46 protein-coding genes are annotated in these 57,671 nt (G+C 72.7%); 24 read left to right on the top strand and 22 right to left on the bottom strand.

Features of this window, described 5'->3' with window-relative positions:
• Positions 1-140: 140 nt before the first annotated feature.
• Positions 141-2,888, bottom strand: coding sequence for an AfsR/SARP family transcriptional regulator (locus ACX6XY_RS08650; RefSeq protein WP_460328002.1), 2,748 nt, complete (start codon positions 2,886-2,888; stop codon positions 141-143).
• A 266-nt stretch (positions 2,889-3,154) separates the two neighbouring features.
• On the opposite strand from ACX6XY_RS08650, the gene ACX6XY_RS08645 reads away from it, so the two are divergent.
• Positions 3,155-3,424, top strand: coding sequence for a hypothetical protein (locus tag ACX6XY_RS08645; protein WP_460328000.1), 270 nt, complete (start codon positions 3,155-3,157; stop codon positions 3,422-3,424).
• Positions 3,425-3,500: 76 nt separating this feature from the next.
• Here ACX6XY_RS08645 and ACX6XY_RS08640 read toward each other — a convergent pair whose 3' ends face one another.
• Positions 3,501-4,454, bottom strand: coding sequence for an AfsA-related hotdog domain-containing protein (locus tag ACX6XY_RS08640; RefSeq protein WP_460327999.1), 954 nt, complete (start codon positions 4,452-4,454; stop codon positions 3,501-3,503).
• A gap of 532 nt (positions 4,455-4,986) precedes the next feature.
• Here ACX6XY_RS08640 and ACX6XY_RS08635 point away from each other — a divergent pair.
• The 15 genes from ACX6XY_RS08635 to ACX6XY_RS08565 all read left to right on the top strand — a co-directional run bounded on the left by ACX6XY_RS08635 (position 4,987) and on the right by ACX6XY_RS08565 (position 24,903).
• Positions 4,987-6,057 (top strand): 4-(cytidine 5'-diphospho)-2-C-methyl-D-erythritol kinase, encoded by a 1,071-nt coding sequence (locus tag ACX6XY_RS08635; RefSeq protein WP_460328048.1) that lies wholly within the window; start codon positions 4,987-4,989, stop codon positions 6,055-6,057.
• Positions 6,054-7,259, top strand: coding sequence for a DegT/DnrJ/EryC1/StrS family aminotransferase (locus ACX6XY_RS08630; RefSeq protein ID WP_460327998.1), 1,206 nt, complete (start codon positions 6,054-6,056; stop codon positions 7,257-7,259). Before ACX6XY_RS08635 ends, ACX6XY_RS08630 begins: the two co-directional genes overlap by 4 nt.
• On the top strand, positions 7,256-8,374 hold the full coding sequence (locus ACX6XY_RS08625) for a DegT/DnrJ/EryC1/StrS family aminotransferase (protein ID WP_460327997.1): 1,119 nt from the start codon (positions 7,256-7,258) through the stop codon (positions 8,372-8,374). The genes ACX6XY_RS08630 and ACX6XY_RS08625 overlap by 4 nt, the downstream gene beginning before the upstream one ends.
• Before the next feature lie 21 nt (positions 8,375-8,395).
• Positions 8,396-9,253, top strand: coding sequence for a class I SAM-dependent methyltransferase (locus ACX6XY_RS08620; protein ID WP_460327995.1), 858 nt, complete (start codon positions 8,396-8,398; stop codon positions 9,251-9,253).
• A 52-nt stretch (positions 9,254-9,305) separates the two neighbouring features.
• Positions 9,306-10,244 (top strand): UbiA family prenyltransferase, encoded by a 939-nt coding sequence (locus ACX6XY_RS08615; RefSeq protein WP_460327994.1) that lies wholly within the window; start codon positions 9,306-9,308, stop codon positions 10,242-10,244.
• Between the two features lie 25 nt (positions 10,245-10,269).
• A complete protein-coding gene (locus ACX6XY_RS08610; RefSeq protein WP_460327992.1) occupies positions 10,270-11,886 on the top strand; it encodes a class I adenylate-forming enzyme family protein in 1,617 nt (538 codons plus the stop codon).
• A 96-nt stretch (positions 11,887-11,982) separates the two neighbouring features.
• Positions 11,983-13,251, top strand: a complete 1,269-nt coding sequence (locus tag ACX6XY_RS08605; protein WP_460327991.1) for a nucleotide sugar dehydrogenase — start codon at positions 11,983-11,985, stop codon at positions 13,249-13,251.
• Entirely contained in the window at positions 13,248-14,204 is a 957-nt protein-coding gene (locus tag ACX6XY_RS08600) for an NAD-dependent epimerase/dehydratase family protein (protein ID WP_460327990.1), read from the top strand. The genes ACX6XY_RS08605 and ACX6XY_RS08600 overlap by 4 nt, the downstream gene beginning before the upstream one ends.
• Positions 14,205-14,277: 73 nt before the next feature.
• On the top strand, positions 14,278-15,867 hold the full coding sequence (locus ACX6XY_RS08595) for an FAD-dependent oxidoreductase (RefSeq protein WP_460327988.1): 1,590 nt from the start codon (positions 14,278-14,280) through the stop codon (positions 15,865-15,867).
• Positions 15,864-16,847 carry an alpha/beta hydrolase gene (locus tag ACX6XY_RS08590; protein WP_460327987.1) on the top strand — a complete coding sequence of 328 codons (984 nt, stop codon included), beginning with the start codon at positions 15,864-15,866 and terminating at the stop codon, positions 16,845-16,847. Before ACX6XY_RS08595 ends, ACX6XY_RS08590 begins: the two co-directional genes overlap by 4 nt.
• Before the next feature lie 36 nt (positions 16,848-16,883).
• Entirely contained in the window at positions 16,884-19,193 is a 2,310-nt protein-coding gene (locus tag ACX6XY_RS08585) for an MMPL family transporter (protein ID WP_460327985.1), read from the top strand.
• A 148-nt stretch (positions 19,194-19,341) separates the two neighbouring features.
• Positions 19,342-20,949 (top strand): class I adenylate-forming enzyme family protein, encoded by a 1,608-nt coding sequence (locus ACX6XY_RS08580; RefSeq protein ID WP_460327983.1) that lies wholly within the window; start codon positions 19,342-19,344, stop codon positions 20,947-20,949.
• A 76-nt stretch (positions 20,950-21,025) separates the two neighbouring features.
• Positions 21,026-21,976, top strand: coding sequence for a bifunctional transcriptional activator/DNA repair enzyme AdaA (locus ACX6XY_RS08575; protein ID WP_460327982.1), 951 nt, complete (start codon positions 21,026-21,028; stop codon positions 21,974-21,976).
• A gap of 75 nt (positions 21,977-22,051) precedes the next feature.
• Complete coding sequence (locus ACX6XY_RS08570) at positions 22,052-23,749, top strand: FAD-binding oxidoreductase (RefSeq protein WP_460327981.1); 1,698 nt, start codon at positions 22,052-22,054, stop codon at positions 23,747-23,749.
• A gap of 134 nt (positions 23,750-23,883) precedes the next feature.
• Complete coding sequence (locus ACX6XY_RS08565; protein WP_460327980.1) at positions 23,884-24,903, top strand: AIR synthase-related protein; 1,020 nt, start codon at positions 23,884-23,886, stop codon at positions 24,901-24,903.
• Here the strand turns inward: ACX6XY_RS08565 and ACX6XY_RS08560 are convergent.
• Positions 24,866-26,329 carry an MFS transporter gene (locus ACX6XY_RS08560; RefSeq protein ID WP_460327979.1) on the bottom strand — a complete coding sequence of 488 codons (1,464 nt, stop codon included), beginning with the start codon at positions 26,327-26,329 and terminating at the stop codon, positions 24,866-24,868. The two genes, ACX6XY_RS08565 and ACX6XY_RS08560, sit on opposite strands and share 38 nt — an antisense overlap.
• A gap of 304 nt (positions 26,330-26,633) precedes the next feature.
• On the opposite strand from ACX6XY_RS08560, the gene ACX6XY_RS08555 reads away from it, so the two are divergent.
• Complete coding sequence (locus ACX6XY_RS08555; protein WP_460327978.1) at positions 26,634-28,892, top strand: helix-turn-helix transcriptional regulator; 2,259 nt, start codon at positions 26,634-26,636, stop codon at positions 28,890-28,892.
• A 241-nt stretch (positions 28,893-29,133) separates the two neighbouring features.
• On the opposite strand, the gene ACX6XY_RS08550 is transcribed toward ACX6XY_RS08555, so the two are convergent.
• Complete coding sequence (locus tag ACX6XY_RS08550) at positions 29,134-29,400, bottom strand: hypothetical protein (RefSeq protein WP_460327976.1); 267 nt, start codon at positions 29,398-29,400, stop codon at positions 29,134-29,136.
• Between the two features lie 131 nt (positions 29,401-29,531).
• Here ACX6XY_RS08550 and ACX6XY_RS08545 point away from each other — a divergent pair, with 131 nt between their 5' ends.
• Both ACX6XY_RS08545 and ACX6XY_RS08540 read left to right on the top strand, forming a co-directional pair.
• Positions 29,532-30,482, top strand: a complete 951-nt coding sequence (locus ACX6XY_RS08545; protein WP_460327975.1) for a LuxR C-terminal-related transcriptional regulator — start codon at positions 29,532-29,534, stop codon at positions 30,480-30,482.
• A 188-nt stretch (positions 30,483-30,670) separates the two neighbouring features.
• Positions 30,671-31,654, top strand: coding sequence for an AfsA-related hotdog domain-containing protein (locus ACX6XY_RS08540; protein WP_460327974.1), 984 nt, complete (start codon positions 30,671-30,673; stop codon positions 31,652-31,654).
• Positions 31,655-31,733: 79 nt separating this feature from the next.
• Here the strand turns inward: ACX6XY_RS08540 and ACX6XY_RS08535 are convergent, their stop codons facing one another.
• From ACX6XY_RS08535 to ACX6XY_RS08465, 15 genes are all read right to left on the bottom strand, one after another.
• On the bottom strand, positions 31,734-32,609 hold the full coding sequence (locus tag ACX6XY_RS08535) for a 4'-phosphopantetheinyl transferase family protein (RefSeq protein WP_460327973.1): 876 nt from the start codon (positions 32,607-32,609) through the stop codon (positions 31,734-31,736).
• Positions 32,606-32,911, bottom strand: a complete 306-nt coding sequence (locus tag ACX6XY_RS08530) for an acyl carrier protein (RefSeq protein WP_460327972.1) — start codon at positions 32,909-32,911, stop codon at positions 32,606-32,608. Before ACX6XY_RS08530 ends, ACX6XY_RS08535 begins: the two co-directional genes overlap by 4 nt.
• On the bottom strand, positions 32,908-34,914 hold the full coding sequence (locus tag ACX6XY_RS08525) for an HAD-IIIC family phosphatase (RefSeq protein ID WP_460327971.1): 2,007 nt from the start codon (positions 34,912-34,914) through the stop codon (positions 32,908-32,910). Before ACX6XY_RS08525 ends, ACX6XY_RS08530 begins: the two co-directional genes overlap by 4 nt.
• Positions 34,911-36,047, bottom strand: a complete 1,137-nt coding sequence (locus tag ACX6XY_RS08520) for a 3-oxoacyl-ACP synthase III family protein (protein WP_460327970.1) — start codon at positions 36,045-36,047, stop codon at positions 34,911-34,913. Before ACX6XY_RS08520 ends, ACX6XY_RS08525 begins: the two co-directional genes overlap by 4 nt.
• Entirely contained in the window at positions 36,044-38,857 is a 2,814-nt protein-coding gene (locus tag ACX6XY_RS08515) for a type I polyketide synthase (protein ID WP_460327969.1), read from the bottom strand. The genes ACX6XY_RS08520 and ACX6XY_RS08515 overlap by 4 nt, the downstream gene beginning before the upstream one ends.
• A 109-nt stretch (positions 38,858-38,966) precedes the next feature.
• Positions 38,967-40,811, bottom strand: a complete 1,845-nt coding sequence (locus tag ACX6XY_RS08510; RefSeq protein ID WP_460327968.1) for an acyl-CoA dehydrogenase family protein — start codon at positions 40,809-40,811, stop codon at positions 38,967-38,969.
• Entirely contained in the window at positions 40,808-42,616 is a 1,809-nt protein-coding gene (locus ACX6XY_RS08505) for a fatty acyl-AMP ligase (RefSeq protein ID WP_460327967.1), read from the bottom strand. Before ACX6XY_RS08505 ends, ACX6XY_RS08510 begins: the two co-directional genes overlap by 4 nt.
• A 222-nt stretch (positions 42,617-42,838) precedes the next feature.
• Positions 42,839-43,582: a nuclear transport factor 2 family protein gene (locus tag ACX6XY_RS08500; protein ID WP_460327965.1), complete on the bottom strand. Its 744-nt coding sequence runs from the start codon at positions 43,580-43,582 to the stop codon at positions 42,839-42,841.
• A 92-nt stretch (positions 43,583-43,674) separates the two neighbouring features.
• Positions 43,675-44,925 carry a cytochrome P450 gene (locus ACX6XY_RS08495; protein ID WP_460327964.1) on the bottom strand — a complete coding sequence of 417 codons (1,251 nt, stop codon included), beginning with the start codon at positions 44,923-44,925 and terminating at the stop codon, positions 43,675-43,677.
• Between the two features lie 153 nt (positions 44,926-45,078).
• Positions 45,079-46,215 (bottom strand): methyltransferase domain-containing protein, encoded by a 1,137-nt coding sequence (locus ACX6XY_RS08490; protein ID WP_460327963.1) that lies wholly within the window; start codon positions 46,213-46,215, stop codon positions 45,079-45,081.
• Positions 46,212-47,216, bottom strand: coding sequence for an MvdC/MvdD family ATP grasp protein (locus tag ACX6XY_RS08485; protein ID WP_460327962.1), 1,005 nt, complete (start codon positions 47,214-47,216; stop codon positions 46,212-46,214). Before ACX6XY_RS08485 ends, ACX6XY_RS08490 begins: the two co-directional genes overlap by 4 nt.
• The gene (locus tag ACX6XY_RS08480) at positions 47,216-47,395 is read right to left on the bottom strand and encodes a hypothetical protein (RefSeq protein WP_460327960.1); all 180 of its coding nucleotides are present in this window, start codon (positions 47,393-47,395) and stop codon (positions 47,216-47,218) included. Before ACX6XY_RS08480 ends, ACX6XY_RS08485 begins: the two co-directional genes overlap by 1 nt.
• 17 nt (positions 47,396-47,412) lie before the next feature.
• The gene (locus tag ACX6XY_RS08475; RefSeq protein WP_460327959.1) at positions 47,413-47,691 is read right to left on the bottom strand and encodes a hypothetical protein; all 279 of its coding nucleotides are present in this window, start codon (positions 47,689-47,691) and stop codon (positions 47,413-47,415) included.
• A gap of 224 nt (positions 47,692-47,915) precedes the next feature.
• A complete protein-coding gene (locus tag ACX6XY_RS08470; RefSeq protein ID WP_460327957.1) occupies positions 47,916-48,458 on the bottom strand; it encodes a DUF6624 domain-containing protein in 543 nt (180 codons plus the stop codon).
• A 120-nt stretch (positions 48,459-48,578) separates the two neighbouring features.
• Positions 48,579-48,719 carry a hypothetical protein gene (locus ACX6XY_RS08465; protein WP_460327956.1) on the bottom strand — a complete coding sequence of 47 codons (141 nt, stop codon included), beginning with the start codon at positions 48,717-48,719 and terminating at the stop codon, positions 48,579-48,581.
• A gap of 237 nt (positions 48,720-48,956) precedes the next feature.
• On the opposite strand from ACX6XY_RS08465, the gene ACX6XY_RS08460 reads away from it, so the two are divergent.
• From ACX6XY_RS08460 to qcrB, 4 genes are all read left to right on the top strand, one after another.
• Positions 48,957-49,838: a helix-turn-helix domain-containing protein gene (locus ACX6XY_RS08460; protein WP_460327955.1), complete on the top strand. Its 882-nt coding sequence runs from the start codon at positions 48,957-48,959 to the stop codon at positions 49,836-49,838.
• Positions 49,835-50,044, top strand: coding sequence for a DUF397 domain-containing protein (locus ACX6XY_RS08455; RefSeq protein ID WP_460327954.1), 210 nt, complete (start codon positions 49,835-49,837; stop codon positions 50,042-50,044). The genes ACX6XY_RS08460 and ACX6XY_RS08455 overlap by 4 nt, the downstream gene beginning before the upstream one ends.
• A gap of 299 nt (positions 50,045-50,343) precedes the next feature.
• Positions 50,344-50,928, top strand: a complete 585-nt coding sequence (locus tag ACX6XY_RS08450) for a TetR/AcrR family transcriptional regulator C-terminal ligand-binding domain-containing protein (RefSeq protein ID WP_460327953.1) — start codon at positions 50,344-50,346, stop codon at positions 50,926-50,928.
• Positions 50,925-52,661 carry a cytochrome bc1 complex cytochrome b subunit gene (gene qcrB, locus ACX6XY_RS08445; protein WP_460327952.1) on the top strand — a complete coding sequence of 579 codons (1,737 nt, stop codon included), beginning with the start codon at positions 50,925-50,927 and terminating at the stop codon, positions 52,659-52,661. The genes ACX6XY_RS08450 and qcrB overlap by 4 nt, the downstream gene beginning before the upstream one ends.
• Positions 52,662-52,818: 157 nt before the next feature.
• Here qcrB and ACX6XY_RS08440 read toward each other — a convergent pair whose 3' ends face one another.
• From ACX6XY_RS08440 to ACX6XY_RS08430, 3 genes are read right to left on the bottom strand one after another with little or no spacing between them, the layout of a single operon-like run.
• Complete coding sequence (locus ACX6XY_RS08440; protein WP_460327951.1) at positions 52,819-54,366, bottom strand: nitrosuccinate lyase; 1,548 nt, start codon at positions 54,364-54,366, stop codon at positions 52,819-52,821.
• On the bottom strand, positions 54,363-54,569 hold the full coding sequence (locus tag ACX6XY_RS08435; protein WP_460327950.1) for a hypothetical protein: 207 nt from the start codon (positions 54,567-54,569) through the stop codon (positions 54,363-54,365). Before ACX6XY_RS08435 ends, ACX6XY_RS08440 begins: the two co-directional genes overlap by 4 nt.
• 56 nt (positions 54,570-54,625) lie before the next feature.
• Positions 54,626-56,596, bottom strand: coding sequence for an FAD/NAD(P)-binding protein (locus ACX6XY_RS08430; protein WP_460327949.1), 1,971 nt, complete (start codon positions 56,594-56,596; stop codon positions 54,626-54,628).
• A gap of 479 nt (positions 56,597-57,075) precedes the next feature.
• On the opposite strand from ACX6XY_RS08430, the gene ACX6XY_RS08425 reads away from it, so the two are divergent.
• On the top strand, positions 57,076-57,671 hold a 596-nt coding region (locus tag ACX6XY_RS08425), incomplete at its 3' end, for an S-adenosylmethionine synthetase N-terminal domain-containing protein (RefSeq protein ID WP_460327948.1).

Raw genomic sequence — 57,671 nt, 5'->3', positions numbered from 1 at the left:
CGTGGTCAGGCGGCCCGGCACCGGCCGCCGCGGTCGGCGCGCGGGTGACGCGCGGCGCGTGGGCCGGTGGTAGGGCCATCCTCCGCGCCCTGGTAAAGCGGGGGTTGCGCGCGGCCCGGCCGGACAGACCCCAGCCGCGCTCACGCCGTCGGGTGGGGCGCAGGCAGGGTGCGCCAGGCGCCGGGGCGCACTTCGACCCAGGCGGGGAGCGGGGCGTCGCGGTCCAGGCGGTCGAGCCAGCGGCGGGCGTACGCCTCCAGACGCCGGTCGCCCAGCGCGCCCGCCAGGGTCAGGCACTGGCGGAAGTGGCCGTGGGCCGCCGCCGGTCCCTCGGTCTCCAGGGCGAGCAGGCCCAGGACGCGGCGCGCCTCGTAGCAGCCGCGCGCGTCGTCGGGCGTCTCGCGCAGGGTCGGCGTGACCAGCCGGGCCGCCGCCTCGCCCGCGCCCGCGTCCAGCTGGACGTCGGCGAGCCCGGCCAGGGCGCGGCCGCGTTCGGGCGCGGCCGTGGACCCGGCCGCGTCCACGGCGCGCTGGTACAGGTCGCGGGCGGCGTCGGGGCGGTGCCGCTGCCAGGCCAGGTCGCCCAGCGAGCGCAGCAGCCGGGAGCGGGCCGCGTCGTCGCCGACGCGTTCGGCCGCGTCGACGGCCAGGGTGTGGGTGCGCTGCCAGGGGTCCCAGGCGGCGAGCGCCTCCAGGAAGACGGCCATCGCCTCGGCCAGCCGTACGGTCTGCGCCCACAGGCCCGCCTCGTGCGCCTGCCCGGTCAGGGCCACCAGGGCGTTCTGGCGGCGCGCGAACCAGTCGAGCGGATGCTGGCCGTCCATCCGGGCGGCGTGCCGCGCGGTCTCCGCCCGGTCGGCGGCGGCGGCGCACAGCCGGGCGACGGCCGCGCGCACCCACAGCTTCGGCTCCTGCTCGTTACGCTGCTCGACGGCCAGCAGCCGGGTCAGGGCCGGGAACCGGTAGCCGCGCCCGTCCGGACCGGTGCCCAGCAGGCCCGCGGCGACCAGGGCGCGCAGGGTGCGCTCGGCGGCCTCGACGCGCGCGCCGAGCGCCGCGGCCGCCGCGGTGACGGTGAACAGCTCCTCGGGGAGCAGGCTGAGCAGCCGCGCGGCGCGGCGCACCGGTTCGGGCGCGTTGTCGTACGGGGCCCGCAGGGCGGCATGGCAGTCCTCGTCGGCGGCGCGCAGCTCCGCCAGGCGGGTCTCGGGGCCGCGCAGCCTGGCCGCCAGCTCGGCGGGGGAGTGGTGCGGGTGCGCGGCGAGCCGGGACGCGACGGCGCGCAGCGCGGACGGCCAGCGGCCGCACAGCTCGGCGAGTTCGTCCCAGTCGTCCCGCTCCTGGACGGCGTCGATCTCGCCGAGCGCGTCCAGCGCGTCCAGCTCGCCGGGCGCGGGCGGCCCCGCCGGGGCGTACGCCTCCTGCGTGCCGTACTCGCCATGCGTGCCGTACTCGCCGTACTCGCCGTCGGTCACGGCCGCGGCGGGCCGCGCCGCCGACGAGCGGCCCGCCGCGGCCGTGAGCAGCAGGCGGGCGTCCGGCGCGGACAGCGCGTCGATCGCCAGCAGATGGCCGCCGAGCCCCGGCAGGACCGGCCGCGCGGTCACCAGGGCGGCGCAGCCCGCGGGCAGCGGCAGCAGCGGGCGCAGCTGGGCGGCGTCGGCGGCGTCGTCGAGGATCAGCAGCAGACGCCGCCCCTCCGTCGACTGCCGCAGCAGCTCACGCAGTTCGGCCACCGCGACGGGCAGCGGCTCGCGCACGCCGAGCGCGACGAGGATCCGGCCGAGGATCTGCGTGGAGTTCAGCGGCCGCCCGTCGTCGCCGCGCAGACCCACCAAGGCCCGCCCGTCCGGGAAGAGTTCGCGGGTGCGGTGGGCGACGGCCACGGCGAGCGCAGTCTTGCCGACCCCGGCGGGCCCGGTGACCTGGGCGCAGCCGCCGCCGGGCAGATCCCGCAGGCGGCTCGCCAGCCGCTCCAGCTCGCCGTCGCGGCCCGTGAACAGCGGGTCGGCGGCGGGCAGCTGCTCCACCGGCCGGGTGCGCGGCGTCGGCGGCGCGGCGACGGCCAGCGGCTGCGGCCGCTCCGCGCCGCCGCCCGCGCGGGGGCGGCGGTCCGACGGGCGCAGCAGGGCAGGGTCGCCGGTCAGGATGCGGCTGTGCAACTGCTGGAGACGCCGTCCGGGCTCGATGGCCAGTTCGTCCACGAGGGTGCGGCGCAGCTTGCCGAAGGCGCGCAGGGCGTCCGCCTGGCGGCCCGTACGGTACAGGGCGACCATCAGATGCGCGTGGAACTCCTCGTGCAGCGGCAGCTCGGCGGCCAGCGCCTGCAACTCGCCGAGGAGTTCCTGGTGGTGGCCCAGGTGCAGTTCGGCGCGGATCCGCTGTTCCAGGGCAGCGGTGCGCACCTCGGCGAGCCGTACCGCCATGCTATGCAGGAGGCTGCCGTGCGGGGTGTCGGACAGCAGCGGGCCGCGCCACAGGGCGAGCGCCTGGCGTTGCAGGTCGGCGGCGGCGGCGTGGTCGCCGCGCTCCATCGCGTCGCGCCCGCCGCTGTGCAGCTCCTCGAACACGGTGAGGTCCAGCTGGTTCGGGTCGACCCGCAGCCGGTAGCCGGGCGAGCGGGTCACCAGCGCCTCGCGGCCGAACTCGGGCTGCACCTCGCGCAGCAGCTTGCGCAGTTGCGAGATGTAGACCTGCAGAGTGGTCATCGCGGTCCTGGGCGGGTTCTCCCCCCACAGCTCGTCGATCAGACCGTCGACGGACACGACCTCGTTGGATCGTACGAGCAGGGTCGCGAGCACGCCCCGGACCTTGGCGGCACGCGGCGTGACCGCCCGCGCGTCCGTGGCGGTGTTCACCTCCAGCGGTCCCAGCACCCTGAATCGCATACGGCTCCCGCCTGTCGATGACGCGCCCCCGGAGGACTGCACCCCCCGGCCCCCGGGCGTACGCCAAGCCCCAATGTATGGCCGCCCCACCCCCCGACTTCGGACAGCCGGACCCCTAAAACCGCGCCGCCGACGGCTCACCCGACGAACGCCAGTTCGCCGGGTGCGGGGCTCAAAGGCGGCTCTAGGGCGGGGGGCGACGCTGTGTCCGGCGCCCGCGTGCCGGGTGCCGCCGGGTGCCCGACTGGTGGGAGGAGCACGGTCCGATGAGCGAGGTAAGGACGGAGACGACCGAGGCGACCGCCGCCACCCGGCTCGCCATGGCCAGCGCGCGCGTCACCTGGGGGCTGCCGACGCTCGACGAGGTCACCGCGATCGCCGCGGTGCTCACCGGGCGGCCGCGCCCCGCCGACGCGGGTGCGGGTACGGGTACGAGTACGGGCTGTCAGCCGACGGCGTCGGCGTGCCGCGCGGACGGGCCCGGCGCCGGGGCCGGGATCCGCCCGGCTGACCAGGCGGCCGCGTCCCAGGCATGATCCGCCAGGCGGGCCCTGGGCCCTGTGCCCTGTGCCCTGTCGTCACACTCTCGCCGTACGGCGGCAGGGCCTGGGCTCAGCCCGTCTCCGCCGCCACCACCTGGGCCTCGGCCGCCACTTTGCCCGCCTGTTGCAGCGACAGCTGGACCCGTGTCTGACGCCTGCCCTCCTCGTCGCGGGCGACGGGCTCGGTGACCGCGACGCAGGCCAGCGGCAGATCGAGCTCGGCGTGGCCGCGTACGTGCACCACCATGCTCGTCAGCGCGGTGTGCCGCGCCGAGAGGCCGTGCACACGCCCCGCCGCGAGCAGTGCGCTCTGCCGCAGCGCCTCCACGAGCAGCAGGCCCGGCACCGAGTCCGCGGACTCCGCGAAGAACACCGGGTGGGCCGGATCGACCAGGACCGCCGTGGTCAGCGCCGACCCGCGGCCCACGGGGGCCGACACCACCACGTTGGCCGGGTCGACGCGGCCGACCTCCGCCGGGTTCACGGGCCGCCGGGCGTTCGTGCCCGGTGCGGAATCGGCGTCCAGCGCCGCGAGGCGGCTGGCGGCCCGGTGGTTGCGGGCCACCGTCGGGGTGAGGAAGACGAGTTCGGCCGAGCCGGTGCAGCCGGGCGCGCCGTCGATCGCCATCGCACCGCCCAGGCGCAGCCCACGCGGCACCCCAGCCACCGTCTTGGTGGGCGAGGCCCGCAGATCGAGCGCCATACGCGCGCCGTCGAGCGCGACGGACCAGACCGCCGGATCGGTGAGGCGCAGCGCGAACTTATAGAACAGGCACGGGCGTTCGGCCGGTACCTCGAAGTGGCGATGGCCGATGTGCAGGCCCGCTCTGCGGGTCAGCTCCACGAAGATCTGCGCGTCGTGCCGTCCGGGGTCCTCGTTGAACAGGGCGTGGCCTACCGGCATCTCGGCGTGGAGCGTGAACCGCTCCTGGCCGGCGGGCGCGCCACGCGGCCGCTCGTGCCGCGTCAGCTGGCGGGCGACGGCCGTGACGTCCAGGCCGCCGAGTGCTGCGGGTCGTGACATGCGTGGCTCCTTGGCCCAGGCGGCTCCGGGGTGCCCGGAGTCGGCTGCCCCGGCATCTGGTGCAAGCCTCGCGGGCGCGCCCGACCCATCCAAGCGCGCTGCGCTGACCGCAAGTTGCCATGCAGGCACTTCCGGCCTTCGTGGCTTGGCAGCGGGCGGTCCGGGCGGGGAAAGTAGGGCGTGCCGAGTGGATGACGCGCAGCGGCGGCCTGGTCGGGAAGTCTTCTTCCCAGGCTCCTGACCTGGCCGCCTGGCGTGCGCACAGCCGGTCGACAGTCGGCCGACAGCCGGGACTCCACCGGTCGGCGCATCCGTCGTGCCCGCTTCCGCCCACCCGCTTTAGCCGCGCGCAGGGACCGCTTCGCACACTTCACGCCGCAAGGGTCGCCCGCGAACTCCCCTTCCCAGTGTGACCCTTCGGCTCCGCCCGAGCCTTCGGCTCCTGCCCGAGCGGCAGGCCGGCATCCGGTCCGAAGACGTCCAGCGCCAGGAAGGCGGCCAGGTTCATGAGCGAGATCTGGGACGCAGCGCGGTGAGCGTCGCGGTCCGGGTGCCGGCCAAGGTCAACCCGCACCTCGGTGTGGGCCGGGCCAGGGCGGACGGCTACCACGAGCTGGTCACCGTGTTCCAGGCCGTCTCCCTGCACGACACCGTCGAGGTACGCGAGGCCGCGGACCTGAGGCTCACCGTCGCCGGGGCGGACACCCGCGCCGTGCCCGTCGACGCGAGCAACCTGGCCGCGCGCGCCGCCGTACTGCTCGGTGAGCGTCTGGGGCACGCGCCGCGGGTCCATCTGCACATCGACAAGCAGATCCCGGTGGCCGGGGGCATGGCGGGCGGCAGCGCCGACGCGGCCGCCGCGCTGGTGGCCTGCGCCCGGCTGTGGGGGGCTCCGGCCGACCACCCAGCCGTCGCCGAGGTCGCCGAACTGCTCGGCAGCGATGTGCCGTTCGCGCTGCTCGGCGGCACCGCGCTCGGCACCGGCCGCGGCGAGCGGCTCGCCCCGCTGCCCGGCGGCACCCTGCACTGGGTGTTCGCCGAGGCGGCACAGGGCCTGAGCACCCCCGTCGTGTTCGACGAGTTCGACCGCCTCGCCGCCGACGCCCCCGATCCCGACGCCCCCGATCCCGGTGCCCCCGATCCCGGCGCTCCCGACTCCGCCCTGGCTCCGCCCGACGCCTTCGCCGACGCCCTCGCGACCGGCGACGCCGTACGCCTCGCGCCGCTGCTGCGCAACGACCTCCAGCGGGCGGCGCTGCGGCTCCGCCCCGAGCTGGCGGCCACGCTGCGGCTCGGCGCCGCCGCCGGGGCGCTGCGCGGCCTGGTCAGCGGCTCGGGCCCGACCTGCGCGTTCCTGGCCAGGGACGCGGCGGCGGCCGCGGACATCGGCGAGTTCCTGCTCGGCTCCGGGCGGTGCCGGGCGGTGCGCACCGCCTACGGCCCGGTGCCGGGCGCCACGGTCGTCGACGAACGGCCGGGCGCATACGACGACTCCGGCACCGGACGCCGGGACGACGCCGCACCGCACGACGCCCCACCGCACAACGATTCCGCGCACCGCGATTCCGCCCACCGGACCGCCCTGATCGAAGGAGCAGCGTGAACAGTACGGCGACGCCGGCCCCGCCCGGCGCACAGGCGAAGGCCACGGCGGGAGTGCCGTTCTTCTCCCAGGCCGCCGCCTTCGAGGAGCTGTGGCCGCGGATCGCGGCGCACACCGAGGACGTCCTGGAGCGCGGCAAGTACTCGCACGGCCGCAAGGTCCTGGAGCTGGAGCGGGCCATCGCCCGCTACACCGGGGCCCGCCACGCGATCGCCGTGAACAACGGCACCGACGCGCTCGTCATCCTGCTGCGCGCCGCCGGGATCGAGCGCGGCGACGAGGTCGTGGTGCCCGCCTTCACCTTCGCCGCCACCGCGACGTCCGTGGCGCTCGCCGGGGGCCGACCGGTCTTCGCGGACATCGACCCGGTGACGTACGCCATGGACCCGCGGTCGCTGGACCGGGTGATCACCGAGCGGACCAAGGCCGTCATGCCCGCCCATCTGTTCACCCAGCTCGCCGACATGGGCGCGATCAACGAGGTGGCGCGGGCCCGCGGCCTGACCGTACTGGAGGACAGCGCCGAGTCGATCGGCATGCGCTGGAACGGCGCCCACGCGGGCCTGTTGAGCAGCGGCGGGGTGCTGTCGTTCTTCCCCACCAAGACGCTCGGCGCGATCGGCGACGCGGGCATGGTGCTCACCGACGACGACGAGGTCGCCGAGCGGGCCGGGATCCTGCGCCACCACGGCCGGATGGGCAAGACCATCGACCACATCGCCGGTATCTCGAACCTGTCCGGCGCGTCCGGCACCAACTCCAAGATGGACGACCTCCAGGCCGCGGTGCTGATGGCCAAGCTGGAGCGGCTCGACGCCGACATCGCCCGGCGCGCCGAGCTGGCCGCCGCCTACACCGAGCGGCTGCGGGACCTGCCCGGCGTGCTGCGGCTGCCGACGGTCGTCGAGCGGCCGGTGCCCACCGACCCGGTGTTCTACGTGTACGAGATCGAGGTCGAGCGGCGCGACGCGCTGGTCGAGCACCTCACGGAACGCGGCATCGGCACCGAGACCTACTACCCGATCCCGCTGCACCTACAGCCGTGCTTCGCCGAACTCGGCCACCGCGAAGGGGACTTCCCCGTCGCCGAAGAGGTCTGCGCGCGGGCCGTCGCGCTGCCCTTCTACCCCGATCTCACCGAGGCGCAGGTCGACCAGGTCGCCACTGCCCTCAGGGACTTCTACGACGGGAGCAGGCTGTGAGGACTCTGCCCTTCTTCCCGCCCGACCTGTTCGAGGCGGACCGTGACGCGCTGCTCAAGGCGCTGTTCGAGGTGGGCACCGACCCGGAACAGCGTTTCATCCTGGGGCGGCGCACCGCCGAGTTCGAGCAGCAGATCAAGCGGGACACCGGCGCGCACGACGTGGTGGCCTGCGGCAGCGGCACCGGCGGCCTCGAACTGGCCGTCGGCGCGCTGGACATCGGGCCGGGCGACGAGGTGATCGTGCCCGCGTTCTGCTGCCAGCCGGTGGCCTCGTCGGTGGCGAACGCGGGCGCCACGCCCGTCTTCGCCGACGTCGACCCCTGGACGATGGTGATGGACCCGGACTCCATGGAGTCGCTGATCACCGAGCGCACCAAGGCGGTGATGCCCGCCCATCTCTTCTCGATCATGGCGGACATGCCGCGCGTCATGGAGATCGCGCGCCGCCACGAGCTGCCGGTGATCGAGGACGCGGCGGTCGCCCAGGGCGCGATGCTCGACGGAGTACCGGCCGGACGCTGGGGCACCCTCGGGGTGTTCTCCTTCTTCCAGGTCAAGGCGCTCGGCACCGCGGGCGAGGGCGGTGTGGTGCTGTCCGACGACCCCGAACTCGCCCGCGCGGCACGGATGCTGCGCAACCACGGGCAGGACGGCGTGCACCGCTTCCTGCACCACCGGATCGGCCGCAACAGCCGCTTCGACGAGGTGATCGCCGCCTTCCAGCTGCACCGCCTGCCGACCTTCGCGGACCGCCTGGAGCGCCGGGCGCGGATCGCCGACTACTACACCGAGCGGTTCGCGCCGCTCGTCGAACGCGGCGTCAAGGCCCCGCCCGCCGGGCGCAACGGCCGGTGCTACTACGTGTATTCGCTCCAGGTGTCCCGCCGCGAGGACCTGCGCGCCTATCTCACCGAGAACGGCATCGGCTCGCACATCTACTACCCGACGCCGCTGCCGCTGCAGCCCGCGTTCGCGCCCTGGGCGCCCGACGGCGCGGACTGGCCGAACTCCCGCTGGGCGAGCCGGTCCAACCTCGCGATCCCCATCTGGCCGCATCTGACCGACGCCGATGTCGAGCGCATCGCCGACACCATCTGCGACTTCTTCGCCTGAGGCCCCGGAGGGACCCGAACCGTGACCACCTCACTTCAGCAGGACCAGAAAGCCCAACAGGACCAACAGGACCAGCAGGACCAGCAGGAACGGCAGGACTACGTCTTCAGCTCGCTGTGGGACAAGGAGACCGAGCGGCTGCGCACCAACGAGGCCATCTGGGACCCCGGCACCTTCGAGCGGTTCGCCGCACTCGGCGTCACCGACGGCTGGCACTGTCTGGAGATCGGCGCGGGCTCCGGCTCCGCCGCCCGCCGCCTCGCCGAACTCGTCGGCCCCACCGGCCGGGTGGTCGCCGCCGACCTGGAGACCGAACGGCTGGTCGGCGACCAGGAGAAGGGCACGTTCGACGTGTGGGAGATCGACCTGCGCGAGGACGAGCTGCCGCCCGAGTCCTTCGACCTGGTGCACGCCCGCATGCTGGTCCAGCACCTGCCCGAACGCGAGGCCGTGATCGCCAAGTTCGTACGCGCCCTGCGCCCCGGCGGCCTCCTCTTCCTGGAGGACACCGACTCCTCCACGCTGTTCCGCAGCGCCAGCGGCGAGGACTTCCTCCAGGACGTACGCGCCGCCGGATACGGCCTGATGCGCGAGGCGGGACACGACCCGCGCGGCGGCCACGTCGACTACCACATCGCCCGCTCCTGCGACCTGGACGACGTCACCGCCGAAGGCCGCGTCGTCATGGTCCGCGGCGGCTCCGTACAGGCCCGCCACTACCAGCTGTGGCTGGAGTTCATGGCTCCGCGGATCGTCTCCGGCGGGCTGGTCAGCCGTGAGCGCGTGGACGAGGCGATCGCCGAGATGGGCGACCCGGCGCACAGCTGGCTCAGCCAGGTGCAGATCTCCACGGTCGGCCGCAAGCCGCGCGCGGCCTGAGCGCGTCGGCCCGCAGTCACACGTATCAGGGAAGAGGCAGGGGGATCAGGGCATGAGCGCGACGACCACGGCCGCACCGGTCGGGCGGCTGCTCGCCTACTCGCGGCTGGCGAAGCTGACGTTCTACGACTACTACCTGGCCGCGCCGGTCGTGTGGACGCTGCTGCCCGCGTCGCTGCGCGACGACCCGAGGGTGCTGGGGACGCTGCTCGTCGCCACCCTCGGCTGGGTGGCGATGACCGCCGCCACCGTCGCCTTCGACGATGTGCACGGCTTCAAAGACGGCAGCGACCACGCCAACTACGACCCGTCGCAGAGCCTGCGCAACCGGGCCCGCAAGCCGCTGCTCAACGGCGACCTGACGGTGCGCCAGGCGACCTGGTTCGGCTACGGCGCGCTGCTCGCCTGCTGCGTCTGGCTGGCCGTCGCCGTGGCCGTCGCGCCGCACAGCCCCGGCTGGGTGCTGGCCCTGATCCCGTTCCAGGTGGCGATCAGCGTCCAGTACTCGCACGGCCTCAGGCTCAGCTACCGGGGCGGGCAGGAGCTGGTGCTGCTGCTCAGCCCGGCCCTGATGGCGCTCATCCCGTACGGCCTCGTCGAGGGCGAACTCACCGGCGTGATCGCGCTGGAGGCGTATCTGATCGGCGTGTGGTCGCTGCTCGTGTCGGCGTACTCCAACGTCAACGACCGGGACGGCGACAAGGCCGCGGGCCGCAGAAACCTCGCCACCGTCCTGTCCCCGAACGCCTACCGCGTCGCCGTCGCGCTGATCTCGCTCACCGAGACCGCGGCGCTGGCGGCCGCCTGGATCGCGGGCGTCGTGGACGGCTGGTTCGCGCTCTGCCTGGTCCCGGTCCTGGCGATGCGCGCACGTCAGATCAACTCCGGCCTTCTGCGAGGCAATCCGCTGCTCGCCCGCAAGCTCGGCGTCGACATCCACCGGCTCGGGGTGGCCGCGCTGCTCGTCGCCAACCTGCTCGTCCTCAGCTGACCGAACACCCTGGGAGCCACGTCCTATGACCAAGACCCCACGTCCCAAGAACCTGGGCGCGCTGTTCGAGCACTACGCCGGTGCCAGCTCCCCGACCTGGCACCTGGACCGGCCCTACGACATCGCCCCCGACGGCGGCCGCGAGTACGACGTCTCGGCGCTCGCCTGGCTGGTCGCCGAGATGTCCGCGCGCCTGCACCAGGCCGGTCTGCGCCGCGGCGACCACCTCGCCATCGTCAAGGACAACCACCATGACGTGGTCCTGCTGGCCGCGGCCGCCGCCCGGATCGGCGCGCTGCCCGCCATGATCTCCGCCACCAACGCGCCCGACGTGCTCGCCAAGATGCTGGAGCGGTTCGCGCCGCGGGTGCTGGTGGCCTCGGGTTCGGTCCTGGCGCGGGCGGCCGCCGACGGAGTGCGGCTGACCGGGCCCGCCACCCAGGTCGTCGCCGTCGACGGCGACACCTCGCTCGCCGACGGCGCGGTCTCGCTCAGCTCGCTGGCCGGGGCCGACATCCCGGCGATGGATCTGCGCCCCGACCACGAGCCGATGATCTGCACCCACACCTCGGGGACGACGGGCGTGCCCAAACTGGTGGTGCACTCGCCCAACACCCTGATCGGCGTGCTCACCAAGCTGGAGACGATGCCGATCCCCGGCCTGTCGATCCGTCCGGACGACGTGTTCGCCTCCTGCGTCGCCTTCGTCCACGGCCGCGCCATCACCTGGACCTTCGCCCAGCTCGCCCGCCCGCCCAAGAAGGTCGTCGTACTCGGCGGCAGCGAGCCCGACCTGGCCGCCGAGGTACTCGCCCGGCACCGGCCCACGGTCCTGGAGGCCTGCCCGAACATCTACCAGCGCTGGGAGCCGCTGACCGAGTCGCACCGCGGGGCCTTCGGCCGGGTGCGGACGTATCTGAACACCTTCGACGCCATCCACCCGCCCACCGTGCGCAAGTTCATGGAGGCGTCCGACCGCAAGCGCCCCGTGTGGGGCCAGGTGTGGGGGCAGAGCGAGACCGGACCGGTCGCCATGGCCGTCTACACCCGCAACCAGATCCGCAAGAACCAGGGCGCGCTCGACCCGGTCACCAACAACGTCGGCCGCCCCATCCCGTTCATCACCCGCGTCAAGATCGTCGACCCGGAGACCCGCCAGCGGGTGCCCGCCGGAAAGTCCGGGGTCGTCCTGGTCAAGACCAAGGGCCGCTGTCTGACCTACCTCGGCGAGGACGACCGGCACCGCGAGAAGAACTGGGACGGCTGGTGGAACACCGGCGACCTGGGCGTCAAGGAGCGCACCGGTTCGCTGCGGCTGCTCGACCGCGAGGTCGACCTGATCCCCGGCGCCAGCGGCATCGCCCTGGAGTCGATACTCCTCGAACGCATCGACCGCGCCACCGAGGCGATCGTGCTCGGCAACCCCGGCGGGCTGCCCGTACCGGTGATCAGCCTGTCGCACGGCGAGCTGTCCGACGCCGAATGGCGGGAGGCGACCCGCGGCCTGCCCGAGCTGGCCGAGCCGCACCTCATCGCCTGGGAGGACTTCCCGCGCACCGGCACCTGGAAGGTGCGCCGCTTCGACCTGCGCCAGCAGGTCCTCAAGACCCAGGCCACCTTCGGCTCGGGCCGCTGGACCTGACCCGCCCACCCCACTGCCCACCCCATCGACCGCACCTCCACGCACCTCTCACTCACCACTCATCCACTCACTCGACACCCACGAACGGACGGGGCGATGTCAAAGATCGTCATCATGGGCCAGGGCTACGTCGGCCTGCCGCTCGCCGTGCGCGCCGCCGAGGCCGACGAGCGGTACACCGTCGTCGGCTTCGACGTCGACGAGCAACGCGTCAAGCGGCTCGCCGCGGGCGAGTCCTTCGTCGAGGACGTCGCCCCCGAGCGGCTCGCGGCCGCCCTCGCGTCGGGCCGCTATCTGCCCACCACCGAGGAACGCAGGATCGGCGGCTTCGACGTGGCCGTCATCAGCGTGCCGACGCCCCTGCGCGACGGCGTGCCCGACCTGCGCCACATCGAGTCGGCGGCCCGGCTGCTCGGCCGGTTCCTGCGCCAGGGCGCCACCGTGATCCTGGAGTCCACCACCTACCCCGGCACCACCGAGGAGCTGGTCGCCCCGATCCTGGAGGAGTACTCGGGGCTCACCGCCGGCGCCGACTTCCACCTGGGCTACAGCCCCGAGCGGATCGACCCCGGCAACCGCGTCTGGACCCTGGAGACCACCCCCAAGGTGGTCTCCGGCGTCGACGAGGACTCGCTCGCCGCCGTCGAGGCCTTCTACGCGTCGGTGATCGACCAGGTGGTGCCGGTCGCCTCGACCAAGGTCGCCGAGCTGACCAAGCTCGTCGAGAACACCTTCCGGCACGTCAACATCGCCCTCGTCAACGAACTCGCCGTCTACGCCCGCGAACTGGGCATCGACGTGTGGGAGGCCGTGGACGCCGCCTCCTCCAAGCCGTTCGGCTTCATGCGGTTCACGCCAGGACCCGGCGTCGGCGGACACTGTCTGCCCGTCGACCCGGTGTATCTGTCCTGGCGGGTCAACCGGGCGCTCGGCCACCGCTTCCGGTTCGTCGAACTCGCCAACGACGTCAACGACCACATGCCCGCGTACGTGGTCCAGCGGCTGCTGACCGCGTTCAACGAGCGCGGCCGCTCCCTCAGCGGATCCCGCGTCCTGGTGCTCGGCCTCGCCTACAAGCCGGACACCGGCGACGCCCGCGAGTCGCCCGCCGTCCGCGTCGTCGACGGCCTGCTGAGGCTCGGCGCGCACGTACGGGCCGTCGACCCGCACGTGGTGGAGTCCGCGCCGATCGACGGGCGGGTGGTGCGCGTCGACCTCGACGTCGACGAGGTCACCGAGGCCGACGCGGTCGTCCTGCTCACCGACCACTCCTCCTACGACTACGAACTCATCGCCGAACACGCCAGGTTCGTCCTGGACTGCCGCCGTCGGCTGCCCGCGTCGGAGACGGTGGAGTACCTGTGACCGGGCGGCGTCGGCACATCCTGGTCACGGGCGCGAGCGGCTACGTCGGCGGGGCCGTCACCCGCGCCCTGATCGCCGCCGGGCACCGAGTCACCGGTCTGGTGCACAACCCGGCACGGGCCGACGACCTGCCCGCGGGGACGACGCCGCGGGTCGGCGACATGCTGCGCCCCGACAGCTACGTACCGCTGGTCGACGGGGTCGACGCCGTGGTGCACGCCGCGCAGCTGCGCACCGCCGGGCGCGTGACCCGCGCCCGGGTGCGGCGGCTGCGCGCCGCCGACGGCCTGATGGCGGACGGGCTCGCGCGCGCCTGCCTGAGCGGCGGCAAGCGGCTGATGTACGCGAGCGGGGCGTGGGTCTACGGCGACCACGGCGCGCGCTGGATCGACGAGAGCGTCTCCCACACCCCGGCGCCGCTCGGCGTCTGGCACGCATCGGCCGTCGCCCGGCTGCGGGTCATGGAACAGCGGGGCCTGGACGCGGTCGTGCTGCACGCCGGGTTCGTGTACGGGCCCGGCGGCAACTTCCAACGGGCTTTCGCCGCGCCCGCGTCGGCCACCGGCCGGATCCGCTACCCCGGCGACGGCGGCAACTACTGGAGCTGCGTCCACCTCGACGACCTGGCCGCCGCTTATGTCGCCGCCCTGGACCGGGCGCCGTCCGGGGCCGAGTACAACCTGTGCGACGACGAGCCGCTGCCGCTCGCGGAGTTCGCCCGCCAGGCGGCCGACGCGCTCGGCGTCCGCAAGACCGGCGGGGCGCCGAAGCCGCTGGCCGCGCTCGCCCTGGGCGGGCCCGTCGTCCGCTCGCTGACCACGTCGTACCGCATGCGCAACACCCGCGCCCGCGAGGAGCTCGACTGGCGGCCCGGCTACCCGACCGTCGCCGACGGACTGCCCGCGGCCGCGGCGGCGCTGCGCCGCGCGAGCACCCCGACCCCGACGACCTGAACCCGACGACCTGAACCCGACGAACCGACCCCCCACGACAGACACAGCCATACGCACAAGAAGGGCGGACCACATGAGCCTGGAACCAGGTGCCCCCGGCGGGCATGACGGTGACGGCCACGCCGTCGTGATCGGGTCGAGCCTCGCCGGACTCACCGCGGCGCGGGCCCTGGCCAACTCGATGGACCGGGTCACCGTGATCGAACGAGACCGGCTGCCGGACGGGCCGCGCTGGCGGCGCGGCGTCGCCCAGGCCCGGCACGCGCACAACCTGATGGCCGCCGGACACCAGGGCCTGGAGCAGCTCTTTCCCGGCATCACCCGCGAGCTGCTCGCCGCCGGTCTGGTGCGCGTCAGCATGCCCGACGACATGCTGATGCTCGGCCCCAAGGGCTGGATGCCGCGCTTCGACACCGGCCTGTCCATGATGACCGGCACCCGCGACACCATCGACGCGGTGGTGCTCGACCGGCTGCGAGCCGAACCCAAGGTGACCTTCCTCCAGGAACACGAGGTCGTCGGCCTCCAGGGCGGCCGCAACGACACCGTCACCGGCGTCTGGGTGCGAGGCAAGCGGCCCGAGGCACGCGACGGCCGGGGCGAGAAGCGGCTGCTGTCCGCCGAGTTCGTGGTGGACGCCTCGGGACGCAAGTCCCGCGCCCCGCAGTGGCTGACCGAACTCGGCTACGAGACGCCCCGCGAGTCCGTGGTCGACGCCAAGACCGCGTACGCCACCAGCGTCTTCGCACCGCCCGTCGGGCATGTCGCGGACTGGACGTGCATGCTCCTGATGGCCACTCCCGACACCCCGAGCCAGGGCATCCTCAACCCCATCGAGGGCGGCCGCTGGATGGTGTCGATCTCCGCGTCCGGCGGACACCGACCGCCCACCGACCACGAGGGACTCCTGCGCGCCGCGAGCGAGCTGCGCGACCCGGTACTGCACGACGTCATCGAGTCGGCGACCCCGCTCGGACCCGTGTACGGCTCCGGACGCACCGAGAACCGCTGGCGGCACTACGACAAACTGCGCCGCTGGCCCGACCAGTTCCTGGTGATCGGCGACGCGCTCGGCGCGTTCAACCCGTCCTATGGACAGGGCATGTCGGTCGCCGTGCAGTCCGCGCTCGTCCTCGACCACATGCTCGCCTCGCACGGCACCGTCGTCGGCCTGTCCTACCGGCTGCGCAAGGCACTCGCCCGCACCCTCGCGCCCGCCTGGCAGCTGGCCAGCAGCATGGACCTGTCCTACCCGTGGGCCGCCGAGGCGACGCCGCCCGACTTCGCGACCCGCGTCGGCAAGAAGTACCTGGACCGGATCGCCGCCGCCGCGGTCACCGACCGCCACGCGGCGCTGGTCCTGATCGAGCTCACCATGCTGCTCGCCCCGCTCACCGCGATCTTCCGGCCGAACGTCGTGGCCGCCGCCCTGCGCGGCCCGCACACCCCGATACCCGCCGGGCCGCCCAGCAAGACCCACGGCCCCGGCGCCCGGCGCCCCCGCAAGACCGCCGCGCCCGTCACCGGCGTCGCCCCCGGCGCCGTACGCCCGGCGCCGACCGGCACATCGGCGCGCTGGGCGACCGCCGCGAGCCCCGCCGCGCCCGACGGGCTGCCGTCGGCCGGCGCCCCCGCCTCACGCCCTGCCAGGAGAAACCCATGACGGCATTCCCGGCGACGGCCGGTGCGACCGCGCCGGACGTCAGCAGAGAAGAGATCACCTTCGACGTCGAGGTCGCGGGCGAGACCTGGCCGCTGGCCGCCGAGCTGCTGGTGCCCGCGCAGGGCAGCGACCTCGTGCAGGTGCTGCTGCCCGGCCTGACCTACGACCGCCGCTACTGGTCCATACCCGGCGAGTACGACTACAGCGCGTACATGCTGCGCGCCGGATACGCCGTACTGCTCCTGGACCGGCTCGGCACCGGCGCGTCCGGCAGACCGCACGGCGACGACGTCAACCTCGACAACCACGTCGCGTCCATCCACCACGTCGTGTCCCGCCTGCGCACCGGCACCCCCGGCGGGCACGTGTTCGCGCGCGTGGTGACCGTCGGCCACTCCTACGGGTCGGGCCTCGCCATCATCGAGGCGGCCCGGCACCAGGACGTGGACGCCGTGGCGATCACCGGGATGCTGCACGCCCAGACGTCCTTCTACGAGAAGGTCGACAAGGTCCACGACTTCTTCCACCCGGCGGGCGACGACCCGTTGCTCGCCTCGATCGGCGCACCCGCCGAGTATCTGACGCAGCGTCCAGGACGCCGCGCCCGGATGCTCGAGTACGCGGGTGGCATCGACCCGGAACTGTCGGCGTACAACGAACTGATCAAGTCGACGGCCACCTGGGGCGAGGGCAGATCCCTGCCCGAGACCTACCGGGCCGAGTACTCACGGGCGATCGACGTACCCGTGCTGCTTGTGGTGGGGGAGCACGACGCGCTGTTCGCCGGCGCGGACGTGGGATTCGCCCCCGAATCCGCCGCCGTACACGCCTTCGAGAAGGACTACTACGGCACGGCCGACCTGACGACCCACGTGGTCCCCGGCTCCGGCCACTCCCTCACGATCCACCGCGGCGCGCCGCACTTCTTCGCCCTGACGCGCGACTGGTTCGACCACGTCACCGGCTCCGGGTCCGCGTGATGCCGGAATCCTTATCAAACCCCCGAAGGAGCATCGATGTTTGACAGGCTGTCACGCCTGGTGCTGGGCTCACCGAAGAAGGTGGTGCTACTGACCCTGCTGTTCGTCTTCCTCGCCGGAGCGGCCGGCGGCGGACTCCAGGACAGGCTCACCATGGGCGGCTACGAGTCGTCCGACACCGAATCGAGCCGCGTCGCCGACGAGATGGAGAAGACCTTCCAGCAGGGCGAACCGAACCTGCTGCTCCTCGTCAAGGACAAGCGCGGAGTCGACGACGAGGCCGTGGCCCAGACTGGGCGCGAACTGACCGCCAAACTCGCCGAAGAGGACGACCTCACCGGCGTCATGTCCTACTGGACAGCCAAGAGCGAGGCGCTGCGCAGCGCGGACGGCGACCAGGCGATCGTACTCGCCCGCATCACCGGCGACTTCGACAACCAGGTCGACAAGGCCGAGGCCCTGGACAAGGAGTACACGGGCACCGTCGACGGTCTGGAGGTCAAGACCGGCGGCATGGCCATGATGTGGTACGAGAACACCAAACAGGCCGAGGAGGACGCCACCAAGGCCGAGGCGACGGTCTTCCCGCTCGTCCTGATCGTCCTGGTGGTCATCTTCGGCAGCGCGCTGGTCGCCCTCGTCCCGCTGTCCGTGGCCTTCGCCGCGATGATGCTCTCGATGGGCGCGCTGTTCACGGTCACCTTCTTCAGCGACACCTCCAACGTCGTCGTGAACACCACCACCTTCCTCGGCATCGGCCTCGGCATCGACTACTGCCTGCTGTTCGTGACCCGGTACCGGGAGGAACTGCGGCTGGGCAACGACACCGACACGGCGCTGTCCACGACGCTGCGCACGGCGGGCCGTACGGTCCTGTTCTCCGCGCTCACCGTCGCCGTGGCCTTCCTCGGCCTGTTCGCGCTGCCCTTCACCGTGCTCCACTCGCTGGCCATCGGCTGTATCACCACCGCCCTGGTCGCCGCCGCCGCCACGCTGATCATGGCCCCGGCGCTGCTCAAGTGGATCGGACCGCGCCTGAACAAGTGGCGGCTGATCCGCCGCAAGGAGGACCCGGCCAAGGACGGCGGCGGGTTCTGGCACAGCCTGTCGCGGGCCGTGATGCGCCGCCCGGTCCGGGTCGCCGTGCTGATCCTGGCGTTCGCGGTCACCCTGGCCCTGCCCGTCACGGACATGAACCTGCGGCTGCCCGACGAGAGCGTGCTGCCGTCCGACGCGAAGTCCGCGCAGGTCGCCCAGGTGCTCAAGCGGGACTTCAACACCCGCGAGCAGCAGGCGCTGAACGTGGTGGCCACCGACTCCGGCAGCCCCGCGGCCAACTCCGACAAGATCGACGACTACGCGACGCAGCTGTCGACGCTCGACCGGGTCACCCGCGTCGACGCGTTCACCGGTTCGTACGCGGACGGCAAGCAGGTCGCCCAGGCCGGTGAGGCGCACGCCCGGTTCGGCGCGGCGGACGCCACGTTCCTGTCGGTGGTGCCGAGCGTCGACCCGTACGGCTCCGACGGCAAGGCCCTGGTCGACGACGTCCGCGCGGCCGCCGCGCCGTTCGACGTCGAGGTCGGCGGACCCGCGGCCGTCAGCAAGGACACCTTCAAGGCGCTGACGGACAACCTGCCCCTCGCCATGGGGATCCTGTTCGTCGGCATGTTCGTCCTGCTGTTCCTGCTCACCGGCAGTGTGCTGCTGCCGCTGCAGTCGATCCTGCTCACCGGGATCAGCCTGACGGCGACCTTCGGCGCGCTCGTCTTCATCTTCCAGGAAGGCCACATGGCCTCGCTGCTCGGTGACTTCATCATCACCGGCGGCATCACCTGGACCGTGCCGATCATGCTGTTCGGCCTGGCCTTCGCGCTGGCGATGGACTACCAGGTGTTCATGCTGTCGCGGATCAAGGAGGAGTACGACCGCACCGGCGACAACGAACTGGCCGTCGCCAGCGGCCTGGAGCGGGTCGGCAAGGTCGTCACCTACGCGGCGGTGCTGCTCTCGCTGGTGTTCCTGGTCCTCGTCACCTCCGGCATCAGCTACATGAAGGCGATCGGCCTCGGCATGGCCCTGGCGATCCTGATGGACGCCACGCTGATCCGCGGCGGTCTGCTCCCGGCCCTGATGAAGCTGTTCGGGCCCGCCAACTGGTGGGCGCCCGGCCCGCTCAAGCGCTTCCACGACCGCTTCGGCCTCAGCGAGTCCGAGCCGGCCCCCGCCGCGTCGGCCACCGCGGGCGCGACGACGAGCACCGCCGGAGCCACCGGCGGCCAGGGCTCGCCCGACGCGCGGGACGACGCCGACGCACCCTCCTCGCAGGAGATCCGCACCCCGTAACACCCGCACTATCGCGGAGACACCGCACCCCTGGGGGCGCCAGGCGCCCGGCGCCCCCAGGGCCCCGCTCCGGGCGCCGCACGCCGTCCGCCGCCCGGCGCGCCACGCCCCCCTTCCACCGGAGTCCGCACACGGAACAGGACAGCCGATGCCCCAGACCAAGCGCCCCAAGAACCTCGGGGCCCACTTCGATCACTTCGCCGGGCGGCCCGGACCGACCTGGCATCTGGACCGGCCCTTCGACATCGCCCCCGGACAGGGCCGGGTCCACGACTCCACGACCCTGGCCGCGCTCGTCGCCGACATGTCCGGGCGGCTGCGCGCGGCCGGACTGCGCCGCGGCGACCGGCTCGCGATCATCAAGCACAACCACATGGACGTCGTCCTGCTCGCCGCGGCCGCGGCGAGGATCGGCGCCCTGCCCGCCATGATCACCTCGACGTTCGCCCCGGACACCCTCGGCAAGATGATGGAGCGCCTGGAGCCGAAGGTGATCGTCGCCGCGGACTCGGTGCTCGCCGACGCCGAGGCGTCCGCGGTCCCGCTCGCCGGGCCCGCCACCCGCGTGGTGGCGGTCGAGGGCGAGCTGCCGGTCCCCGGCGCCGTCCCGCTCGCCGACCTGGCGGGCAGCGGCGTCCCCGCGCCCGACCTGCGCCCCGACGCGGAGCCGATGCTGCTCACGCACACCTCCGGCACCACCGGCGTGCCGAAGTTCGTGATGCACTCGGCGGACACCATCGGCGTATACGGGGTGATGGAGACCATCCGCATCCCGTTCCTGTCGACCCGCCCCGACGACACCGTCGCCTCCTGCATCGCCTTCGTGCACTCCCGCGCGGTCACCTGGGTGCAGGCCCAGTCGGTGCTCGTACCGTCCAAGGTCGTCGTCCTGGGCGGCTCCGACCCCGACCTGGTCGTCGAGACCCTCTCCCGGCACCGGCCCACCACGCTGGAGGCCTGCCCGAACATCTTCCAGCGCTGGGAGCATCTGCCGGGCAGACACCCGGAGTTGTTCCGCGACGTCCGGTCGTTCATCTCCACCTTCGACGCCATCCACCCCGGCACCGTGCGCACCTTCGTACGGGCCAGCAGGCGACGCCGCCCGGTGTGGGCGCAGAGCTGGGGCCAGAGCGAGATCGGCCCGGCGACCCTCGCCGCGTACTCGAAACGCAAGATCATGCGCGGCGGCGAGGGCGACCCGTTCACCAACAACGTCGGCCGCCCCATCCCGTTCGTCACCCGCATCAAGGTCGTGGACCCCGAGACCCGCAAGCCGGTCAGGCGCGGCGAACGCGGCATCGTCCTGGTGCGGACCAAGGGCCGCTGCCTCGGCTACCTCGGCGAGCCCGAACGGCACCGCGAGAAGCTGTGGGGCGAGTGGTGGAACACCGGCGACATCGGCGTCCACCGGTACGACGGCAGCGTCGAGGTGCTCGACCGGGAGATCGACGTCATACCGGGCACCAGCGGCATCGAGCTGGAGAGCAAGCTTCTGGAACGCCTGGACGAGGTCACCGAGGTCATCGTGCTCGGCGACCCGAACGGCCTGCCGGTGCCGGTCGTCTCCACCCACAGCGGAACCCTCGACCACGCCGCCTGGCAGCGCGCCACGGCCGACCTGCCGGCGCTCGCCGAGCCGCGCGTCATCGACTGGGACGACTTCCCGCGCACCGGCACCTGGAAGGTACGCCGCTTCGACCTGCGCCAGAAGGTCCTCAAGACCCAGGACACCTACGGAACGGGCCGGTGGACATGACCCCGGTGGCCCCGGCGGCCCCGGCGGCCCCGGTGGCCCCGGCGGCCCCGGCGGACGCGACGCGTGGCAGGCGGCCATGGCGGATCCGCTTATCGCCACGGCGTACGAGAGCGACGAACAGCGCTGGCGCGCGGTCCGGGAACGCGACGAGGCGGCGGACGGACGGTTCTACTATGCCGTGACGACGACCGGCATCTACAGTCGGCCGTCGTGCGCGGCCCGCCTGGCCCGGCGCGAGAACGTGGAGTTCCACGCCTCGCTGGACGAGCTGCGGGTCCGGGGCTACCGGCCCTGCCGCCGCTGCCTGCCGGGCGAGCCGGAGCTGAACCAGCCGCACGCCGACATCGTGGCGCGCACCTGCCTGCTGATCAACGAGGCGGCGGCGCCGTCGAACCTGGACGACCTGGCGCACGGCGCCGGTTACAGCCGCTACCACTTCCACCGCCTGTTCAAGTCCCTGACCGGGGTGACCCCGCACGCCTACTGGACGGCCGTGCGGGCCCGGCGGGTACGGGAGGAGCTGGTCAGAACGCGCACCGTGAGCGACGCCGTCTACCGGGCCGGGTTCACCACCATCGGCCAGTTCTACGCCGTCTCGTCGGCGATCCTGGGCATGACCCCGCAGGAGTTCCGCGCGGGCGGCGCGGGCGTCGAGATCCGCTCGGCCACCGGGTTCACCGACGAGTGCCCGGTCCTGGTGGCCGTGGCGGACAAGGGCGTGTGCGCGATCGTGGACGACCCCGCCGGGCCCGGCGGCGCGGCGCGCGAGCGGCTGCGGGAGCTGTTCCCGTACGCGCACCGGCGCACCGGCGGTCGACGGCTCGCCCAGCGGGTCGCGCGGGCGCTGGCCCGCGTCGGCGCGCCGCATCCGGGCGCGCGGCTGCTGCCCGCTGACGTACGCGAGGTGTGCCGCCACGAACGGATCCGCCAGGCTCTGACGGCCCTGCCCGAAGGCGGGACCGCCGAAGCGCCCGGCGGCCCCTCCGAGCGGCCGCCGCGCGGCCCGAGTTCAAGCGCAATTTTCTGAGTGCCGGCGGCCTGGGGCGATCTATACCGTGGCCGCGTCGAATCGTCAGGACAAGGCAGGACAAGGGGTGGAGCGATGGCACGGAACGCCCGAGGCATCGGCAGACGGAACTTCCTGACCGGGGGCGCGGCCGCTTCAGGCGCCGCGCTCCTGACGGGGACGGGGCTGGCCGCACCGGCCGCCGCCGCGGCGGGTCAGGCGGAGGCGGAAGGGTTCGCCCTGCCGGGCCCGCTCGTGACGGTGACCCCCGGCGACCCGCGGTACCAGGACCTGGTGCGCGGCTACAACCAGCGCTGGTCCGCCGCGCCCGACAAGGTCTGCCTCCCGCAGACCACGTACCAGGTCCAGTCGGTCGTCCAGCAGGCCGTGACCGCGGGCAAGCGCCTCACGGTGCGCAGCGGCGGCCACTGCTTCGAGGACTGGGTCTTCAACTCCGACGTACGCGTCATCCTCGACCTGGCCCGGATGGACGGGGTCTACTTCGACTACGGGATGAACGCCGTCTGCGTCGAGGCCGGTGCGCAGGTGCTGAACGTGTACGAGCTCCTGTACCGCGCCTGGGGCGTCACCGTCCCGGCCGGCACCTGCTTCCAGGTCGGCGTCGGAGGCCACTTCAGCGGCGCGGGCTGGGGCCTGCTGTGCCGCCAGCTCGGCCTGGTCGTCGACCATCTGTACGCCGTCGAGGTGGTGACCGTCGACGCCGACGGCTGGGCGCGTACGCGGGTGGCGACCCGTGAGACGACCGACGCGCACCACGACCTGTGGTGGGCCCACACCGGCGGCGGTGGCGGCAACTTCGGCGTCATCACCCGCTTCTGGTTCCGCTCGCCCGGCGCGAGCGGCAGCGACCCGGCGAAGCTGCTCCCGCAGCCGCCCGCCGAGGTGCTGCTGCACGCCACGGCCTGGCCGTGGGCCGAGATGACCGAGGCCCGTTTCGCGCGCCTGCTCAGGAACTTCGGCGACTGGCACACCGAGCACCTCAAGCCAGGCACCCCCGACGACCATCTGACCAGCGTGCTGTGGCTGAACCACAAGTCGGCCGGGTACATCGGCCTGGTCACCCAGGTCGACGCGACGATCCCGGACGCGGAGCGGGTCCTGGACGACTACCTGGCCGCCATCACCGCAGGTCTGGACGTGGCACGCGAACCGATGGCCACGCACATGGGCGAGATGGCGGCGATGCCCGAGCTCGCCGAGCCGCGCCGGATGCCCTGGCTCCAGGCGACCCGCTACGTCGGCACCACCAACCCGACGCTGAACGACCCCAGCCTCCGGTGCGACCTGAAGTCCGCGTACTACCGCAAGACCATGCCGGACGCGCACATCGACACGTTCTACCGGCACCTGACGCGCGACGACCTGGCCAACCCGACCGCCGCGGTGCAGGTCAGCTCCTTCGGCGGCGCGGTCAACGCCGTCGCCGAGGACGCCACCGCCGCCCCGCACCGCACGGCCGCGTTCAAGGCGGCCTGGGGGATCTGGTGGACCGACCCGGCCCAGGAGGACCTCTCGCTGCGCTGGATGCGCGAGTTCTACCACGGCGTGTACGCCGCGACCGGCGGCGTCCCGGTCATCGACGACGTCACCGACGGGTGCTACATCAACTACCCGGACATCGACCTGCACGACCCGGCGTACAACACCTCGGACGTCCCCTGGCACCGGCTGTACTACAAGGACGGCTACGCCAGGCTCCAGGACGTCAAGCGCCGGTACGACCCGACCGACTTCTTCCGTCACAGCCAGTCGGTCCGGCTCCCGAAGGGCTGAGCGGCTCCGAAGGGGTCGCGCCGCCCCCGACCCTAGCCGGGCGGACCCCTAAACAGCCCGGTCCGACCCCACTACCGCGGCGCTTGAGGTGACGGGCCCGTCCGGGACGCGTATCAGATAGATCCGTGACCCCTATGACCCCAGACGCCGCCGCGCCTTCGACGCCCGCACCGACCGGGCACGTCGGGCTCGCGGACGACCACGACGCCGTGCCGGGCGGTGGCCTGCGCGCGTTCCTGAGCGACGCGCTCGGCGACGTGCTCGGCGGCTGCCCGCCGCTGGGCGAGGGAACGCCGACGGTGCTCTCCGGCACGTATGTCGCCGACCCGCCGTTCTACGGCGGCGGCGACATCGGCCAGCTCGCGGTCTGCGGCACGGTCAACGAACTCGCGGCCGCCGGAGCCCGCCCGGTCGGGCTCTCGCTGTCCGCCGTCGTGGAGGCCGGGCTGCCGCTGCGCCAGGTGCGGCGCGTCGCCGACTCGGTGCGCGCGGCCGCGGGAGCGGCGGGCGTGGTCGTCCTCGACGTGGACGCGCGCGTGGTGCGGGCGGGCGAGGCCGACCAGATCTATCTGCACACCGCCGGGCTCGGCGTGCGCGAGGACGCGCCGCCTGCGCCGCGCGCGTGGGCGGGCGACCGGCTCGTGGTCAGCGCCCCGCTCGGCGGATTCGGCGCGCACCTGCTGTCGATCCGCGCCGCGCTCGGCCACGAGTCCGTGATCTCCGCCGACTGCCCGCCGCTGGCCGGGCTGCTCGACCGGGTGCGCGCCGCCGCCCCCGACGGCGCGCTGCGCGCCGTGCACACCGTGGGGCGCGGCGGGCTCGCCGGGGCGCTGCACGCCTTCGCGGACGAGACCGGACTCGGACTGCGCGTCGACGAGGAGGCGCTGCCCGTGCGGTACGAGGTCCATGTCGCGCTGGACCAGCTGGCGGTGGACGCGGCGCACGCGGCGACCGCCGGATGCGTGTGCCTGGTCGTGGCCGCCGACCACACCGAGGAGGTGCTCGCCGCGCTGCGCGGACACCCGCACGGGAGGGACGCCGCCGTGGTCGGCGAGGTGTCGCCCGCGGGGACCACGGCGGTCGAACTGGTGCGCGCGGACGGGCGTGCGGTGGCGCTCAGCGCCGCCCCTGAGCCGCCCGCGCGGCTGGCCTGAGCGCCTCGCGGGCGGCGGTGTGCGCGGCGGGTACGTGGGCCAGGCGGTAACGGCGCAGCCACACCAGGCCGGTGACGGCGGCGAGCGCGGGCAGCACCGCCACGCCGACCAGCACGCCCGTGAGCGCGCCGTCGCTCTGCTCGACGGCCCGCCCGGTGTCGGAGGAGACGTACCCCGACAGCTGGAGGGTGAGGGCGAACAGGAACGGACCGATCGCCAGACCCGCCGTCTCGCCCGCGCCGAACATCCCCGACAGGGTGCCCGCCCGGCTGCGCCCACAGCGCGCGGTGTCGTCGGCGGTGCACTCGGCGAGCATGCTGTAGACGAACAGGAGCTGGCCCGCGTGCCCGGTCCCGGCCAGCACCATCACGGCCACCACGCCGCCGGTGGGCAGGCCGGGCGTCATGAGCAGCAGACAGCCGGCCGCGAACAGCAGCGAGGCGGCGATCAGCCCCGCCTTGGGGCCGCGCCGCGCGCCGAGCCTGCGCCAGGCGGCCGTGGTGAGCAGGTTGGGCAGGACGAAGGCGGCCACCAGCGCGCCGATGAGGGACTCGTCGCCGAGGGTGTGCTCGGCGTAGTACGGCGTACCCGCCAGCAGGACGCCGGTGGCGACGACATGGACGACGGCGCAGCGCAGCAGAGCGGTGTACGAGGGGTTCGCCCGCAACACGCCCCGCATCCCGCGCACGTCCTCCGCGAGGCCCCCCAGGACGTCCCGCACCCCGCGCCGCGCATCCCGCGCATCCCGTGCCTCCCGCGCATCCCGTGCCTCCCGCTGGCCCGGCGGCGCGGCGGCGAGCCAGCCGGTCCCGGTCGTGGCCCCGCGGGTTCCGGCCAGGACGGCGAGGGTGCCCGCCGCGATCAGGCCCGCCCCGAACAGCCCCGCCCAGCGGTGTCCGGCGAGCCCCCCGCCGCCCCCGTCGACGATCGCGGGCGCGGCCAGACCGGCGCAGACGGCGGCGACCGCGATGCCCGCCACCCGGAAGCCCACGAGCCGCATACGGTCGTCGGGCCGGTCGGCGAGCTCGGGCGGCAGCGCGGCGTACGCGGACTGGAAGAAGGCGAACGCCGTCGCCGTGAGCAGGAACCCGAACGCGGTCGTGACGGCACCGGCCGCGCCGCCCGCGAACCCCGCGAACATGAAGGCGAAGGCGGCCGCCGTGCCCAGACCGCCGCCCAGGATGTGCGGGCGGCGCGCGCCGCCCCTGGCGCGGTCGCCGATCCGGCCCGCCACCGGGATCAACAGCACGTCCCAGGCCTTGGGCACCAGTACGATCAGGCCCGCGAGCCCCGCGGCCACGCCCAAGGTGTCGGTGAGGTAGGGCAGCAGGAGCAGTCCGGGCAGGGTGTTGAAGGCGCCGGCGACCAACGCGCCGGCGCCGTAGCCGAGTCGGACGCCCACCGGTACGCCGATACGGAACGTCATGAGTCCGATCCTGAAAGTGAGAAGTCCTCGACGCCAGTCGGGTCTTGTCCCCGCCGCCCCGCCGGATGTCACATCCGACGGCATTCCGCACGTCTGTACCCAAGACGAATTCAGTTACTCCCCGAGTGCGCTGACGTGAAACAGCGTCAGGTATTTCCCCGATACATTCCCGCACCGCAATCTCCCCACGGGCAAACGCGGGACGCACCGGCGACCGACGGGAAAGATGCATGATCCACAGCACCGAACAGACGGCACGGACGGCACACCGGGCCCGCCGTCCCGACGCCCCGAGGAGGTCCCCGTGCCTCACGAGGCGTTGACCGCCACGCGCCGCCGCGAACTCGCCGCGCTCCAGCGGATGATGGAGCGGCCCGAGGCCGGTGCGGCGCGGTTCGCGCGCGTCACCGGCGAGCCCTGGACCGGCAAGACCCGGCTGCTCGGGCACCTGGCGGGGCTCGCCGCGCAGGACGGCTGGCAGGTGGCCTGGGGGCGTGCGCCGCGCACCGGCAGGTCAAGCCCCTTCGACGTGCTCGTGGACGCCCTGGACGAGCATCTGGTGCGCGCCGACGGCTCGTTGTACGAGCAGCTCGGAGCCGCCCGCACCGCCGCGCTCGCCCCGTACTTCCCCTCGCTCGCCACCGGCCGGGACCCGGCGCCGCGCGTCGAGGCGTACGACACGGTCTGCGCCCTGCGGGCCCTGCTCCACCTGCTGGCCCAGGGCCCCGGACTGCTGCTGATCCTCGACGACGTACACCGGGCCAGCCCCGAGGTCCTGGACGTCCTGGAACACCTTGTCCGGCATCCACCGGACAAGGTGTTCACCGTCTTCGCCCATCGCGCCCCGGCCGTCCAGCGCCACCTCTCGGCCATCGGCTACCACGCCGAAGAGGTGCCCCACCTGCCGCTGGCCCGGCTCGACGACGCCGAGGCCGCGCGCTTCCTGCCACCTCAGCTCACGCCGCTGCAACGGGAACTGGCCCTGCGCGACGGGGCCGGGGTGCCCGGACTGCTGCGTACGCTGGCCGCCGGGCCGCCGCCGTGGGAGGGCCGCGACTACGAGCTGTACGGCGCGCGGGAGCTGTCCGTCGGCGTACCGCCCGCCTTCCCGGCGCACGCGGTGGGCCTGCACACGCTGTCCTCGCTCGGCTGGCGCACCGCGTGCGCGGCCGCCGTCGTCGGCGACCCGTTCACCGCCGACGTGGTGGCGGCCACCGCCGCGCTGCCCCTGGACGACGTCCTGCACGGCATCGACGAGCTGCACGGCGAGGGCCTGATCGAACCCCGCGACGGCGCACGGCGGTTCGCCTTCGCGCGCCCGCTGGTCCGCGCCCTGGTGCACCACGCGTCCGGCGCGGGCTGGCGCGCGGCCGCACGGCCCCGCGCCGTGGCGGCGCTGCGCCACGAGACAGCGGGCGGGGGCCCGCCCGCCGGGGGCGCGCCCGCCGCCCTGGCCGCGCTGCTCGAGGACGCCCCGGAGCTGACCGACGACGACGTGCGCACCCTCGCGCTGACCGCGCGCGACGTCCTGTTCACCCGGCCCTGGAGCGCGGTACGCGCGCTGCGCCGGGTCACCGCCGACGTCAACGGCCCCGTCGAGGCGGACCTGCTGCTGCACAGGGCGCTGGTCGTGGCGGGCCGCGTCGGGGAGGCGGCGGCGCAGTACAAGGAACTGCTGCCCCATCTGCACGAGGCGGCCACCGGGCTCGCGCGGGCCCAGGCCGTGGTCTGGCACGCGCGGACCCTGCGCCTGACGGGCCGGAGCCCCGAGGCCCGCGCGATGCTCGACACGCTCGCGGACAGCCCGCACGGCGCCGCCGAAGCGGCCGTCGAACGGGCCACGCTCGCCCTGGAGTCCGGCGACGTGCACAGCGGCACGGCCGCCGCCCGGCGCGCGGCGGCGGCGACCGACGCGGCGGCCGAGCCCGAACTGCGCGGGCACGCGCTCGCGTTGCTCGCCGCCGGCTGCGCCGCCGCCGGGAACGTCCCCGAGGCACGGCAGACGGCGCAGGCCGCGGCCCGGCTGCTCGACCCGCTCGACGACGACCGGTTGGCCCGGTGCCTGGCGGCGCTGTGCCGTCTCGGCGAGGCCGAACACGCCCTGGGGGACGACGCGTCGGCACAGCGGCACCTCGCGCGCGGCCTGCGCGTCGCGCTCACCTGCGCCCAGGGACACCTGATCGGGGAGCACGCCCTGGGCCTGGCCCGGATCCACCTCGCCGCGGGTGACCTGGCCCGCGCCGAGGCGCGCGCCCGGCTGGCCGCCGACGCGGCGCGCTGGCTCGGCGGCGGTCCGCTCGCGGCGGCGGCCCGCGAAGTGTGCGGGCGCGTCGAGGCGCTCGCGTCGGGCGAGGCGCCGGATCACCAGATCGCGCAGCTGAGCGCCCGCGAGCTGGAGATCGCGAAGCTGGTGGGCTCGGGGTACACCAACCGCTCGATCGCGGCACGGCTCGACATCAGCGCCAAGACCGTTGAGACGTATATGAGCCGGATATTCAAGAAGCTCGGGGCGAATTCACGAGCCCAGGTGGCCCATGCGATGGGAAGGAATTACCCGCGCTAATTCGGTGTCGTTATTCCGGCGGCATTCGGGAAAAGAAAAACCCCGCCCGGTGGCCTTGGGGAAACCCTGGGCGGGGTCGTGGACCGACTCTACCGGCGGGGGATCCGGGAACCGGCCACGGTCCCGAGTCTGACGCCCGCGACTTGAGTTCCCCTTAAGCATCGGACGGGCATATGCCAAACCGTAAGGCCCCCGCAACCGTGCGGGGGCCTTACAGGCCTGCTTGGCAGCGCGGTGCGGGTCAGGGCCAGCCGTCGTCCTGGGGGCCCTCAGCCGTGGCGGCGGTCACCAGCGCGCCCCCGCCCGCGGTGCTGTCGCCGTGCGCGGCCCCCATCCCCACCAGGCCAAAAAAACCGGTCGCGATCATTGTTATCGCCGCTGCAACCCGCGGCATCCCCAGAATGCGCATGATCAGCCCCCAAGATTTGACGTTTGGCTTGCGTCGCGCAGCAGTCTGTCCACTCCAGGACTCGGGCACCAAGGGGCTGCCGATGACGTAAAGTTGCATGGCAACTAATTCTCCGTCTGCAGAGGGGTGGCTGCAGCATGTCTGAAAGGTCGCGTCCCGGTCCGGGTTTCGACAAGTTGGATGACAGGTGTGTAGCCGCCTATCGGGAGGCGGCCGAGGCCGGTCGTTACGTGCCGAAGGAGATCGCCGAGGCGACCGGCCTGAGCCAGGACGAGGCGCGGCGGGTCGCGCGTGAGCTGCTCGACCTGCATTTGCTGACCCCGATACCCGGAGATCCGGACGCATTCGTTCCGGTCGCGCCGGACGCGGCGGCGGCCACCCTCGTCGGACCCGAGGAGCAGCGCCTGAGGGAGCTGCAGCGGTCGATCTCCGAGACCCGCAACGGCCTGCTCGCGCTGCTGCCCGCCTACTTCGAGAGCCGCCGACGCCGCAACCGCGTCGAGGCCTTCGACATCATCACCGACCTCAGCGTGCTGCGGGCTCTCATCGACGACTGCGGAACGCGCTGCCGCCACACCGTGCTGTCCGTCCAGCCCGGCAGTTCCCGGCCCCCCGGCACCCTCGTCGACGCCCGCCGCAGAACTCTGGAACGGCTCGAGCGCGGCATCCACGTCGAGCACCTCTACCAGCACACGGCCCGTGGCGACCTCGTGACCTCGGCATATGTACGTGACATGACCGCGGCGGGCGCCGAGATCCGTACCACGGACCAGGTGATCGACCGTATGATCATCTTCGATCGGGAGGTCGTCTTCCTGCCCGAACAGGACGTGGTCGGCCGCGTACCCGGCGCCATCGTCGTGCGCGAGCCGACCCTGGTGGCGTTCCTGTGCAAGCTCTACGACCACCTGTGGGCCAACGCCACGGTGTTCGACCCGGACGCCGAGGAACCGGCCGACGTCACCGACGACGTCAAGCGTTCGATCATCAAGCTCATGTCACAGGGCTACAAGGACGAGATGGTGGCCCGGCGGATGGGCATGTCGGTGCGCACCTGCCGACGCCACATCTCGGAGCTCATGGACGAACTGGGCGCCGACAGTCGCTTCCAGGCCGGGGTGAACGCCGCCCTGTCCGGCACGCTCGACGAGGCGGCCGACCCCGAGGACCCTCGCCCATGACGCGCTGCCCATGACGCGCTGCCCGTGACGCTTCGCCGGTGACGCGTCACCCTGCCGCGCCGACGTAACTTGTTGCCGTTCAGCTTGCTGCCGACGGATCACGCTGGCGGCGCGGCGGGCCCGCCAGGACCCTGACAGGGCGGCGTGTGCGCCGTGCGACAGGGACTGAACGGGAAGGCGGTGACCGCGTGGTCGACAGGGGCGACATCGCGCTGGCCGAAGCACCGGCTCCGGGGCACGGCACACGCCGCCTCATCCACCGGCAGCGGTCCTGGGAGCCCTTCGGGCTCACCGAAGCACCGGACAGCGAAGAGGAGTTCGTTCTCACCGGGGAACTGCCGCGGGCCCATCCGCTGCTGTCCGACGGACCCGGACGCTTCCACGATCTCCAGGCGGCCGCCGAAACGGTGCGCGAGACCGGCGAGTTCATCGGCCGCACCCACTTCGGCGTGCCCGAGGGCCGCACCGGCGTCTTCTACCGCTTCGCCGTCGCCACTCGTGACGTGGCCGCCTGGCGCGCTGGCGACGACCCCGCGCATCTGACCACGGCCATGCGGGTACGCCCCGACCGGGTCATCGACGGGGTGCCGCGTGCCCTGGAGTTCCGTACCGCCCTACAGATCAACGACGTGACCTGCGGCACCGGCACCGCGAACGTGGTGTTCCTGCCGCCGATGACGCACCGCCACCACCGCGCGCACAGCCGCGACCGGGCGCTGCGGGCGGCCAGACCCGAGCCGGTGCCCACCCGCCCGATCGACCCGGCCGAGGTGGGCCGCGAGCACGCCGGGAACATCCTGGTGCACGGACCGGCCGAACTCACCCACGGCCGCCTGTCGGTGGGCGTACGGGTGCCCGACGCCTGGCCGCTGCGGGACGAGCCCGCGCCGGGCCACCTGTCCGCCCTGGTCCAGCTGGAGGCGCTGCGCCAGACCTCGCTGCTCGCCGTCGGCCGGGCCTGCAAGCTCGCGCCCGAACGCTGCACGCTCGCCTCCCTGAAGGTCCACTTCCGCGGCTACGCCGAGCCGGACCTCGCGATGCGCTGCGCCGCGGTGGCGGGCCTGTGCGGCCGCGACGCGGTGGGCCGCCGCCAGGCGCCGGTGACCCTGACCCTGACACAGGCGGGCCGGGCCGTGCTGGAAGCGGTGACCACCGTGGTCGAGGACTTCTGACATGCCGGGCGGCGGGGGATCGGCCAGGCCAGTCAGGTCAGTCAGGTCAGTCAGGCCAGCCAGGCCGGGCGGCGGCGGGTCAGCCCGGTTCGGGCACCGCCTCGCTGATCGCGGCCACCGTCTCGGCGTCCAGCATCGTGGTGATCTCGGTGTCCAGGGTGCGGCCGAAGCCCTGGTCGTGCACGGCGGCGCTCATGACGAACGCGACGCCGCCGACGTCACGCGCGAAGGTACGGAAGAACCACTCGGCGCCCGCGCCCGTGGTGCCGTCGGGGCGGTTCACCCGCACGGGTCTGCCGTCCGGGCCGAAGCCGAACTCGGTGAAGCGGAACTGCATGCCCTGCCCGATCGCCTTGCTGTAGGCCTCCTTGAGCGTCCACAGGCGCAGCAGGGACGGATTGCGCTCGTCGACCGGCAGCCGCTCCAGGTCACGGCGCTCCTGCGTGGTGCAGATATGCCGGTCCAGGCGTTTCTCGTACAGCTGCCGGTCGGCGAGCTCGGCGTCCACGCCGATCAGGCCGCGCGTGGTGAGGCCGACGAGCAGCAGGTCGTCGGTGTGGCTGAGGCTGATGTCGATCTGGTCGCAGCCACGCAGCGAGGGGCGCCCGGTGGGCCCGTACGCCAGCTCCATATCGGTGGCGTCCGCGCGCAGGGCCGCCGCGGCGGCGTGCTTGAGCAGCCGCCTGGACGCCGCGTACCGCTCGCGGATCTCGGCGTGCGCGATGCCGCTGTAGCGCGGCCAGTCGCGGCCGAGCAGCGCCCGCAGCGCCTGAGCGTCACCGGTGTCGGGACGCCAGTCGGCCAGCCGTCCGTGCACCAGGGCGCTGCCGTGGCGGCGCAGGTCGTCGCGGACCAGGGACCAGTCGGCGCCGGTGGCCGTCACCGCGATCGGGTCGCCGAGCGGCACCCGGCCGTCGGGGGCCGCCGAGGCCGTGTCGGACGCGGGGAAGGTCATGGCCGACCGCCCGGAGCGGGCGCCGGGTGTTCCGGGGCGGGGTCCGGTCCGCCGGGGTCCGCGAGCAGGGCGTGGAGCTGACGTACGGTCCGCGCCTCCAGGACGGCGGGCAGCGGGAGCCGCCGCCCGGTTCCCTGTTCCAGCAGCATCACCAGGCGCAGCAGATGGACCGAGTCCCAGCCGGGCAGCGCGTCCAGGTCGGTGTCCACGTCCGGCTCGCTCAGCTCGACGCCGAGGTCGTCCCGGAACAGACGGACGAGATCCGCGAGCCGCGGCTCATTGCCGAGAAGATTCATCGTCATCCTCTCCGCGGCGCGGTCCGACCCGGCCGCGGGGCGTGTGAGTGCGTCGCGGGGCAGCGCAGATCCGCGACGTCCAGGGCCAGCGTGAGGTGGGCGGGCACGGCGGGCGGATCAGCCAGGCCGTGCGTGAACAACTCGCCGTCCACGCCGCCTCCAGCGTCTTCACCGTCCTCGCCGCGCGCCGGGCGGGCGGTGAAACCGAGGTCCGGGTACAGGGCACGGGCCCGCCCGTTCTTGGCGGTGGCCCGGTAGCGGGCGTGCACCGCGGGCAGGCCCTGCTCGGCCGCCGCCCGCAGCAGGGCGCTGACCACGCCCTGCTCGACGCCGCGGGCCAGCACCCGGCAGCTGAGCAGGAAGGCGTCCAGGCACAGCCCGTCCGGGGCACGGCGGCCCAGTACCGCGCCGACGAGACCGCTGTCGCCGAACCGGTCGGCGACCCGCACGGCGAGCACCAGCCGGTCCGGCGCGGCCGCGAGTTCGGCGATCCGCGGCTGGCTCAGCCGCTCCCCGGTGAGATTGAACTGATTGGTACGCAGGGAGAGCTGGGCCAGGCGCGGGAACTCGTGCGGCTCGGCGGGCGCGATGCGCACCCGCAGGCCGAGGTCGCGCAGATACTCCTCGTACGAGCCGGTACGCGCGCGCAGCGCGTGGCGGGCGGCCGCGTCACGGTAGCGGGCGGTGCGCTCCCGGTCGTCGGCGGTCAGCCGCGGCGTGCTGAACCAGCCGTCCGCGAGCAGGCGCGGCAGGTGCAGCGCGGGTTCCTCGCTCAGCGGTACGACGGCGACGCCGGGCAGCGCGCCGCGGATCAGGGCGCGTTCGGCGGCGGAGTCGTCCACGAAGACCAGGCTGTCGACGCCGATGCCGAGCGCCTCCGCGACGGCGGTCAGGTGGGTGTCCTTGGGCTGCCAGTCGGCGTGCACGCACACGAAGTCGCTCTCGCGCAGGGCCATGTCACCGTGCCCGCGCAGCACGTCGAGGACGGGCCCGCGCTCGTTCTTGCTGCTGATCGCCAGCAGCACGCCCTGTGACGCGAGTTGGCGCACCGCCTGTTGCAGGGCCGCGTGCGGCGCGCCGCGCAGCCCGCCGGGGGACGCGTCGACGCCGTCCGGGCCGTCGTCGCCGAGCACCCCGGCCCACAGGGTGCCGTCGAGGTCGAGTACCAGGCACTTCTTGGCCAGCCCGCGGCGCGAGCGCAGCAGGTGGCCGACCTCGCGGGCGTACCCGGCGAGCAGCTCCACGGTGAACGGCGCGCGGGCGTACTGGGCGAGGCGGGCGTCGTACGCCGGGCCCGTCTCGGCGGCCAGCGGGTCCAGGTCGACGACCGCGACATCGCCGCGCTCCGTGGCCAGGCGCAGCAGCCGGGCGTTGAACTCCCGCCACACCGCGCCGAGCAGGGCGCGCTGCTGCTCGTCGACGAGCTGGTGGGTGTGGGTGCGCGGCAGGGGCAGGGTGTTGAGTACGAGGGTGCCGTGGCCGCGGTCGGTGTGCGCGTCGCAGATCGCCTGTACCCGGTCGGCGAGCCGGGCGCAGGCCAGTTCGACGTCGTGCGCGTCCCACGGCGCGGGCAGCTCGTCGAAGACGGCGCCCGCGTCCAGCACACACAGCGTCACCTCCGGCTTGACCAGGGCGAGTTCGCTGCCCGGATCGGTCAGGTCACGCAGGTACGCGCCGTGGTCGCCGAACACGATCCGGCTCGGCAGGCCGTGCCGGGCCAGCTCGACGGTGAGCGGGTCGGCGAGCTGGCCGAGCGTGCCGTGCCCGGTGACGGCGACCGTGACGGCGTCCACGCCGGGATGACGGTGGCGCACCGCGTCGACGTCCAGACCCGCCAGGATCCGGCCGCAGGCGAGCAGGTCCGCGAGGACCTCGGGCGGCGGCCGGTCCCCGGCGTCGGTGAGTTCGGCGAGCAGCGCGGTGACCTCGGGCCAGTCTGCGGCCAGGCGGTCACGCTCGCGCAGCGCCCGCAGCCGGGTGACCGGCTGCTCGCGCGTCGGTTCAGTCATGCCTCGGGCTTCCCTTCCCTGGACGCCCCCGATTCGGTTGTCTCACCCGGATCACCCGGATCACCCGGATCACCTGGTTCACCCGGATCGACGAGCCCTGTCGTCACCGGCTTCTCCAGGGCGAGCCCCGCCTTGATCCACTTGCTGGACTCGACCGCCACCGTCAGGGCCCGTTCGCCATAGGCGAGCTGCGGCATCAGCCGGTCGAGCTGGATGAGTGGAAGGGCGTTTCCGGTATTGCCCGTATCCGCCACACAGGACACCTCGCGCAGCTCGGGCAGCCCCAGATGCGCGGTGATCCGCTCGGTCATCCGCCCGGACAGCTGCGGCGGCAGCAGGAACCGCACGTCCTCGCGCTTCCAGCCGGTGGTGTCGAGCAGCTCCCACAGGATCTCGGCGGCCATCGTCGGCACGTGATCCTCGATGGCCTTGTAGTCCTCGCGCACCATCTGCCGTACGGGGCTGCGCCGGGTGGAGCCGTTCCAGTCGAGTACCTGGCCCGGCGGGCGGCCGAGCCCGGTGAAACAGTTGATCAGCGCGCGCAGCCGCACCGCGTCGCCGAAGGCGTCGGCGCTCACCACGGCCGCGCCCGCCCCGTCGCCGAACAGCACGTAGTTGACGAGCTCCTCGGTGGGCAGCGAGACGGCGTTGCGCCGCATGTCCATGAACCTGACCGTGATGTCGCCGGAGAGCACCAGGCCGGTGCGGTGCCCGCCCGCGAGCAGTGCCCGGCTGATGTCGAGGCCCTGCACCGCGCCGGAACAGCCCGCCTGGATCTGGTAGGTGGGCAGATGGTCGATGCCGAGCCGGTCGGCGACGTCGTTGACCGTGGCGGGCAGCAGCAGATCGGGGGTCGACGTGGTCAGGACCAGGAAGTCCAGGTCCTGCGCGTCGAGTCCGGCGGCCGCCAGAGCGTGCCCGGCGGCCTCCGCGCACAGGTCGGCGAGCGTGTGGGTGGCGTCGCCGGTGCCGAGATCCCACGCGAAGTGGCGGGTCCGGGTGCCGACGAACAGGTCGATCCACTCCTCGCTGATCCCGAAGACCTCCTTGAGCGCGTCGTTGCCGACCGGCGGTCCTGGCAGCGCGGCGCCGGTGCCCGCGATATAGAGGGGGCTGTGCGTCAGGGTGGTCATGTGGCGGCTCCTACGCTGATCCATTCGCTGAGGAACTGGGCGAGGGTGCCCACGGAGCGCAGTTCGGGCAGGAGTTGCTGCACGCTGACCCCGCTCGCCTGCGGCAGCCGCAGCTCGATACGGTCCTTCAGCTGCATGATCATCACGGAGTCGAAGCCGAGGTCCTCGTAGAAGCGGGTGGACCGGTCGACGCGTGCGGGGTCGTACTCGCCGACCGCGACGACCGCCTCCACGACGACCGCGAGCACCGGGTCGTCGTCGCGCGCCTCGGCCGCGTCGCCGTCCGGGGACCCCGGCACCCGAACGGCGTCCCGGCCGCCGCTCTGGCCGCTGGCCAGGCCGCCGCCCTGGCCGGTCTCGCCGGAGCCCTCGACGCCGTCGCCGCCGTCGCCGCCGCTGTCGTCGCCGCGTACGGGTGTCCGCGCGGGCTGCCGCCAGAAGCGGTGCTCGGTGGCGAAGGCGTACGGCACGAGGCGCTCGTGGCGTCGCTGCCCGGCCGGGTACAGGCCGTCCCACTCGGGATCCACTCCGCAGCGGTACAACGCGGCGACCGCCTCGGCGAGTTGGCGCGGGCCGGTGTCGCCGCCGGGCGCGGGGTGGACGAGCGGGACGCCGTCGGCCGGGTCGCCGTCGGCGTCTGGCGCGAGCAGGTGGGGCCGCGGCCCGATCTCGACGAGCGTGGTCGGCGCGAGACCGGTGACCAGCGCGTCGAGCGCGGCGGCGAACCGCACCGGCTCCCGCGCGTGCGCACGGAAGTACGCGGCGTCCATCGGCTCGTCGTCGAGCAGCCGCCCCAGACGCCCGGAGACGACGGGTACGACCGGATCACCGTAGGAGATCCCGTCCGCGAACCGGTCCGCGCCCCCGTCCGCGCCCCTGTCCGCGACCTCGGCGGAGCCCTCGACGGCGCGCGCGGCGATCAGGCGGGCCGCGTCGGCCAGGGTGAGCACACCCGCCGCGACGGCCGCCGCGTACTCGCCGACGCCATGGCCGAGCACCGCGTGCGGCCGGATCCCGAGAGCGCCGAGCGTCTCGCACAGGGCGTACTGGACGGCGAACAGCGCGGGCCGCGTCAGGGCAGCGTCCGCCTGGCGCGCCCGCCCGTCCCCGTCGAGTACCAACTCGCGTACGGAACCGCCGAGATGGGGTGCGAGGGCGGCGTCCGCGGCGTCCAGGTGCGCGCGGTACAGCGGCGACGCCGCGTACAGCGCGGCCGTCGTCCCCGGCTCGTGCGCCTCCTGGCCGGAGAACACGAAGCCCAGGACCGGCTCCCGCCAGGCACGGTCCGCGACGGGCGTCGCCAGGCCGTCGTCGGCGGCGGCCGCGCGCAGCGCGGCGGCGAGTTCCGCGGTGTCGCCGACCGCGAACGCGGCCCGGTGCGGCAGCCCCGTCTTGACCCGGTTGCTCGACCAGCACAGCGCGGCCGCGTCCCCCCGCGGGCGGCGCGCGACCGCCTCGGCCTGCGCCGCGAGATTGCGGCGCAGCGCCTGCGGCGTGTCGGCCGACACGGTGAACACCCCGCAGCCCGGCGCTGTGCCACGGGCCGCGGGGGTACGGCGTACGCGCGGCGCCGAGCCCAGCACCGCGTGCGCGTTGGTGCCCCCCATGCCGAAGCTGCTCACCCCGGCGTACGTCGGCGTCGCGGGCAGCCGGACGGGAGCCTTGAGCAGCCGAAGACCCCGGTCGGCCAGGCGCAGCCGGGGGTTCTCGCGGGTGGCGTAGCGGCTCGCGGGCACGATCCGGTGGTGCAGCGCGAGCGCCGCCTTGATCAGCCCCGCGATCCCGGCCGCGCCCTCGGCGTGCCCGAGGTTCCCCTTGACCGAGCCGATCGCGCACGGCTCGGCGCGCTCGACGGCGTGCACTTCGCCGAGCGCGGTGCACTCGATGATGTCGCCGAGCACCGTCCCGGTGCCGTGCGCCTCGACGAACCGCACCTGGTCGGGGGTGACCCCGGCCCTGCGGTACGCGGCGGCCATCACCTCCTGCTGGGACCAACGGCTGGGCGCGGTCACCCCGTTGGAGCGGCCGTCCTGGTTGACGGCGGTGCCCTCGATCACGGCGTAGACGCGCTGCCCGTCGGCGAGCGCGTCCTCCAGTCGGCGCAGCACCGCCACGCCGACGCCGTCGCTGCGCACGATGCCGTCGGCCTCCACGCTGAACGGCTTGCACCGCCCGTCCGGCGCGGCGAGCCCCATCTGCTCGTAGACCCGCGCGATCGCCGAGTTGAGCACCAGGTTCGCGCCCGCCGCCAGCGCTGTGCCGCACTCGCCGGACAGCAGCGAGTTGACCGCCAGATGCACCGCCACCAGCGACGACGAGCAGGCGGTGTCCACCACCAGGCTCGGGCCCTTGAGGTTGAGGTGGTACGAGATCCGGTTGGCGGCCATGCCGGTGCCGCTGCCGGAGCCCAGCTGCGGGGTGATCCGGGCCTGCCCGCCGCCGCCCAGGTGCAGCTGCGCCCACTCGGTGCACATGGTGCCCACGAACACCCCGGTGTCGCTGCCCGCGAAGGCGCCGGGCGCGCGCCCGGAGTCCTCCAGGGCGCGCCACGCGCTCTGCAGCAGCAGCCGCTGCTGCGGGTCCATGGCGCCCGCGTCGCGCGGCGACACGGCGAAGAAGGCGTGGTCGAAGACGTCGGCGTGGGAGAGGAAGCCGCCCTGCACCCGGCCGTCGAAGTCCGGTTCGCGGCGGCGCTGCTCGGGCAGCGGGCCGATCGCGTCGCCGCCCCGCATCAGCAGGTCCCAGTAGGCCTCGACGCCGTCCGCCGACGCGAACGCGCAGTCGAGGCCGACGATCGCGACGCCGGTCACGGACGCTCCACCCCACCGCGGTCAGTGGGCGATGCGTCCGGCTGGCATGGTGCGGCGAGTGGCATCGGATCTCTCCTTGCGTGTCCTGCGTGCGGGAGCGCGGGTCGGGTCAGTACGGGAGCGCGGTGTTGTACAGGTCGAAGCCGTAACCGCCGCCGAAGCGGGCCAGCACCTCCTGGTGCACCCGAGCCGTGCACTGCTCGGGAAGCTCGACGTCCCGGATGCCGAGTCGGCCCGCGACCCGGTGCAGCGCGGCCGCCGCCCATGCCGGGTCGGCGACGAACGGGTCGCTGAGGGCGTCGCTGTGCCGCCACACGCCGAGTACGGCGGCCCCGGCGAGCACCAGGACGTACCGGTCGGTGAGCGCGAACCACGCCGGGTTCACGGCGCCATCCCGCCCGAGCGGCTCCAGGGCGAGCACACGGGACCGCAGGTCGCGCAGCTCGTCGACGAGCCGCTGGGACAGGGTGCGCAGCGTGGTCTCGACGGGGCCGCCGCCGGGCAGTGACGCGGCGGTGTCCAGCAGCGACGCGCTGAGGCTGTCGCGCCCTCCGGCGAGGGCGAGCCGGTCGTACGCGAACGCGGGCAGCGGCGCACCGGGCGTGAACAGCGCCGCGGGCGCCGCGTCGTCCCGGAACCACGACGACCGGGCGAGGCCCCTGAGCTGCGGGATGATCGTGGACTGGCAGGCGACGGTGCCCGCGTGGCCGAGGCTGATCATCGGCACGTCCCTGAGGTGCTTCTGGAACGCGCCGACCGTGCCCTCGCGGGTGTAGATCTGTGAGCCGAGCACGGTGGCGAGGTCGTACAGGGTGTCCCGCAGGACCTTCGGCAGCAGCGACTTGACCGCCGCCGAGTACAGGCTGGTCTCGGCGGGCCGCAGCTGGAGCGCCCGCGTGGCGACCACCGACAGGCTGTCGTACAGGAGCAGGTTGACGAACGCGCCGGTGAGCGTGTTCGCGGTGCTCTTCGGGTCGACGGCGCCGCCCGTGGCGCCCGGTCCCAGTTCGCGGTCCACGAGCACCGCGGTGCGCAGCCCGCTGTCGACGCCCGCGACCACCAGGGACGCCATCAGGGTGCGGCTGACCTGGAAGGAGAGCAGCGAGGTGGCGACGCCGCTGCCGAGCGGGCCGAGCAGCGCGTCGGCGGGCACCGGGCAGTCGTCGAAGCGCGCCCCGTCGCAGTAGTAGCCGCGCACGCCGAGCAGGGCGGCGCGCGGGCGGCGGGTGACCTGGTAGCGGTCGGGCGGCAGCCGCTCGGGGTCGAGCAGCAGCGCGGAGAGGCCGTCGCTGCCGCGGCTGGCGGAGGTGCGGCAGATCATGACGAGCGCCTCGGCCCGGTGCAGATTGTTGATCACGGGTTTGGACCCGGTGACCGTGAGGCCGTCGCCGCGCGGTGTGGCCCGCACCTGGCTGCGTACGTAGTCGTTGGTGTGCGCGGTCTCGTGCTGGGCGATGGCGGCCTTCGCGCCGTTCAGGAGCCGCTGGGCGAGCCAGCGCCGCTGCCGTTCGTCGCCGCGCAGCCACACGTCGGACGCCGCCATGAACGTCGACATGCCGTAGCCCATGCCGAGGCCGACGTCACGGCGGAAGACCGCCCGCATCACGCGCAGCAGGGACTCGGCCGAGTCGAAGCGGCCGCCGAGGCCGGTCGGGACGAACTCCTCGTTCAGGCCGAAGGAGTCCAGCACCTCCTCGGCCTCCTGGCAGGCGACGCCCGCCCGGTCGGCGGCCAGCAGCCTGCCGTGGCCCGCCGGGTTGGCGGGGTCGGCCGGGTCGCCCAGGAGCCGCTCCAGGCGGTCGATCCGCGCCGTGGCCGGGGCGCCGGGCGGCGGCGCGCCCAGACCGCGCACGGTGTACGTGCCCGGCGCGGCGTACGTGCCCGGCTCGGCGTGCGTACCCGGCGCGGCGTGCGTACCCGGCGCGGCCGCGGCCCGGACGACCGGCCCGCTCACTGCCGGACGTCCCGGCCGTCGGGGGCGCCCGCGCCCAGGAGTTCGTCGCCGAGCCTGGCCTGCTGCGGCCGGACCAGGGCGCGCACCGCGGGGTCGAGCACCTCGTACAGACTGGACAGCTCGCCGCCGAGGAACAGCTTGCGCATCAGGGTGCGCTGGATCTTGCCGCTGGTGGTGCGGCGCAGGGTGCCGGGGCGTACCAGCACCACATTGCCCGCCGGTACCTCGAACTCCTGGCCGATGAGGGACTGGATACGGCGGGCCAGCGAGCGCAGCCGCTCCCAGTCGGCGTGCGGGGCCCGCACCTCGTGCACCAGGACGAGCTGTTCGCGCTCCGCGTGCACGGTGAACACGGCGCCGTGCACCGAGCCGAGCGCGCTGGACACCTCGCGCACCGCCCACTCGACGTCCTGCGGGTAGAGGTTGCGGCCGTTGAGGATGATCACCTCTTTGAGCCGCCCGGTGACGTACAACTCGCCGTCGAGCAGCGCGCCGAGGTCGCCGGTGCGCAGGAAACGCCCTTTGCCGTCCGCGAGTTGGGCTTGGAAGGTGCGGGCGGACGCGTCGGTCTGCCGCCAGTAGCCGCGGGCGACGCTGGGGCCGCTCAGCCAGATCTCGCCGACCTGCCCCGGCGGCAGCTCGCGCCGCCGCTCGTCCACGATCCGCACGTCGTACGTCCCCGCGTCCCCGCTGCTGACCAGGTGACGCACCGGCCCGCCCGCCACCGGCGGCCGCAACTCGCCCTGTTCGAGGCCCGCGGCGTCCACCGTGCGGCGGCCGTGCGGCCTGCCGGGGTCGCCGCCGCTGACGCACAGCGTCGCCTCGGCGAGCCCGTACGCGGGCGACACGGCCGCCCGGCGCAGCCCGGCGGGCGCGAACCGCTCGGCGAACGCGTCCAGGGTGTCCTGCCGGATCGGCTCGGCCCCGGCGAGCGCGACGCGCCAGCGCGACAGGTCGAGCGAGGCGATCTGCTCGTCGGTGACGCGCCGGACGCACAGGTCATAGCAGAAATTGGGCCCGCAGCTGATGGTCGCGTCGTGTTCGTCGATGGCCCGCAGCCAGCGGACCGGCCGCTTGACGAAGGAACGCGCGGGCAGCTGCACGGCCGTCGCGCCCAGCCACAGCGGGTGCAGCAACTGCGCGATCAGACCGAGGTCGTGGTAGTGCGGCAGCCAGCTCGCGAACCGGTCATCGGGCGTGGACGCCAGCACCCGCCGCACATGCTCCTGGTTGTCGAGCAGGTTGGCGTGACTGACCATCACACCGCGCGGCTGCGAGGTGGAGCCCGAGGTGTACTGCAGGAACGCCAGGTCGTCCGGGGCGATCTCCGGCATGCTCCACTGGTCCGGGTCGACGCCCTCGTCGACGTCGGTGGCCATGCACACGGCCTCACCGCGCCCGCTCATGGCCAGCCACAGCGACACCTCGGGCGCGTTGGCCGAGTCGGTGAGGACCAGGCGCGCGCCGGTGTCCCGGATGATCCCGGTCACCCGCCGCATGCGCTCCTGGCGGTCCTTGGGCAGCGGGGCGGGCACCGCGACGGCCCCCGCGTACATACAGCCGACGAACCCCTTCAGGAAGTCCTGCCCGGACGGGTAGAGCAGCAGCACCGGTTCGCCTCGCGCGCCCCGCTCGGCCAGCCGCACGGCGACGGTGCGCGCCGCGGCGTCCAGCTCCGCGTAACTGAGCCTGCGCGCCGCCGCGTTCGGATCATCCGGCAGGAAGACGTGCGCGTCCGCCTCCGGCCGGGCGTGCGCCCGCTCGACGACGCACTCCGTGAACGTGGCGAATGAACTGGTCACCATCGGCCCCCTCGTGGACGCACTCGGGACGGCACCGGGCACGATCCGGCGCCACGGTGTCAACGGGACGCATCCTGTGATTCCCGGCTAAAGAGAGCCTTGCGGGAGGTCAGACGGATAAAAGCCGCCGCCCGCCGCCCGCCGACTGTGGTCGGCGGGCAGCGGGCAGCGGGCAGCGGGGCACTGCGCGCGTGGGGGAGAGGGGGCTCGGGGGAGGGGCAGCGGTCAGCAGATGCCGTTCGTGTGCGGCATCTGCTCGGGGACGTCGGTGCGGATGTCCCAGTGCTCGACGACCTTCCCGCCCGCGAGGCGGAAAAGGTCGCCGAACGCGTGCGGCGCGCCGCTCAACGTGCCCTCGGACAGGGCGAACACGAAGTTCCCCTCGGCGACGAGATGATGCAGCTTCAGATACTTCGCCCCGGCGAGCGTCTCGCGCAGGCTCGCCACTCCGTCGGCGACCGCGGGCGCGTGCCGGATCAGCTCGCCGCCGTCGAAGAACCCGTCGAGCGCCGTCAGGTCGCCGCCGACGAAGACGTCCTCGACGAGACGGCGGACCGCGTCCTTGTTCGCGGCCGTACGCGCGTGGTCGACGACCTCCGCCGCGCCGTCCCCCATGTCGTGCCCGGCCGCGCTGGGCCCGGTCTCCGGCGCCACCGCCTCCCAGTGCTCGGCGATCCTGCCGTCGGCGGCGCGGTACAGGTTGAACAGCATCAGCGGCACCGGGGCGAGCCCGGTGACCCGCGCGTGCAGCAACACCATGTCGCCCTCGCCGATCGAGCGCAGCAGGTCATAGCGGGCGCCCGCGCCCTTGGCCTGCTCGGTGAGCTGTCGCAGACCGTCCCTGCCGTCCGCGCACAGCGGGCTGTGCTGGATGAACGTCGGCGCGTAGTACGTGTCGAGGGCGCCGTCGGTGTCGTCGCCTCCGGTCAGCGCCAGTACTCCCTGGGTGATGAGGCTCTTGGTGTCCATCGGATCTCCAAGTCGGGCTCACAGTCGGGGGCTCACAGTCGGGACCCACAGTCGGGACCCACAGTCGGGACTCACATAGGGACGCGCGGGGCTTACGCGTTCGTGGTGACCGGCAGCGACTCCAGCGCACGCGAGAGCAGACTCGGCTTGTACTCCAGCCGCTCACCGGTCAGCGCCAGCTTCGGCGCCCGCCGGAACAGCGCCCCCAGCGCGACCTTGCCCTGCGTACGGGCCAGCGGCGCGCCGAAGCACACATGCATCCCCGAGGCGAAGCTGAGATGCCGGTTGTCGGCGCGCCCGAGGTCGAGCGTGTCCGGGTCCGCGAACGCCTCGGGGTCCCGGTTCGCCGCACCCCGTACGATGATCACCTGGTCGCCCGCGCCCACCACATTCCCCTCGCCCAGGTCCACGTCCTCGAACGCGACACGGATCGAGAGGTGCGACGGCGAGTCGTACCGCAGGAGTTCCTCGACGGCCGGTCCGGCCAGGTCGGGCTCGGCGCGGAACCGGGCGAGCTGGTCCGGGTGGCGCAGCAGGGCGAGCGCGCCGTTGCCGATCAGGTTCGTGGTCGTGCCGTGACCGGCGATGAACAGCAGGATGCAGGTGCCGAGCAGCTCCTGCTCGCTGATGTGCCCCGCGTCCTGCTCGGCCGTCAGACGGCTCAGCACGTCCTCACCGGGATCCCGGCGGCGCTCGGCCGCCAGCGCGCGGAAGTAGTCGTTGAGCCCGGCCAGCGCCTCGTCCCTGCCCCGGTGGTCCGACTTCGACACGGTGAACGAGGGGCTCACGCCCGCCAGATAGTCCTGCGCCCACTTCTCGATCATCCGGTGGTCTGGCTCAGGCACCCCGAGCAGATGACAGATCACCCCGAACGGCAGGGCGTGCGCGACGGACGCGATCAGGTCGAACTCCGGGCCTTCCCGCAGCGCTTCGTCGATGAGCTGCTCGGTACGGCGCTCGATGTAGCCGTTGGCGCTGCGCATCACGCGCGGCCCGAACGTGTCGCGCAGGGCGCGACGCATCCGGGTGTGGTCCGGCGGGTTCATGAAGATGAGCATGTGACGCTGATCGGCGAACCCGCCGGGCAGCGCCGCCCCGTCAGAGGAATCACCGGAATCACCGCCCGAAGCGGGCGTCGGATATCCGAACCGCTCGTCCCGCATCACGCGATCGCATTCCCGGTGCCGGGTGAGCACCCAGAAGCCCGCCGGGCTACGGAAAACGGGCGCGGACTCGCGCAGCCGCCGGTAATGGGGATAGGGGTCCTGCCGGAACCCCGGCGCGTCAGGATCGAAGCCGAGCATGTTCCCGGCACCGCCCCGCATCGTCGTCGTGCCGCTCACATGCCCTCCGCTCGCCCGGTCCTGCCCCGTCACCTGTCCTCTTGGTCGGTGCACCACACGGAACCACAGCCACCCAGCGCCGTGAAGTGACAACTTTCTGTCATCGCCCTCGGTTTCGGGGTGCGCCGCCTGCGGACACTGGGCAGGTGCCGCCTACGCGGGCAGGGGCCAGCTCGGGCCGTCGGGGGCGTCGAGCCATACGCGTTGTGCCGTGCCGCTGATGGTGACGCCGTAGCGGTCGGGGGCGGGCTCGTCCCTGTCGCGGAAGACGGCGTACGCCCCTTCGAGATGTGTCCAGAGGCGGCGGGCGCCGGCCTCGGTTACGGCGCCGCTCGCGTCAAGGCTGGCGATGGAGCCGTCGGGGGACCAGACGCGTACGCCGCGGGGGGCGTTGTCGTCGTGGAGGTCGTACTGCCATACGAGACCGGGCTCGATGATGCCGACGAGGAACCGGAAGGCGTTGTTGAAGACCATCGCGGCGGGCAAGGCGGTGGGGCGCCCTAGTCTGCCGTCGAGTTGGGCGAGGTCGCCCTTGGGGGTGCTGGTCTGCTGGTTGTGGCGAAGGGGCATGAACGCGGCGGTGCCGATGAACCGGCCTTCGGCCGTGTGGGGGCCGGTGCGGCGGATACGGGCGAGGCCGAGGCCGAGCGGGGCCAGGATGAGGCCGTCGGCGGCGAGTTGGTCGAGCCATGCCGGTGGTACGGATGAGACGCTGCAGGTCGCCAGGATGCGCCCGTACGGGGCCGTGGGGGCGTGGCCGTGTGCGCCGTCGCCGGTGACGACGCGTGGCCGGTATCCGGCCTGGGCGAGGCGTCCGCGGGCGGGCTCGGTGAGCTCGTCCGTGAGGTCGACGGTCGTCACGCGCTGCTCGCCGAGGCGGTGCGCGAGCAGGGCCGAGTTGTAGCCGGTGCCTGTGCCGATTTCGAGCACGGTGGTGTCGTCGTCGGTGATGTCGAGGGCTTCGAGCATCTCGGCCATGAGCGAGGGCACGGTGCTGGACGAGGTCGGAGCGCCGTCGGTGCGTTGTGTGATCAGGGTTCGGTCGGCGTAGACGCCGCCGAGCCATTCCTCGAGGGTGCCGGGATCGTCGCCGCTGACGCGACGCCCGCCGTTGTCGTAGTAGGCGGGTACGAAGACGTGGCGGGGGACGTGCTCGAACGCGTCGCGCCATGCGGGGTCGACGAGGTCGCCGGAGTCGCTGAGGGCTTGGGCGAGTTTGGCGCGCAGCGCGGCGGCCTGCTCGTCGAGCCCGGAGCCGGAGCTGGAGCCGGGGTCTGGGTCGGTGCTCACGTGGTGGTGCCTTTCTCGAACAGGTCGGCGAGTGCGTGGGTGATGGCTTCGCGGGTGCGCTCGATCCATGCCCATTGGCCGTTGGCGTTCACGTCGATCAGGTGGTGTGTTCCCTTGCTGTCGACGATCAGATCGAGAGCGGCGAAGACGAGGCTGAGGCGGTCGAGCAGTACGCGTATGCCGTCGGCCACGGAGGTGGGTAGTTCGACGGGGCCGTAGGTGAGGCTGCCGGAATCGCGCCGCCAGTCGAGGCGGGCAGGCCCGTCTGGCGCGTAGACGGCGACGGGGAACAGTCGGCCGTCGACGGCGGTTACGCGGACCTCGTATGCCTTGTCGGTGATCTCCCGTTGGAACAGGTGAGCGGTTAGGGCGATACGGGGGTCGCTCCACTGCTCGCGCGGGACACGGCGGGTGTAGAGCTGTCCGCGTTGGCCGCCCTCGGTGTGCACGATGCTGCCGAGGACCTTCGTCACGATGCGCCCGCCGCATCGTTCGGCGAACGGGAGGACGTCGTCAGGGTTGTTGGTGATCAGGGTCTCGGGCACGTGCAGGCCGGCCTCGATGGCGGCGGCGAGCTCGCGAGGTTTGGTGCAGTCCGCGTTGCGCTCGGGCCGGTTGACCCATAAGACGTCGGGCAGTGAGCCGAGCACACCGGAGACGGCGCGTTTTGCCTGCGAGGCGGCGAACTCCTGCTCGGGGCCGCTCATGCTGTCGGGGAAGGCGAAGCGAGTGGGCTTGCGCCACCACACCGAGCGCAGCTCGGAAAGGTCGATTCCGCGGGTGGGGTCGTGCATCTGTCCGCCCCATAGTCCGTCGGGGCGCAGCTCGGCGGACAGGGTCGAGGTGGTCGGGAAGTCGGCGAGGTCGGTGCGCCAGAAGGGCACACCGCGGCTGTTGAGCTCGCGGAGGACGTAGTCGGCGGTCGGGTCGAGGGCGTAGGTCACGACGAGCACGCGCGGCGCCGCAGCGCCGCGCGTGCTCTGCCCATGGGCGTGTGCCATCAGTCGTCGCCCTCGTCCGCGTGCTGCTCGATCGGGTTGCTACTGCCCGACCCGGCGCTGCATGTGGGCGTCGTGGATGCGGCGGTGCCCTGCCATACCGGCCGGGTGGCGAGGGGGCCGTGGGGTCCGCTCGCGGTGGTGTTGTTCTGGGGCGGAGTGCCTCTGGTGAGTACGGACATGGTGCGACCTCCGTGTGTCAGTCGTCGTTCTGGTCCGTGTCGATGGCGATCGCGTCCTTGCCGTCCGACTCGGTGTTGCATGAGGTGCCCTGGTCCATGGCCGGGGAGTCGAGGACGGTCCGGCCGTCGGCGAGGGAGAGCTGTGAGACCGGGTCGACGGTGACCGCGGGGCGTCGGCCGGGGGTGACGGGAGTGGTCAGCGCGTCGAGGCCGAACGGCCGGGTAGCGAGCGGGCCGACGGGCTCGGTGCGGATCGCGTGAGACAGGGTCGGAACGCGTTCAGTGAGTTCAGACATGCCGTGTATTCCCCTTCGCTTGGTCTTGCAGTTCGGTTGGCGTGCGGTGGTGCACCGCCCCGGACAACGACGAGTGAACGAATCGAGTAGTCCGGAGCGGGTCTGTGTCGTCACCGGGCGGCGGCGAGCGCGAGATCGGGGCCGCAGTCGATGCCGCAGGTTGCCAGGGCGGCGGCGGTGCGGTGCTCCCTCTGGAGACGGCGCACCTGCTCGGCGGTGCGGTGCTACGACCGTGGAGGCGTTCTCTGTTGGGCGCGGAACGCTGCTTCGTACTCGGCGTGCGGTCCGAGCCCGACCGCGGCGCGGCGGGCGTCGAGACGGTCGGGGTCGGCGATGTCCCATAGACGCATACCGTGGCCGTCGCCGGTATCGAGGTACTGCGTGCCGAACAATTGCGGTTCTCGCTGGTGCATGAGGCACCGGTCGGTGAGGTACGCGAGTTGCCAGGCGGGTGCCTCGCCGTGGTCGACGGCATCGCGGAGCAGGTTCAAGGCGCGTAGCTGAAAGTCGAGTTCGGCGTGTTGGGCGATGAGCCATGCCGCAGTTGTGGCTTGCTCGCCGACGAGGGAGAGGCCGGGCCAACCGTAGGCGTCGAGGATGCGGGCAAGGGCGGCGGTGTTGTCGGCGTCCACAGTGCGCATCAGGTCGCTGTCAGGGGTGAGGCTCGGCCCGTTCTCGCGTACACCGCGGGCGTGTTGGTCGGTGGCCATGCGGCGCAGCAGCTCGTCGGCGACGGCGGGAAGCTGTGGCGGTGTGGGGGCGGACATGGTTCTGTCTCCCTTCTGTCCGTGGGGTGTGCGGTCACTGCATGGCGAAGGTGATCGGCCTTGCATCCGTCCCCGTCTCAGGTTCGATCACGTACTCGCGGAATCGGTAGGCGGCGCACGTCACTTGGACTCTCCGTGCAGAGAGTCGAGGTGCCGCTTGATCTCCTCCTGTAACGCGTCGACCTGTTGCTCCATCTGATCGCCCGTCGGTGGGGATCCGGCATCCTGCTGCTCTGGTGATTGCTGCTGCTCCGCAGTCATCAGGGGCCTCCGTGTCATAGGCGACGCTGACTCAATGCCGCTACGGCGTAGCCAAGTCACCACGCACAGCGACTGGCTCTCAGAGTGCCTGCCGGGTCCTTGCCGTGCAAGACTTCATAGCGGTGCTTCGCTCTCAATTCGTCGAGTTGCTGACTTGTATTGCGTGGCGGGTACTTGGGTGCTTTCATCGCGAGTGATGGAAGTCCGTCATACTGGGCGCTGTTGAAGGGGTGGAGGATGGCAGAGGGGCCTACTGGATCAACCGTCCCGCGTCGTCAGCTCGGGCGGAACTTGCGTGACTTACGCAACCGGGCACGTCTGACGGTTCGCGCTGCGGCGAAGAAACTGGAGTGGTCCGAGGCGAAGATGTGGCGCATCGAGACGGGCCAGACCCCGTTGCGCAGCCTCGATGTCCAAGCGATGTGCATGGTCTACGGAGCGCCCGCTGACCTGACCGAGGCGCTCATGGGCCTTGCCAAAGAGACCAAGTCGCGTGGCTGGTGGCATGCCTACGGAGACGTGATCCCGGGAGGGTTCGACGTGTACGTCGGCCTCGAGGAGGCCGCAGCGAGTCTGTCCTCATACGAGAGCGACATCGTCCCAGGGCTTCTTCAGACGGAAGGCTACGCGCGCGAAGTCACCCGGACTCACATCCGAGGGATTGACGACGAGGACCTCGACGGACGGGTACGCCTTCGGATTGAGCGGCAGTCGCTGCTCACGCGCGCCACAGATCCGCCGACCTTGCGCGTGGCACTGAGCGAAGCGGTGCTACGGCGCCCCATCGGCAGCCGTGACGTGATGGCAGCGCAGCTTGCGCACCTCGTCTACGTCTCCGAGCTTCCGAACATCGCGATCCGCGTCGTGCCCTTCGCCGCTGGTATGCACTCCGGTGTCGTTACCGGACCGTTCGTCATCCTGCGCTTCCCGGTCAACGGCGACGGGAGTGAAACGGAACCGCCTACGGTCTACGCAGACGGTTACACAGGGGGGCTGTACCTTGACAAACCGTGGGAAGTAGAGCAGTACGACGCGGCATTTCAAGGAATCTGGGAAACATCGCTCGATGAGCAGGCGTCGCGACTCCTGCTCTCCGAAGTGGCAAGCAGGGAGCCATGAACAAGGTTGATCTACAGAATGCGCACTGGTTCAAGTCGAGCTACAGCAACGGTAACGGCAACTGCGTCGAGGTCGCGAACCTCGGTACCGCGGTTGCCGTGCGTGACAGCAAGCAGCAGAGTGCCGGACCGGTCCTGACCAACACTGTCGAAGGGTGGCAGGCATTCATCGTGAGTGTGGTCGACGGCGAGTTCGGCGAACGGTAGGCGCTGTCTGCGGCTATCCGCACCTACGACCAAGGCGCCCCCGTCCCGGACAGCTTCCGGTCCAACGGGGGCGCTCTTGCTGGCTGAGCCGGTTGAGCATGCGCAAAGCGCCCCCTGTATGACCCTCGCAGGAGCCCTGCTCCCCCTACCTCTCCGGCCCGTGCGCGTACGACCGGAACGGGCCGGAAATTCCTGCATGACAAGTTATTGCCATAGCCGGACGGGTGGGGCGTGACAAGCGGCTAGCTACGCTTTCGGCTATGACAAGTGTGGGGCAATCCGCCGCAATAGAAGGCGACTTGACTCTCCGGGAGAGGGTGTACGACGCGGTGCTCGTGCTGTGCCGCGAGCGCTCCTATGAAGAGATCGGCCTGGGGGACATCGCGGAGCGCGCGGGTGTGGACGAGGCGGCGGTCCACGAGGTCTGGCCCGCCAAGAACCTCGTGGTCATGGAGTCGCTGCTGCACGCCGTCGCCCCGCACATGAGGTTCCCGCGCACCGGCGGTATCAGAGCCGATCTGGAAGCCCAACTCGCCGCGGTGACCCGGCTGTTCGCCGATCCGGGGATCGGGCCGCACCTGGCCGCGGTGATCGCCGACATACACGCCGACCCGCGGCTCGCGGACGCGTTCCTGCGCCAGGTGTACACACCCAACCGGGCCGTGGCCCGCGCGCGGTTCGAACTCGCCCAGGAGCAGGGCCAGGTGCGCCTGGACATCGACCTGGACACGGCCGTCGACCTGGTCTTCGGGCCGATCTGGTTCCGGCTGCTGCTCGGCACCGGACCGCTCACGCCCCAACTGGCCGCCTCCATAGCCGATCACGCGCTCACCGGCCTGGGCGTCGGGGCCGCCGGACATCACAGGGAGGTCGAGCAGGCGTGAGCACCACCGACGACAGGCCGCGCGCCGGGGCCCCCGCGCCACGCGGCGAACGGGTCGCCGACTACGTCGACGGCCGCTTCGGGACCTACCGGGCCAGGGTCCTGGTCCGCAAGGCGTTCCCCGAACACTGGTCGTTCATGTTCGGCGAGATGGCGCTGTACAGCTTCGTCATCCTGATCCTGACCGGCATCTATCTGACGCTGTTCTTCAAGCCGTCCATGACCGAGGTCATCTACGACGGCGCGTATGTGCCGCTCCAGGGCGTCACGATGTCCGAGGCGTACGCCTCGACCGTGGACATCAGCTTCGACGTGCGCGGCGGCCTGTTCATCCGCCAGGTGCACCACTGGGCGGCCCTCACCATGGTGGCCGCGGTCTGTCTGCACACCCTGCGGCACTTCTTCACCGGCTCGTTCCGCAAGCCGCGCGAGATCAACTGGGTGATCGGCTTCGTGCTGCTGGTCCTCGTCATCCTCGAAGGGTTCGCCGGGTACTCGCTGCCGGACGACCTGCTCTCGGGCACCGGCCTGCGCATCGTCCAGGGCGTCACCCTCGCCATCCCCGTGGTCGGCACCTATCTGCACTTCTTCATCTTCGGCGGCGAGTACCCCGGCGACGATGTGATCTCCCGCCTGTACAGCGTCCATATCCTGCTGATTCCGGGCATCATGCTGGGCCTGATCGTGCTGCACGTCCTGTACGTCGGCATCCACAAGCACACCCAGTTCCGCGGACCGGGCCGCACCGAGAAGAACGTCATCGGCCAGCCCCTCGTCCCCGTGTACGTGGCCAAGGCGGGCGGCTTCTTCTTCGCCGTCTTCGGCGTCCTCGCCCTGATAGCGGGCCTCGTCACCATCAACCCGGTGTGGAAGTACGGGCCCTACCGACCCGACCATATCTCTCAAGGCTCCCAGCCCGACTGGTACATGGGCTTCCTGGAAGGCGCGCTGCGCGCCATGCCCGCCTGGGAGTTCAGCGTCGTGGGCTACACCGTCAACATGGGCGTGCTGCTGCCCGCTGTCGTCCTGCCAGGACTGATGGCCCTGGTCATCGCCGGATGGCCGTTCCTGGAGGCATGGGTCAGCGGCGACAGACGCGAACACCATCTGCTGGACCGGCCGCGCGAACACCCCACGCGCACCGCGTTCGGCTGTGCCTTCATCGCCTTCTACCTGGTGCTGTTCTTCGGCGGCGCCAACGACATCCTCTCCGAGAAGTTCCACCTGAACCTGAACAGCTTCACCTGGGCGGTGCGCATCGGCCTCTTCGTCGCCCCGGTGATCACCTACGTCGTCACCAAGCGCATCTGTCTCGCCCTGCAACTACGCGACCGCGAGAAACTGTTGCACGGCCGCGAGACCGGCAAGATCATGCGACTGCCGCACGGCGAGTTCGTCGAGGTGCACGAACGGCTCGACCGCGAGCGCGAGTACTCCCTGCTGTCCCGCGAGGTCCTCAAGCCGCTCCCGGCCCCCGAACCGGACAGCGACGACGTACCCAACCCCAGGCTGCGCCGCGACAAGCTACGCCACCGGCTGAGCCGTTGGATGTACGGCGCCCAGGTCCCGACCCCCACCCCCGAGCAGTACGAACAGGCCCTGGAACACCTCGAACCGGGCGACCACACTCCCGCCGCCCTGAACGGCCACGACCCGACGGCCGAACACGCGAAGGTCGGCCCGCCACGCACCGGCGACTCCGCCCAGGACCCCGACACCCCGGCCCGCCACTGACCCCCAGGGCCGACCGCGACCGGCCGGGACCGCGACCGGCCGGGACCGCGACCGCCGGTGCCACAACCACCGGGCCGAGCACACCACTTCGCGGCCTCTGGGTGTTTTACCGCGGTAAAACACTCAGAGGCCGCGTTCGTTCACACCCGAGAGCGCGTCAGCGGCACCCCAGCACCGCGTGGAACCGGTCGACCACCCGGTCCACCAACGCGCCCGCCGCGCCCGTATACCCGGCAGGGTCGGTCAGCGCGTCCAGGTCCGCCCGCGAGAAGCGGTCCGCGATGTCCGGGACACGGGCGAGGACTTCGGCGAGCGGCAGGCCCTGCGCCGCGGCCCGCTGCGAGGCCTCGGTGACCGTCGCCTTCGCCGCGGCCTTCCCGAGCACCGGCGCGAGCCGCGCCGCGAGCCGTTCCGCGACGATCAGCGCACCGGTCGCGCCCAAGTTGGCGCGCATCCGCCCGGCGTGTGCGGACAGACCCCCCGCCAGCTCGGCCGCCGTGTGCGCGGCCCCGCCGACCAGCCGCAGCGCCTCGCGCAGCGGCTGCCACTCGGCGTGCCAGGCCCCGGCCGGACGCTCGTCGTCGGCGAGCGCCTGCTGCGCCACCGACGCGGCGAGCAGCGGCACCTGGGCCGCGGCCGAACGGATCAGCGTCGCCAGAACGGGGTTCACCTTCTGCGGCATCGCCGACGACACCCCGCGCCCCGGCGCGGTGGGCTCCGCGACCTCCGCGACCTCGGTACGGGACAGGGACTGCACATCCACGGCGATCTTGCCCAGCGCGCCCGAGACCTGGGTGAGCACGGCCGCCAGGTCGCTGAGCGGGGTGCGCACCGTGTGCCAGGGCGCCGTCGGCACGGCGAGGTCCAGCTCATCGGCGTACGCGCGGAACAGCTCGTCCACATACACGGACGGGTCGGCGGCACTCGACTCGGGGGCGTCGATCCGCGCGTACTCCAGATACCCGGCGAGCGTCCCGGCCGCGCCGCCCAGCTCCACGGGCAGCCCCGTCAGGATGAGCGTCGCGACCCGCTGATGGGCGTCGAGCACCCCCTGCAGCCAGGTGGCGGCCTTCAGCCCGAAGGTGGTCGGCACCGCGTGCTGGGTCAGGGTGCGGCCCGCCATCGGCGTGTCCCGGTGCTCCCGCGCCAGCCGCGCGAGCGAGACCGCGGTGCGCTCCAGGGCCTCCAGCACGAAGCCCAGCGCCTGCCTGGCCACCAGCATGGTGGCGGTGTCCAGGACATCCTGGCTGGTGGAGCCCCGGTGCACGTAGTGCGCGGCCTCGGCGTCCTGGAAGGCGACCGCGGCGGTCAGCGCCGAGACGACCGCGACCACCGGGTTCGCCGCGCCGCGCGCAGCCTCGGCCAGGGCGCGCACGTCGAAGTTCTCGGCCTGGCCCACTTCCGTGATCAGCTCGGCCGCCGCCCGCGGCACCAGACCCATCCGGGCCTGTGCCCGCGCCAGGGCCGTCTCCGCGTCCAGCATCGCCTGCAACCAGGCCCGGTCGCCGACCAGCGGCTCGACGGGGGTGCCCGCCCGCACCGGGGACAGCAGCCCGGCGTCCGGCTCGACGTACGGCTCGACATACGGCGGCGTGGCGGGCACGGCTGGGGACGGCTCGGCCAATGCCGAGGCGCTGGTACTGGCACTGGTACTGGTACTGGCGGTGGCGCTAGCGCTGATGCTCGTGCTCGTACTGGTGGTCATTGAGCGGGCTCCGATTCGGTGACGGCGGGCAGCGGTGCGGCGGGCCGCGCGACGGACGGTACGAGGGGCGGCCGCGCGGCGGAAGACGCACCGGGCGGTACGGCGGGCGGCACGCTGTACGGCGGCGGCACCGGCGGCACCGGCGCCAGCGGCGTCGGCGCCCGCAGCGCCCGCCAGATCACGCCCAGCACGGAACTGACCACGGCCGAACCGGCCAGGACAGGACGACGGCGACGACTGAGGGGAGGACGACCAGCCATCATGTCGCCTCCGTCCCGGCGGGCGCGCCCGGCAGCGTGAACGCCGGACCGTGCGCCAGGGCGAGCACCGCCCGCGCGATGGCATCCGAGTCGGTCAGCGTCACCGAGTTGACGCCGGGCCGGATCCCGGCCGCGGTGACCCAGTGCACGGACTCGGTCGGCACCCCGTACGCGAACCGCCGCGGGTGCGACGCCCCCGTCGCGTCCAGCAGCCGGTACGGCCGCTCGGTCACCGCGAGCCCCCCGGTCTCGTACGCCTGCGCCCCCGGCCCGTGCACCAGATGCAGCCTGCACTGCCCGGTGGTCCTGAGATGGCGCAGCAGCGGATCGGCGGTGCGCCGCAGATCGATGTCCGGCAGCCGGGCCTCGATCAGCGCGGACGCGCGCACCTCGGAACCGGGCACCCGCGGCGAGGACGCAACGAACTCCCGTTTCTCCACATCGAGTTCGACCTGAAGATCCGGGCCGACGATATGCAGCACCCCGGCCTCGATGAGCGCGATCGCCTCCTGCACACGGGAGACTGGCGGCCCGATCGACAGATACGCGTTCAGCGGCGTGTACCAGCGGTCCAGGTGGTCCCGGTGCGACTCGGCGGTCAGACCGCCGTGGTCGACGAGCAGCCGGATCTCGTTACGCAGATCGCGCAGCGCGTCCAGGGCCGACTTCAACGGCCCGGACACATTGCCCTCCAGGGCGTCCGACACATCCTGCCGCAGCCGCGCCACCAGCCAGTCGCGCCAGGCGGCCGGGCCCTCGAACCGAGCGCCCCGGTCCGGTCTGGCGATGTCCTTCCAGTCCCAGCGGTCGGCGGCGCGGACACCGTACTCGTCGAGCACCGCACGCTCGGCCGCGCTGTCCCACGCGGTCGCCAGCAGCCGCTCACGGAACCGGTCGACGGCGGACTCGTCCCGGTCGCGGTCGCGGGCCAGCAGCGCCGTGTAGTAGACCGTCTCGACCTCCTTGGCGACCAGCGGCCAGATGTCGTCCTTGAAGTCGAGCCCCGCCCCGACCTCGGCGCGGCGGCGCAGCTCGTGCACCTTCCGCGCGTCGAGCAGCAGCGGTATGTGCCGTCCGTGCGCGCCCTTCTCGTTCTCGCCGCGCGCGTGATACGGCACACCGCGCCGGGAACCCGCGTACATCACCGGCTCGTCACCGGACGGCCGGTAGACGACCTTGTCCCCCACCCGCTCGTACACGCCGCCACGCCCCTGCGTGAACAGCGCCATGTAGTCGAAGAAGTTCAGCCCGAGCCCGCGCAGCACGACCGGCGCGCCCGCCGCGATGTCGCGCAGGTCGATGTCGGCCGGGTTGGCGGGCCGCAGATGGGTCAGGCCGAGCCGGGTCGCCTCGGCGTGCAGCCGGGCCAGCGGCTCGGGATCCTCGGCCTCCACATGGCCGAGCGACAGCACCACGGCGTCCAGGCCGGTCAGTTCGCGGCCGTTCTCCAGCCGGACGGTCTGCCAGGGAGAGTCGTCGCCCGCGGCGTCGTCGAGGGCCACGGCCCGCGTACGGTGCACGACGATGTCCACCTGGTCGGGGGCGAGCGCCACCACCCGCTGGAACACCCACGCCAGATAGCGACCGTAGAAGGCTCGGGTCGGATACGTGTCAGGGCCGAGCTGACGCGCCTCGGCGAGGAACCCCTCGTCAAGACCCGACTCCTCGGGTTCGAGCGGCGTCATCAGCTGCGCCCACTCGTAGAGGCTGGGACCGGTCGCCAATGGGCCCTCCATGTCCACCGACTCATCGGTGAACAGGCTCACTTGCGAGGCGACGGTGTTCATCAGCAGATGCCGGGACTGGCTGCCGCGCCACACCCGGCCGGAACCTGGTTCTTCGGGATCGACCACATGCACCGTGATCCGGACGTCGGGTACGAGAGTGGCGTTGGCGCAGACGCGCTCGAGCACCGACAGGCCACGGGGCCCGGTGCCGATGACGCACACGGTCAGTTGCTGATTGGCCATCTGCTGCTCCTGATTACGTGAGTTGGGGGGGACACGGAGGCGCGGTGCATCGCGGCGTGTTTTGGCGGGATGTGATGCGTCGACTCGTCGGAAAGCGCGTCACATGACGGAACTGGCGAACTGGCGAACTGGCGAACTCGCGGTCGGGTGAACTGGCGCGACGGGAAGCAAATCCCGTGCCCTGAATACGGGTCAACGACAGGGCGGCTATGGCTCCGCAAAGCACCTTCGAGAGCGTGAAACGCGCCGGTATCCTGCTGTGCCCGACCCGTCTGGTCCGCGGTTTGCCGTGCTCGGGGCATGCGCGACGCGCTCCCTTGCCATGCGGCTGCCATACGTCACACGACCGAACCCGGCCGGAAATTCGCGGGAGTTACGGAAGTTACGGGAGTCGCGGGCTCAAGCCGTGCTTAAGCACCTGGCCGCAGCATGAGCGACACGTTTTCCGCCCACGTGCCCGACTCATTCCAGGGAGTGCCGTGTCTCGCCGTCTGTTCACCTCGGAATCCGTGACCGAGGGGCACCCCGACAAGATCGCCGACCAGATCAGCGACACCGTCCTCGACGCGCTCCTACGCGAGGACCCCGCCTCCCGAGTGGCCGTGGAGACCCTGATCACCACCGGCCAGGTGCACATCGCGGGAGAGGTCACCACCACCGCCTACGCCGACATCGCCGGACTCGTACGCGAGACCATCCTCGGCATCGGCTACGACTCGTCGGCCAAGGGCTTCGACGGCGCCTCCTGCGGCGTGTCCGTCTCCATCGGCGCCCAGTCGCCCGACATCGCACAGGGCGTCGACACCGCGTACGAGAGGCGAGTCGAGGGCGAGGACGACGACCTGGACCGTCAGGGCGCGGGCGACCAGGGCCTGATGTTCGGCTACGCCTGCGACGAGACGCCCTCGCTGATGCCGCTGCCCATCGACCTGGCCCACCGGCTCTCCCGCCGCCTGACCGCGGTCCGCAAAGACGGCACCGTTCCCTACCTGCGTCCCGACGGCAAGACGCAGGTCACCATCGAGTACGACGGCGACAGGCCGGTCCGTCTGGACACGGTCGTCGTCTCCTCGCA

The organism is Streptomyces sp. O3 (assembly GCF_054788135.1).
The sequence above is the reverse complement of the archived record's forward strand: the minus strand, read 5'-3'. Positions and strand labels throughout refer to the sequence as shown.

What these genes read in the sequence shown, in the direction of transcription:
- ACX6XY_RS08650 (WP_460328002.1), bottom strand. Translation starts at nt 2,888, where the DNA reads ATGCGATTCAGGGTGCTGGGACCGCTGGAGGTGAACACCGCCACGGAC.
- ACX6XY_RS08645 (WP_460328000.1), top strand. Translation starts at nt 3,155, where the DNA reads ATGAGCGAGGTAAGGACGGAGACGACCGAGGCGACCGCCGCCACCCGG.
- ACX6XY_RS08640 (WP_460327999.1), bottom strand. Translation starts at nt 4,454, where the DNA reads ATGTCACGACCCGCAGCACTCGGCGGCCTGGACGTCACGGCCGTCGCC.
- ACX6XY_RS08615 (WP_460327994.1), top strand. Translation starts at nt 9,306, where the DNA reads ATGAGCGCGACGACCACGGCCGCACCGGTCGGGCGGCTGCTCGCCTAC.
- ACX6XY_RS08610 (WP_460327992.1), top strand. Translation starts at nt 10,270, where the DNA reads ATGACCAAGACCCCACGTCCCAAGAACCTGGGCGCGCTGTTCGAGCAC.
- ACX6XY_RS08605 (WP_460327991.1), top strand. Translation starts at nt 11,983, where the DNA reads ATGTCAAAGATCGTCATCATGGGCCAGGGCTACGTCGGCCTGCCGCTC.
- ACX6XY_RS08595 (WP_460327988.1), top strand. Translation starts at nt 14,278, where the DNA reads ATGAGCCTGGAACCAGGTGCCCCCGGCGGGCATGACGGTGACGGCCAC.
- ACX6XY_RS08590 (WP_460327987.1), top strand. Translation starts at nt 15,864, where the DNA reads ATGACGGCATTCCCGGCGACGGCCGGTGCGACCGCGCCGGACGTCAGC.
- ACX6XY_RS08585 (WP_460327985.1), top strand. Translation starts at nt 16,884, where the DNA reads ATGTTTGACAGGCTGTCACGCCTGGTGCTGGGCTCACCGAAGAAGGTG.
- ACX6XY_RS08580 (WP_460327983.1), top strand. Translation starts at nt 19,342, where the DNA reads ATGCCCCAGACCAAGCGCCCCAAGAACCTCGGGGCCCACTTCGATCAC.
- ACX6XY_RS08575 (WP_460327982.1), top strand. Translation starts at nt 21,026, where the DNA reads ATGGCGGATCCGCTTATCGCCACGGCGTACGAGAGCGACGAACAGCGC.
- ACX6XY_RS08570 (WP_460327981.1), top strand. Translation starts at nt 22,052, where the DNA reads ATGGCACGGAACGCCCGAGGCATCGGCAGACGGAACTTCCTGACCGGG.
- ACX6XY_RS08565 (WP_460327980.1), top strand. Translation starts at nt 23,884, where the DNA reads ATGACCCCAGACGCCGCCGCGCCTTCGACGCCCGCACCGACCGGGCAC.
- ACX6XY_RS08560 (WP_460327979.1), bottom strand. Translation starts at nt 26,329, where the DNA reads ATGACGTTCCGTATCGGCGTACCGGTGGGCGTCCGACTCGGCTACGGC.
- ACX6XY_RS08550 (WP_460327976.1), bottom strand. Translation starts at nt 29,400, where the DNA reads ATGCAACTTTACGTCATCGGCAGCCCCTTGGTGCCCGAGTCCTGGAGT.
- ACX6XY_RS08535 (WP_460327973.1), bottom strand. Translation starts at nt 32,609, where the DNA reads ATGACCTTCCCCGCGTCCGACACGGCCTCGGCGGCCCCCGACGGCCGG.
- ACX6XY_RS08530 (WP_460327972.1), bottom strand. Translation starts at nt 32,911, where the DNA reads ATGACGATGAATCTTCTCGGCAATGAGCCGCGGCTCGCGGATCTCGTC.
- ACX6XY_RS08525 (WP_460327971.1), bottom strand. Translation starts at nt 34,914, where the DNA reads ATGACTGAACCGACGCGCGAGCAGCCGGTCACCCGGCTGCGGGCGCTG.
- ACX6XY_RS08520 (WP_460327970.1), bottom strand. Translation starts at nt 36,047, where the DNA reads ATGACCACCCTGACGCACAGCCCCCTCTATATCGCGGGCACCGGCGCC.
- ACX6XY_RS08505 (WP_460327967.1), bottom strand. Translation starts at nt 42,616, where the DNA reads ATGGTGACCAGTTCATTCGCCACGTTCACGGAGTGCGTCGTCGAGCGG.
- ACX6XY_RS08500 (WP_460327965.1), bottom strand. Translation starts at nt 43,582, where the DNA reads ATGGACACCAAGAGCCTCATCACCCAGGGAGTACTGGCGCTGACCGGA.
- ACX6XY_RS08485 (WP_460327962.1), bottom strand. Translation starts at nt 47,216, where the DNA reads ATGGCACACGCCCATGGGCAGAGCACGCGCGGCGCTGCGGCGCCGCGC.
- ACX6XY_RS08480 (WP_460327960.1), bottom strand. Translation starts at nt 47,395, where the DNA reads ATGTCCGTACTCACCAGAGGCACTCCGCCCCAGAACAACACCACCGCG.
- ACX6XY_RS08475 (WP_460327959.1), bottom strand. Translation starts at nt 47,691, where the DNA reads ATGTCTGAACTCACTGAACGCGTTCCGACCCTGTCTCACGCGATCCGC.
- ACX6XY_RS08470 (WP_460327957.1), bottom strand. Translation starts at nt 48,458, where the DNA reads ATGTCCGCCCCCACACCGCCACAGCTTCCCGCCGTCGCCGACGAGCTG.
- ACX6XY_RS08465 (WP_460327956.1), bottom strand. Translation starts at nt 48,719, where the DNA reads ATGACTGCGGAGCAGCAGCAATCACCAGAGCAGCAGGATGCCGGATCC.
- ACX6XY_RS08460 (WP_460327955.1), top strand. Translation starts at nt 48,957, where the DNA reads ATGGCAGAGGGGCCTACTGGATCAACCGTCCCGCGTCGTCAGCTCGGG.
- ACX6XY_RS08455 (WP_460327954.1), top strand. Translation starts at nt 49,835, where the DNA reads ATGAACAAGGTTGATCTACAGAATGCGCACTGGTTCAAGTCGAGCTAC.
- ACX6XY_RS08440 (WP_460327951.1), bottom strand. Translation starts at nt 54,366, where the DNA reads ATGACCACCAGTACGAGCACGAGCATCAGCGCTAGCGCCACCGCCAGT.
- ACX6XY_RS08430 (WP_460327949.1), bottom strand. Translation starts at nt 56,596, where the DNA reads ATGGCCAATCAGCAACTGACCGTGTGCGTCATCGGCACCGGGCCCCGT.